At 60.4% G+C, this 55,450-nt stretch carries 54 protein-coding genes and 2 pseudogenes (2 of these 56 cut by a window edge); 33 read left to right on the top strand and 23 right to left on the bottom strand.

Annotated features, from left to right (window positions below; genetic code table 11):
- Together hisD and hisC are read left to right on the top strand one after the other, a co-directional pair.
- On the top strand, positions 1–1,216 hold the 3' portion of the coding sequence (gene hisD / locus AB4O36_RS22040; RefSeq protein ID WP_460118073.1) for a histidinol dehydrogenase. 122 nt of this gene lie to the left of the window's left edge; only the last 1,216 of its 1,338 coding nucleotides appear in the window; its start codon lies off the left edge, out of view; its stop codon occupies positions 1,214–1,216.
- Between the two features lie 2 nt (positions 1,217–1,218).
- Positions 1,219–2,271: a histidinol-phosphate transaminase gene (gene hisC / locus AB4O36_RS22035; RefSeq protein ID WP_460140272.1), complete on the top strand. Its 1,053-nt coding sequence runs from the start codon at positions 1,219–1,221 to the stop codon at positions 2,269–2,271.
- Positions 2,272–2,393: 122 nt separating this feature from the next.
- Here the strand turns inward: hisC and AB4O36_RS22030 are convergent, their stop codons facing one another.
- The 3 genes from AB4O36_RS22030 to algW all read right to left on the bottom strand — a co-directional run bounded on the left by AB4O36_RS22030 (position 2,394) and on the right by algW (position 6,479).
- Positions 2,394–3,113: a DUF4198 domain-containing protein gene (locus AB4O36_RS22030; protein ID WP_460140271.1), complete on the bottom strand. Its 720-nt coding sequence runs from the start codon at positions 3,111–3,113 to the stop codon at positions 2,394–2,396.
- Positions 3,114–3,125: 12 nt separating this feature from the next.
- A complete protein-coding gene (locus AB4O36_RS22025; RefSeq protein WP_460140270.1) occupies positions 3,126–5,231 on the bottom strand; it encodes a TonB-dependent siderophore receptor in 2,106 nt (701 codons plus the stop codon).
- Between the two features lie 87 nt (positions 5,232–5,318).
- Positions 5,319–6,479 (bottom strand): Do family serine endopeptidase AlgW, encoded by a 1,161-nt coding sequence (gene algW / locus AB4O36_RS22020; protein ID WP_460118061.1) that lies wholly within the window; start codon positions 6,477–6,479, stop codon positions 5,319–5,321.
- A gap of 102 nt (positions 6,480–6,581) precedes the next feature.
- Here algW and AB4O36_RS22015 point away from each other — a divergent pair, with 102 nt between their 5' ends.
- The 4 genes from AB4O36_RS22015 to cysN all read left to right on the top strand — a co-directional run bounded on the left by AB4O36_RS22015 (position 6,582) and on the right by cysN (position 10,935).
- Positions 6,582–7,340, top strand: a complete 759-nt coding sequence (locus tag AB4O36_RS22015; RefSeq protein ID WP_460118058.1) for a Nif3-like dinuclear metal center hexameric protein — start codon at positions 6,582–6,584, stop codon at positions 7,338–7,340.
- A 279-nt stretch (positions 7,341–7,619) separates the two neighbouring features.
- On the top strand, positions 7,620–8,537 hold the full coding sequence (gene cysD, locus AB4O36_RS22010; protein WP_093226702.1) for a sulfate adenylyltransferase subunit CysD: 918 nt from the start codon (positions 7,620–7,622) through the stop codon (positions 8,535–8,537).
- Between the two features lie 104 nt (positions 8,538–8,641).
- Positions 8,642–8,983: a four helix bundle protein gene (locus AB4O36_RS22005; protein WP_460118055.1), complete on the top strand. Its 342-nt coding sequence runs from the start codon at positions 8,642–8,644 to the stop codon at positions 8,981–8,983.
- Positions 8,984–9,036: 53 nt separating this feature from the next.
- Positions 9,037–10,935 carry a sulfate adenylyltransferase subunit CysN gene (gene cysN / locus AB4O36_RS22000; protein WP_460140269.1) on the top strand — a complete coding sequence of 633 codons (1,899 nt, stop codon included), beginning with the start codon at positions 9,037–9,039 and terminating at the stop codon, positions 10,933–10,935.
- Positions 10,936–11,138: 203 nt separating this feature from the next.
- On the opposite strand, the gene AB4O36_RS21995 is transcribed toward cysN, so the two are convergent.
- The 3 genes from AB4O36_RS21995 to AB4O36_RS21985 are packed head-to-tail and all read right to left on the bottom strand — an operon-like array spanning position 11,139 to position 14,540.
- A complete protein-coding gene (locus tag AB4O36_RS21995) occupies positions 11,139–12,041 on the bottom strand; it encodes an acyltransferase (RefSeq protein ID WP_460140268.1) in 903 nt (300 codons plus the stop codon).
- On the bottom strand, positions 12,042–14,141 hold the full coding sequence (gene pta, locus AB4O36_RS21990; protein ID WP_460118046.1) for a phosphate acetyltransferase: 2,100 nt from the start codon (positions 14,139–14,141) through the stop codon (positions 12,042–12,044).
- Between the two features lie 60 nt (positions 14,142–14,201).
- Positions 14,202–14,540: a DUF3565 domain-containing protein gene (locus AB4O36_RS21985; protein ID WP_460140267.1), complete on the bottom strand. Its 339-nt coding sequence runs from the start codon at positions 14,538–14,540 to the stop codon at positions 14,202–14,204.
- On the opposite strand from AB4O36_RS21985, the gene AB4O36_RS21980 reads away from it, so the two are divergent.
- The 3 genes from AB4O36_RS21980 (at position 14,509) to AB4O36_RS21970 (ending at position 16,866) form a co-directional block, all read left to right on the top strand.
- On the top strand, positions 14,509–14,994 hold the full coding sequence (locus AB4O36_RS21980) for an FKBP-type peptidyl-prolyl cis-trans isomerase (RefSeq protein WP_192309741.1): 486 nt from the start codon (positions 14,509–14,511) through the stop codon (positions 14,992–14,994). The genes AB4O36_RS21985 and AB4O36_RS21980 overlap by 32 nt on opposite strands.
- A gap of 123 nt (positions 14,995–15,117) precedes the next feature.
- Complete coding sequence (locus AB4O36_RS21975; RefSeq protein WP_460118038.1) at positions 15,118–15,600, top strand: glutathione peroxidase; 483 nt, start codon at positions 15,118–15,120, stop codon at positions 15,598–15,600.
- Positions 15,601–15,762: 162 nt separating this feature from the next.
- Positions 15,763–16,866 (top strand): NADH:flavin oxidoreductase, encoded by a 1,104-nt coding sequence (locus AB4O36_RS21970; RefSeq protein ID WP_460118035.1) that lies wholly within the window; start codon positions 15,763–15,765, stop codon positions 16,864–16,866.
- 102 nt (positions 16,867–16,968) lie between these two features.
- Here AB4O36_RS21970 and AB4O36_RS21965 read toward each other — a convergent pair whose 3' ends face one another.
- Positions 16,969–18,168 carry a glycosyltransferase family 4 protein gene (locus AB4O36_RS21965; protein ID WP_460140266.1) on the bottom strand — a complete coding sequence of 400 codons (1,200 nt, stop codon included), beginning with the start codon at positions 18,166–18,168 and terminating at the stop codon, positions 16,969–16,971.
- Positions 18,169–18,208: 40 nt separating this feature from the next.
- Positions 18,209–18,961 carry a sulfate transporter CysZ gene (gene cysZ / locus AB4O36_RS21960; RefSeq protein WP_460118029.1) on the bottom strand — a complete coding sequence of 251 codons (753 nt, stop codon included), beginning with the start codon at positions 18,959–18,961 and terminating at the stop codon, positions 18,209–18,211.
- A gap of 313 nt (positions 18,962–19,274) precedes the next feature.
- Here cysZ and trxB point away from each other — a divergent pair, with 313 nt between their 5' ends.
- Complete coding sequence (trxB, locus tag AB4O36_RS21955; RefSeq protein WP_460118026.1) at positions 19,275–20,237, top strand: thioredoxin-disulfide reductase; 963 nt, start codon at positions 19,275–19,277, stop codon at positions 20,235–20,237.
- A 174-nt stretch (positions 20,238–20,411) separates the two neighbouring features.
- On the opposite strand, the gene AB4O36_RS21950 is transcribed toward trxB, so the two are convergent.
- The 7 genes from AB4O36_RS21950 to AB4O36_RS21920 form a co-directional block, all read right to left on the bottom strand.
- Positions 20,412–21,662, bottom strand: a complete 1,251-nt coding sequence (locus tag AB4O36_RS21950) for a 2-aminoadipate transaminase (RefSeq protein ID WP_460118023.1) — start codon at positions 21,660–21,662, stop codon at positions 20,412–20,414.
- Positions 21,663–21,910: 248 nt separating this feature from the next.
- Positions 21,911–22,249: a HopJ type III effector protein gene (locus tag AB4O36_RS21945; RefSeq protein ID WP_460118021.1), complete on the bottom strand. Its 339-nt coding sequence runs from the start codon at positions 22,247–22,249 to the stop codon at positions 21,911–21,913.
- Complete coding sequence (locus AB4O36_RS21940) at positions 22,242–22,538, bottom strand: DUF1244 domain-containing protein (RefSeq protein WP_460140265.1); 297 nt, start codon at positions 22,536–22,538, stop codon at positions 22,242–22,244. Before AB4O36_RS21940 ends, AB4O36_RS21945 begins: the two co-directional genes overlap by 8 nt.
- Positions 22,539–22,651: 113 nt before the next feature.
- Complete coding sequence (gene folX, locus AB4O36_RS21935) at positions 22,652–23,032, bottom strand: dihydroneopterin triphosphate 2'-epimerase (RefSeq protein ID WP_460118015.1); 381 nt, start codon at positions 23,030–23,032, stop codon at positions 22,652–22,654.
- Entirely contained in the window at positions 23,032–23,610 is a 579-nt protein-coding gene (gene folE, locus AB4O36_RS21930) for a GTP cyclohydrolase I FolE (protein ID WP_460118012.1), read from the bottom strand. Before folE ends, folX begins: the two co-directional genes overlap by 1 nt.
- Positions 23,611–23,631: 21 nt before the next feature.
- The gene (gene folM, locus AB4O36_RS21925) at positions 23,632–24,342 is read right to left on the bottom strand and encodes a dihydromonapterin reductase (protein ID WP_460140264.1); all 711 of its coding nucleotides are present in this window, start codon (positions 24,340–24,342) and stop codon (positions 23,632–23,634) included.
- A 75-nt stretch (positions 24,343–24,417) separates the two neighbouring features.
- Positions 24,418–24,975 carry an antibiotic biosynthesis monooxygenase gene (locus tag AB4O36_RS21920; RefSeq protein ID WP_460118007.1) on the bottom strand — a complete coding sequence of 186 codons (558 nt, stop codon included), beginning with the start codon at positions 24,973–24,975 and terminating at the stop codon, positions 24,418–24,420.
- A 209-nt stretch (positions 24,976–25,184) separates the two neighbouring features.
- Between AB4O36_RS21920 and AB4O36_RS21915 the strand changes: the two genes are divergently transcribed.
- A complete protein-coding gene (locus tag AB4O36_RS21915; RefSeq protein ID WP_460140263.1) occupies positions 25,185–26,141 on the top strand; it encodes a MerR family transcriptional regulator in 957 nt (318 codons plus the stop codon).
- 1 nt (position 26,142) lies between these two features.
- On the opposite strand, the gene AB4O36_RS21910 is transcribed toward AB4O36_RS21915, so the two are convergent.
- The gene (locus AB4O36_RS21910) at positions 26,143–26,748 is read right to left on the bottom strand and encodes a hypothetical protein (RefSeq protein ID WP_460118001.1); all 606 of its coding nucleotides are present in this window, start codon (positions 26,746–26,748) and stop codon (positions 26,143–26,145) included.
- Between the two features lie 72 nt (positions 26,749–26,820).
- On the bottom strand, positions 26,821–27,279 hold the full coding sequence (locus AB4O36_RS21905) for a PAS domain-containing protein (protein ID WP_460140262.1): 459 nt from the start codon (positions 27,277–27,279) through the stop codon (positions 26,821–26,823).
- 103 nt (positions 27,280–27,382) lie between these two features.
- Here AB4O36_RS21905 and AB4O36_RS21900 point away from each other — a divergent pair, with 103 nt between their 5' ends.
- On the top strand, positions 27,383–27,838 hold the full coding sequence (locus AB4O36_RS21900; RefSeq protein WP_460140261.1) for a flavodoxin: 456 nt from the start codon (positions 27,383–27,385) through the stop codon (positions 27,836–27,838).
- Here the strand turns inward: AB4O36_RS21900 and AB4O36_RS21895 are convergent.
- A complete protein-coding gene (locus AB4O36_RS21895) occupies positions 27,819–28,715 on the bottom strand; it encodes a LysR family transcriptional regulator (RefSeq protein WP_460117992.1) in 897 nt (298 codons plus the stop codon). The two genes, AB4O36_RS21900 and AB4O36_RS21895, sit on opposite strands and share 20 nt — an antisense overlap.
- Before the next feature lie 93 nt (positions 28,716–28,808).
- On the opposite strand from AB4O36_RS21895, the gene AB4O36_RS21890 reads away from it, so the two are divergent.
- The 5 genes and pseudogenes from AB4O36_RS21890 to AB4O36_RS21870 all read left to right on the top strand — a co-directional run bounded on the left by AB4O36_RS21890 (position 28,809) and on the right by AB4O36_RS21870 (position 32,823).
- Positions 28,809–29,195 carry a CidA/LrgA family protein gene (locus tag AB4O36_RS21890; protein ID WP_460117990.1) on the top strand — a complete coding sequence of 129 codons (387 nt, stop codon included), beginning with the start codon at positions 28,809–28,811 and terminating at the stop codon, positions 29,193–29,195.
- Positions 29,185–29,870 (top strand): annotated as a pseudogene (locus AB4O36_RS21885) (LrgB family protein). The gene AB4O36_RS21890 and the pseudogene AB4O36_RS21885 overlap by 11 nt, the downstream one beginning before the upstream one ends.
- 131 nt (positions 29,871–30,001) lie before the next feature.
- Entirely contained in the window at positions 30,002–30,784 is a 783-nt protein-coding gene (locus AB4O36_RS21880) for a class II aldolase/adducin family protein (RefSeq protein ID WP_460117985.1), read from the top strand.
- Complete coding sequence (locus AB4O36_RS21875; protein ID WP_460117982.1) at positions 30,784–31,686, top strand: alpha/beta fold hydrolase; 903 nt, start codon at positions 30,784–30,786, stop codon at positions 31,684–31,686. The genes AB4O36_RS21880 and AB4O36_RS21875 overlap by 1 nt, the downstream gene beginning before the upstream one ends.
- Before the next feature lie 225 nt (positions 31,687–31,911).
- On the top strand, positions 31,912–32,823 hold the full coding sequence (locus AB4O36_RS21870; protein ID WP_460140260.1) for an SDR family oxidoreductase: 912 nt from the start codon (positions 31,912–31,914) through the stop codon (positions 32,821–32,823).
- Positions 32,824–32,966: 143 nt separating this feature from the next.
- On the opposite strand, the gene AB4O36_RS21865 is transcribed toward AB4O36_RS21870, so the two are convergent.
- A complete protein-coding gene (locus AB4O36_RS21865) occupies positions 32,967–33,734 on the bottom strand; it encodes an N-acetylmuramoyl-L-alanine amidase (RefSeq protein ID WP_460140259.1) in 768 nt (255 codons plus the stop codon).
- A gap of 591 nt (positions 33,735–34,325) precedes the next feature.
- Here AB4O36_RS21865 and AB4O36_RS21860 point away from each other — a divergent pair.
- The 4 genes from AB4O36_RS21860 to AB4O36_RS21845 all read left to right on the top strand — a co-directional run bounded on the left by AB4O36_RS21860 (position 34,326) and on the right by AB4O36_RS21845 (position 41,060).
- Positions 34,326–36,119 (top strand): DUF1302 domain-containing protein, encoded by a 1,794-nt coding sequence (locus AB4O36_RS21860; RefSeq protein ID WP_460140258.1) that lies wholly within the window; start codon positions 34,326–34,328, stop codon positions 36,117–36,119.
- A gap of 23 nt (positions 36,120–36,142) precedes the next feature.
- Positions 36,143–37,510: a DUF1329 domain-containing protein gene (locus tag AB4O36_RS21855; protein ID WP_460117971.1), complete on the top strand. Its 1,368-nt coding sequence runs from the start codon at positions 36,143–36,145 to the stop codon at positions 37,508–37,510.
- A 139-nt stretch (positions 37,511–37,649) separates the two neighbouring features.
- Positions 37,650–40,196, top strand: coding sequence for a helix-turn-helix transcriptional regulator (locus tag AB4O36_RS21850; RefSeq protein WP_460140257.1), 2,547 nt, complete (start codon positions 37,650–37,652; stop codon positions 40,194–40,196).
- Positions 40,197–40,379: 183 nt separating this feature from the next.
- Entirely contained in the window at positions 40,380–41,060 is a 681-nt protein-coding gene (locus AB4O36_RS21845) for a hypothetical protein (RefSeq protein WP_460140256.1), read from the top strand.
- Here AB4O36_RS21845 and AB4O36_RS21840 read toward each other — a convergent pair.
- Positions 41,017–41,847, bottom strand: a complete 831-nt coding sequence (locus AB4O36_RS21840; protein WP_460140255.1) for an IclR family transcriptional regulator — start codon at positions 41,845–41,847, stop codon at positions 41,017–41,019. The genes AB4O36_RS21845 and AB4O36_RS21840 overlap by 44 nt on opposite strands.
- 164 nt (positions 41,848–42,011) lie before the next feature.
- On the opposite strand from AB4O36_RS21840, the gene hmgA reads away from it, so the two are divergent.
- From hmgA to maiA, 3 genes are read left to right on the top strand one after another with little or no spacing between them, the layout of a single operon-like run.
- Complete coding sequence (gene hmgA / locus AB4O36_RS21835; protein ID WP_460140254.1) at positions 42,012–43,316, top strand: homogentisate 1,2-dioxygenase; 1,305 nt, start codon at positions 42,012–42,014, stop codon at positions 43,314–43,316.
- Between the two features lie 3 nt (positions 43,317–43,319).
- Positions 43,320–44,624, top strand: coding sequence for a fumarylacetoacetase (fahA, locus tag AB4O36_RS21830; RefSeq protein ID WP_460140253.1), 1,305 nt, complete (start codon positions 43,320–43,322; stop codon positions 44,622–44,624).
- A 12-nt stretch (positions 44,625–44,636) separates the two neighbouring features.
- The gene (gene maiA, locus AB4O36_RS21825; RefSeq protein ID WP_460140252.1) at positions 44,637–45,272 is read left to right on the top strand and encodes a maleylacetoacetate isomerase; all 636 of its coding nucleotides are present in this window, start codon (positions 44,637–44,639) and stop codon (positions 45,270–45,272) included.
- A 56-nt stretch (positions 45,273–45,328) separates the two neighbouring features.
- Here the strand turns inward: maiA and AB4O36_RS21820 are convergent, their stop codons facing one another.
- Positions 45,329–46,132 (bottom strand): SirB1 family protein, encoded by an 804-nt coding sequence (locus AB4O36_RS21820; protein WP_460117951.1) that lies wholly within the window; start codon positions 46,130–46,132, stop codon positions 45,329–45,331.
- Between the two features lie 173 nt (positions 46,133–46,305).
- Between AB4O36_RS21820 and AB4O36_RS21815 the strand changes: the two genes are divergently transcribed.
- Complete coding sequence (locus AB4O36_RS21815; RefSeq protein ID WP_460117949.1) at positions 46,306–47,331, top strand: Glu/Leu/Phe/Val dehydrogenase family protein; 1,026 nt, start codon at positions 46,306–46,308, stop codon at positions 47,329–47,331.
- Between the two features lie 154 nt (positions 47,332–47,485).
- Here AB4O36_RS21815 and AB4O36_RS21810 read toward each other — a convergent pair.
- Positions 47,486–47,725, bottom strand: a pseudogene (locus AB4O36_RS21810) (YebG family protein); the annotation flags it as partial.
- Between the two features lie 300 nt (positions 47,726–48,025).
- Between AB4O36_RS21810 and AB4O36_RS21805 the strand changes: the two are divergent.
- Positions 48,026–48,526 (top strand): phosphate-starvation-inducible protein PsiE, encoded by a 501-nt coding sequence (locus AB4O36_RS21805; protein ID WP_460140251.1) that lies wholly within the window; start codon positions 48,026–48,028, stop codon positions 48,524–48,526.
- On the opposite strand, the gene AB4O36_RS21800 is transcribed toward AB4O36_RS21805, so the two are convergent.
- The gene (locus AB4O36_RS21800; RefSeq protein WP_460117945.1) at positions 48,523–48,840 is read right to left on the bottom strand and encodes a DUF3509 domain-containing protein; all 318 of its coding nucleotides are present in this window, start codon (positions 48,838–48,840) and stop codon (positions 48,523–48,525) included. The genes AB4O36_RS21805 and AB4O36_RS21800 overlap by 4 nt on opposite strands.
- 494 nt (positions 48,841–49,334) lie before the next feature.
- Between AB4O36_RS21800 and AB4O36_RS21795 the strand changes: the two genes are divergently transcribed.
- From AB4O36_RS21795 to AB4O36_RS21765, 7 genes are all read left to right on the top strand, one after another.
- Positions 49,335–49,739, top strand: coding sequence for an HPF/RaiA family ribosome-associated protein (locus AB4O36_RS21795; protein ID WP_460117943.1), 405 nt, complete (start codon positions 49,335–49,337; stop codon positions 49,737–49,739).
- Positions 49,740–49,919: 180 nt separating this feature from the next.
- Positions 49,920–50,225 carry a DUF3649 domain-containing protein gene (locus AB4O36_RS21790; protein ID WP_460117941.1) on the top strand — a complete coding sequence of 102 codons (306 nt, stop codon included), beginning with the start codon at positions 49,920–49,922 and terminating at the stop codon, positions 50,223–50,225.
- Positions 50,222–51,802: a PepSY-associated TM helix domain-containing protein gene (locus AB4O36_RS21785; protein WP_460140250.1), complete on the top strand. Its 1,581-nt coding sequence runs from the start codon at positions 50,222–50,224 to the stop codon at positions 51,800–51,802. The genes AB4O36_RS21790 and AB4O36_RS21785 overlap by 4 nt, the downstream gene beginning before the upstream one ends.
- Complete coding sequence (locus tag AB4O36_RS21780) at positions 51,802–52,125, top strand: DUF3325 domain-containing protein (protein ID WP_460140249.1); 324 nt, start codon at positions 51,802–51,804, stop codon at positions 52,123–52,125. The genes AB4O36_RS21785 and AB4O36_RS21780 overlap by 1 nt, the downstream gene beginning before the upstream one ends.
- A 7-nt stretch (positions 52,126–52,132) precedes the next feature.
- Positions 52,133–52,696 (top strand): RNA polymerase sigma factor, encoded by a 564-nt coding sequence (locus AB4O36_RS21775; protein WP_460140248.1) that lies wholly within the window; start codon positions 52,133–52,135, stop codon positions 52,694–52,696.
- A complete protein-coding gene (locus tag AB4O36_RS21770) occupies positions 52,693–53,679 on the top strand; it encodes a FecR family protein (RefSeq protein WP_460140247.1) in 987 nt (328 codons plus the stop codon). The genes AB4O36_RS21775 and AB4O36_RS21770 overlap by 4 nt, the downstream gene beginning before the upstream one ends.
- A 241-nt stretch (positions 53,680–53,920) precedes the next feature.
- A protein-coding gene (locus AB4O36_RS21765) for a TonB-dependent siderophore receptor (RefSeq protein WP_460140246.1) crosses the window boundary here: on the top strand, positions 53,921–55,450 show its 5' portion. The gene runs 900 nt beyond the window's last position; only the first 1,530 of its 2,430 coding nucleotides appear in the window; it begins with the start codon at positions 53,921–53,923; its stop codon lies beyond the right edge, outside the window.

Raw genomic sequence — 55,450 nt, 5'->3', positions numbered from 1 at the left:
CATCATCAAGGCCGTGCGCGAGCGTGGCGACGCGGCGCTGGTGGATTACACCCGCCAGTTCGACGGGCTTGACGTTGCGTCCATGGCCGACCTGATCCTGCCGCGCGAGCGCCTGGAACTGGCGCTGACCCGGATCACCGTGCCCCAGCGTGAAGCGCTGGAAAAAGCCGCCGCCCGAGTGCGCAGCTACCACGAAAAGCAGAAACAGGACTCTTGGACCTACACCGAAGCCGACGGCACCGTCCTCGGCCAGAAGGTGACGCCGCTGGACCGCGCGGGCCTTTATGTGCCGGGCGGCAAGGCGTCGTACCCCTCGTCAGTGCTGATGAACGCCATTCCGGCCAAGGTCGCCGGTGTGACCGAAGTGGTCATGGTGGTGCCGACCCCGCGTGGTGAAATCAACGAGCTGGTGTTGGCGGCCGCCTGCATCGCCGGTGTCGACCGTGTGTTCACCATCGGGGGGGCCCAGGCTGTCGCCGCATTGGCCTACGGCACTGAAAGCGTACCGCAGGTAGACAAGGTGGTGGGCCCGGGCAACATCTATGTGGCCACCGCCAAGCGCCACGTGTTCGGCCAAGTCGGTATCGACATGATCGCAGGTCCCTCGGAAATTCTCGTGGTGTGCGACGGCAAGACCGACCCGGACTGGATCGCCATGGACCTGTTCTCCCAGGCCGAGCACGACGAAGACGCCCAGGCGATCCTGGTCAGCCCGGACGCCGAGTTCCTCGATCAGGTGGCTGCAAGTATTGCCAAGCTGCTCCCGACCATGGAACGCGCCACCATCATCGAAACCTCGATTAATGGCCGTGGCGCGTTGATTCAGGTGCGTGACATGGAGCAGGCCATCGAAGTCGCCAACCGTATCGCGCCGGAGCACCTGGAATTGTCGGTCGCCGACCCACAGGCCTGGCTGCCGCAGATCCGCCACGCTGGTGCGATCTTCATGGGCCGCCACACCTCCGAGGCGCTGGGCGACTATTGCGCAGGTCCCAACCACGTGTTGCCGACCTCCGGCACCGCACGGTTCTCCTCGCCGCTGGGTGTGTACGACTTCCAGAAACGCTCGTCGATCATCTACTGCTCCGAAAGCGGCGCCTCCGAGCTGGGCAAGACTGCCTCGGTGCTGGCCCGTGGCGAATCGCTGAGCGCCCACGCGCGCAGCGCCGAATACCGCATTCTCGATAAAGACTTCAAACCGGGGCAGGGGAACTGAACATGAGTAAATTCTGGAGCCCGTTCGTCAAGAACCTCGTGCCTTATGTGCCGGGCGAGCAGCCGAAACTGGCTAAACTGGTGAAGCTCAACACCAACGAAAACCCCTACGGTCCTTCGCCAAAAGCCTTGGCGGCGATGCAGACCGAGCTGAACGACAACCTGCGCCTGTACCCGGATCCGAACAGTGATCTGCTGAAAAACGCCGTGGCCAGCTACTACGGCGTGAAGACCAATCAGGTGTTCCTGGGCAACGGTTCGGATGAAGTCCTGGCGCATGTTTTCCACGGCTTGCTGCAACACGACAAGCCGCTGCTGTTTCCGGACATCAGCTACAGCTTCTATCCGGTGTACGCCGGGCTGTACGGCATCACCTTCGATGCCGTGCCGCTGGATGCGCAGTTTCAGATCAACCCGGCGGACTACGCCAAGCCGAATGGCGGGATCATCTTCCCCAACCCGAACGCGCCGACCGGTTGCCTGCTGGCGCTGGACGCGGTTGAGCAGATCCTCAAGGCCAGCCCGGATTCGGTGGTCGTGGTCGACGAGGCCTACATCGACTTCGGCGGCGAGACCGCGATCAGCCTGGTGGACCGCTACCCGAACCTGCTGGTGACCCAAACCCTGTCCAAGTCCCGTTCCCTGGCCGGCCTGCGGGTTGGCCTGGCGGTGGGGCATCCGGACCTGATCGAAGCGCTGGAGCGCATCAAGAACAGCTTCAACTCCTACCCGCTGGATCGCCTGGCCAATGTCGGCGCTGCTGCTGCCTTCGAAGATCGCGAGTACTTCGACAAGACCTGTCGCCAGGTGATCGAAAGTCGCGAATGGGTGACTGCGCAGTTGCAAGCCAAGGGTTTTGAGGTGCTGCCGTCGGCCGCCAACTTCATCTTCGCCCGTCACCCGCAACATGACGCGGCAGGCCTGGCGGCGAAGTTGCGCGAGCAGGGTGTGATCGTTCGGCACTTCAAGCAGGAGCGGATTGCGCAGTTCCTGCGGATCTCGATCGGCACGCCGGAGCAGAACCAGGCGTTGATCGAGGGGCTTGGAGATCTATAGAACGCTGGAAAACCCTGTAGGAGCGAGCTTGCTCGCGATAGCTATTTTCAATTCAACATGATTGTTGGAGTATTAATCGCATCGCGGGCAAGCCCGCTCCTACAGGGGTATCGCAGGCTGGTTTATTCGTGATGGGGTTCGCCCAGGAACGTCAGCGAACTGAACAAGCCTCGACTGCTGACATCGGCGCTGCCCTTAACCGGCACTTCCACCTGCGCCGCAATCACATTCAACCCTTCGTTACGCACCACCACCTGCGCGCGACCGTCCTTGTCGGTTTCGGTGCTCAAGGTGTTCGGCGCGTTGCGATAGTCGCCGATCAACTTCACCCCGGCGGCCGGTTGGCCATCTACCAGAACCCGGACCGGTAGCGGGTTGCCAGGCCCTACGGTCAGCGGATCGACCTCCGGCAAAATCAGCAGTTTGATCTGATCCAGTTTCGGCAACTTCGCGCCTGCCTGATAAATCGCCAGGCTGTACTTGAAGGTGTGCGTGGCCTCAATCGCACCCGGCACCTTGCTGCGTCCTTCGTTGATCCACTTTTTGTCCGCCGTCTGTGACCACATGCCGTTGTCCAGGGCGATCGCCATAACGGCCGGTGGTTTCAGCGGTTGCAGGCGTGCGTGATCGACCAGGCGCCGGACCGTCACCGGGATCATCTTGCCGCCGGCGTCATACGCCCAGGCGCCGCTGATTTTCTGCGCCTTGAAGGCGTTATCTCCGGCACCGTGGCCGTAGACCACTTCGATGTTGCCGCGACGTTGTTCAGTCCACAGGCCGTGGGCTGAAGCCTGGGTGGCGAAAAACAGGCCGAGCACGGCGATGGATTTGAGAGCAAGCATGGTGACGTCCTTTTACAGGTTGAGTGTGAGGCTGAGGGTGAAATTGCGCGGCTCGCCGGGGTTGACCCAGTAGTTGCTGTACGAGCGCTCGAAGTATTTCTCGTCGAAAAGGTTGTTCAGGTTCAGGCCGACGGTGACGTTGTCGCTGGCCTTGTAGTGCGCCAGCAGGTCGACGGTGTGATAGGCGGGCAGTTCGAAGTCACTGCCGGCCTCGCCCGAGCGATCCCCCACATAGGTGAACGCCACACCAACGTCCGAGCCGCGCAGGCGGCCGTCCTGGAATTCATAGACGCCCAACAGGCTGCCACTGCGTTTGGCCACGCCGAGGATGCGGCTGCCGGCGGGGATCACCGCGTCGCCTTGAGTGACTTGCGCGTCGATGTAAGCGAAGGCGCCGATGACACGGATGGCGTCGGTCACCTGCCCGCTCGCTTGCCAATCAAAACCCTGGCTGCGGGCCTTGCCCATGGCGCGGCTGGTGTCGGTGCCCGGGTCGAGGGCAAGGACGTTTTCCTTGTCGATGTGGAAGAAGGCGAGGGTGCTGCTCAGGCGGTCGTCGAACAGTTGATTCTTGATGCCGACTTCGTAGCCGACACCTTCCTCCGGGTCGAAGGATTTGCCATTGGCGTCCAGGCCATTGTTTGGTTTGAACGAGGTCGAGGCATTGGCGAACACGCCGGTTTGCGGGGTTAGCTGATAGAGCAAACCGGCGCGTTGGGTCAGGGCGTCATGGTGCTGGCGGCTGGTGGCCGCGCGGGTGTGGTCGTCGATGCGCTGGTCGAAATGCTCGAAGCGCGCGCCGAGCAGTCCGCGCAATTTGTCGGTGAAGATGATCTGGTCCTGCAGGTTCAGTGCATGACTTTTAACGTGTTCTAAAAAATCCGTCCCGGAACGCGCACCGTTGGGTTTCGGCTGTCCATGGATCGGATGATAGATGTCGATGGGGTAGGCCCCCCCAGCGATGGTGGTGACGCGTTCGTCCTTGCGGTAGTTCTCGTATTCGCTGCCGATCAACAGTTCGTGCTGCAAGTTGCCCAGCTCGAACAGGCCCCGCAGTTCGAGCTGGGTAATGCTGTCGTGCCATTTGTTGTCGCGCTCGCGGTAACGGCGATTGACCGTGTGGCCATCGGCGTTCAGTGCGCGTTGCTCGCTGGCGTTGCCCCAGAGTTTCCCTTCCTTGTAGTGGCTGGCCAGGCGCAGCTTCCAACGGTCGTTCAGGTGATGTTCGAGGGCGGCCTGAAGCATGGTGTTGTGGTTGTCGATGTCACCATCGTTGGGTTCGCCCAGGAAGGTCGAGCGCGAGACACCGTTCCAGCGATTGCCTGGCGCGACGATGCCACGGTCGAACGTCGAGCTGTGGCGCACGAATTCGCTTTCTACCAACAGGTTCGTGTCCGGGTTCAGTTGCCAACTGAAGGAGGGCGCGACAAACACTCGCTTGCTGGTGACGTGGTCGCGAAAGCTGTGGTTGTCTTCAACGGCAAGGTTGACCCGCGACAGCACGTTGCCCTGTTCGTCCAGCGGCGTGTTCACGTCCAGTGCGGTGCGATAGCGATCCCAACTGCCGGCGCTGGTTTGCAGGGTGGTGAAGGCTTCGGGCTGGGGCTTCTTGGTGACGATGTTCACCGTGCCGCCTGGATCGCCCCGGCCATACAGGCTGGCAGCCGGCCCCTTGAGCACTTCGATGCGCTCGATGTTGGCCACGTCCGGGGTGCTCGGGTAGCCGCGGTTGGCGCTGAAACCGTCCTTGTAAAACTCTGATGTCGTGAAGCCGCGCACGCTGTATTCGTACAGCGTCAACCCACCAAAATCGTTCTGCTTCGATACGCCACCCGCGAAATCCAGAGCGCGCTCGACGTTGCTGCTGCCCAGATCCTTGAGCACGCTTGCCGGCACCACGCTGATCGCCTGCGGGATGTCAGCGATTGCAGTGTCGGTTTTCGTGGCGCTGGACGAGCGTGTCGCACGATATCCCTTGACTGGCCCGGTGGGGGATTCGTAGTCGGACTTGATGCTGATGGCGTCGAGTTCCAGACGCAGGGGGTCTTCGGCGAAGGCAGGATCGGCCAGCAATCCAAGGGTCAGGCCCAGCAGCGAGGCCCTTTTTCGAGACGGCATGTTATGTTGTTCCAATTGCGAGAATTGAAACAATATAACATGTCTAATGAGAATGTATTCCAGTAGCGCAAGATTCCTGCGCCCGGTTTAGTTCTCTTCTTTTTCCTTCACCGGTGCCGGTGGTGGGCGCAAGCCGATTTCCGCCGTGAGCTTGAGCTCCTTGCCATTGCGCATGACCTGGATCGTCACCTTGTCGGTTGGCTTGATTCGCGCCACCTGGTTCATCGAACGACGGCCATCGCCCGCGGGCTCGCCATCGATGGTCAGGATCACGTCACCCAGTTGCAGGCCCGCTTTCTGTGCCGGGCCATCGCGGAAAATCCCCGCGACCACAATGCCCGGACGTCCCGACAGGCCAAACGACTCCGCCAACTCCTGAGTCAGCGGCTGCACCTCGATCCCGAGCCAGCCACGGATCACCTGGCCGTGCTCGATGATCGACTTCATCACTTCCATCGCCAGTTTCACTGGGATCGCAAAGCCGATGCCTTGCGAGCCGCCGGACTTGGAGAAGATCGCGGTGTTGATGCCGGTCAGGTTGCCATTGGCGTCTACCAGTGCGCCGCCGGAGTTGCCCGGGTTGATCGCCGCATCGGTCTGGATGAAGTCTTCGTAATTGTTCAGGCCCAGCTGATTGCGGCCGGTGGCGCTGATGATGCCCATGGTCACGGTCTGGCCAACGCCGAACGGGTTGCCGATGGCTAGCGCGACGTCACCGATGCGAATGTTGTCGGAACGGCCGACGGTGATCGAAGGCAGGTTCTTCAAATCGATCTTGAGAACCGCGAGGTCGGTTTCCGGGTCGCTGCCGATGACGCGGGCCAGGGTTTCACGGCCATCCTTTAGGGCGACAACAATCTGGTCCGCGCCGCTGGTCACATGGTTGTTGGTCAGCAGATAGCCTTCCGGGCTCATGATCACGCCGGAGCCGAGGCTCGATTCCATACGCTTCTGCTTGGGTGAGTTGTCACCAAAAAAACGACGGAACTGCGGATCTTCGAACAACGGATGGTTTGGCCGGCTGACCACCTTGGTGGTGTACAGATTGACCACCGAGGGCGCCGCGATGGTCACCGCATCGGCGTAGGACACCGGGCCTTGTTGCACTGTGGTGGTTTGCGGGGCTTGCTGCAGGTTGACGTCCAGACTCGGAAGGCCGACCCACTCCGGGTAACGCTGGATAATCAACAGAGCGATAAGCACGCCGGCCAACAGCGGCCAGCCGGAAAAACGCAGCGCCTTGAGCATTAAGCACGTCCTGAGAGGTTGCAGGCAGCATGAGACCGCCGATAATGTCGCGCATTATACGAGGCCGCGCGCGCCTCTGAACGGGATATTTAGGAGTCTTTTATGGCCGTCGCCCTGAGCACACTTGTAGAAGAAGCCGACCGTTACCTGAACAGCGCCAGGATCGCCGATTATTGCCCCAATGGCTTGCAGGTCGAAGGTCGCCCGCAGGTCATGCGTATCGTCAGTGGCGTCACCGCCAGCCAGGCGTTGCTGGACGCCGCCGTCGAAGCGCAGGCCGACCTGGTGCTGGTGCACCACGGGTATTTCTGGAAGGGTGAGAATCCGTGCATCACCGGCATGAAGCAGCGTCGGTTGAAAACCCTGCTCAAGCACGACATCAGCCTTCTGTCCTATCACCTGCCCCTGGACCTGCATCCGGAAGTCGGCAACAACGTGCAGTTGGCGCGGCAGCTGGACATCACCGTCGAAGGTCCGCTCGATCCGGACAACCTGAAAGTGGTGGGGCTGGTCGGCTCGCTCAATGAGCCCATGACGGCCAGGGATTTTGCCCGCCGCGTTCAGGAAGTCATGGGGCGCGAACCGTTGCTGATCGAAGGCAGCGAGATGATTCGCCGGGTGGGTTGGTGCACCGGCGGCGGTCAGGGCTACATCGATCAGGCGGTGCTGGCCGGTGTCGACCTGTACCTCAGTGGCGAGGCCTCGGAACAGACCTTCCACAGCGCCCGGGAGAACGGCATCAGCTTCATTGCCGCCGGCCACCACGCTACCGAGCGCTACGGCGTGCAAGCGCTGGGCGACTACCTGGCCCGACGCTTCGCCCTGGAGCACATCTTCATCGATTGCCCGAATCCGATCTGACCCTGCTCGCCCCCACAGAAGATCAGGAAGGCAATGATCCCCTGTAGGAGCGAGCTTGCTCGCGATGGCGGTGTGTCAGACGCTGATGAGGCTGGATGTGCCGGCCCCATCGCGAGCATGCTCGCTCCTACAGGAGTCGGTCCTTACTGCCCAAACGCAGGGGTATATTCATATACCCTTTCGATCTAGCGGGCGCCCTGATTAGAAGAGGTCGGTGTGCTAGGATTCCTCGCTCGAACACGGCCCGCTGGCCGTTCATAAAAGTTTTCGTGAGTAGCCATGGTCGACAAACTGACGCATCTGAAACAGCTGGAGGCGGAAAGCATCCACATCATCCGCGAGGTGGCCGCCGAGTTCGACAACCCGGTGATGCTGTACTCCATCGGCAAAGACTCCGCCGTGATGCTGCACCTGGCACGCAAGGCATTTTTCCCCGGCAAGCTGCCGTTCCCGGTGATGCACGTCGACACTCGCTGGAAATTCCAGGAGATGTACGCCTTCCGCGACAAAATGGTTGCGGACCTGGGCCTGGACCTGATCACCCACATCAACCCGGACGGCGTGGCGCAGAACATCAACCCGTTCACCCACGGCAGCGCCAAGCACACCGACATCATGAAGACCGAAGGCCTTAAACAGGCTTTGGACAAGCACGGTTTCGACGCCGCTTTCGGTGGTGCGCGCCGCGATGAAGAGAAGTCCCGCGCCAAGGAACGTGTCTACTCGTTCCGCGACAGCAAGCATCGCTGGGACCCGAAAAACCAGCGCCCGGAACTGTGGAACGTCTACAACGGCAAGGTCAACAAGGGCGAATCCATTCGTGTGTTCCCGTTGTCGAACTGGACCGAGCTGGACATCTGGCAGTACATCTACCTCGAAGGGATCCCGATCGTGCCGCTTTACTTCGCCGCCGAGCGTGAAGTCATCGAGAAGAACGGCACCCTGATCATGATCGACGACGAGCGCATCCTCGAGCACCTGAGCGATGAAGACAAAGCACGCATCGTCAAAAAGAAAGTGCGATTCCGTACCCTTGGCTGCTACCCGTTGACGGGCGCGGTGGAGTCCGAGGCCGAAAGCCTGACGGACATCATTCAGGAAATGCTCCTGACGCGAACTTCCGAGCGCCAGGGCCGTGTCATCGACCATGATGGCGCAGGCTCGATGGAAGACAAAAAACGTCAAGGGTACTTTTAAGCTTCGAGTTACAAGCGGCAAGCTGCAAGTTAAAGGCGGTATGCGTAACTTCGCGGTTTGGTGCTTGCAGCCGGTTGTTGCGAGCCGCGATTGAGTGACTCGTAATGGACTTCGAGAAGTTGGTTGTTTGGCAGAGAAGCAAGTGTCTGGCAGTGGGGATCTACCGAGAGTTTGCCCAATGCGGGGATTTTGGTTTCAAGGACCAGATCACCCGCTCAGCACTTTCGGTACCCTCCAACATTGCTGAGGGGATGGAGCGTCGCAGCGCCAAAGAAAAGGTACGTTTTCTTTGGATCGCGAAGGCTTCTTGTGGAGAGTTACGAACCCAGATTCTCATCGGCAGCGACATTGCTTACATCGCCCATCCGCTGGCTGAAAACTGGATTACAGAAACCCGTGAGCTCTCAAAGATGCTCTGCGGCTTGATCAACAAAATTTCTGACTAGCTGTACGCCGACAAGCTTGCCGCTTGAAGCTTACAGCTTGGAGCTTGAACCCGATGAGCCATCAATCTGATTTGATCAGCGAGGACATCCTCGCCTACCTGGGCCAGCACGAACGTAAAGAGCTGCTGCGCTTTTTGACCTGCGGTAACGTCGATGACGGCAAGAGCACCCTGATCGGGCGCCTGCTGCATGACTCCAAGATGATCTACGAAGATCACCTGGAAGCGATCACCCGCGACTCGAAAAAAGTCGGCACCACCGGCGAAGACATCGACCTGGCGTTGCTGGTTGACGGTTTGCAGGCCGAGCGTGAGCAGGGCATCACGATCGATGTTGCCTACCGCTACTTCTCCACGGCCAAGCGCAAGTTCATCATTGCCGACACCCCGGGCCATGAGCAGTACACCCGCAACATGGCCACCGGTGCATCCACCTGTGACCTGGCGATCATCCTGGTTGACGCCCGCTACGGCGTGCAGACCCAGACGCGCCGACACAGCTTCATCGCCTCCTTGTTGGGCATCAAGCACATCGTCGTGGCCATCAACAAGATGGACCTCAAAGGGTTCGACCAGGACGTGTTCGAGGCGATCAAGGCCGATTACCTGAAGTTCGCCGAAGGCCTGAAACTGCAACCGACCAGCCTGCACTTCGTGCCGATGTCGGCCCTCAAGGGCGACAACGTGGTGAACAAGTCCGAGCGCTCGCCGTGGTACACCGGTCAGTCGCTGATGGAAATTCTCGAGACTGTGGAAGTAGCGGGCGATCGCAACTTCACCGACCTGCGTTTCCCGGTGCAGTACGTCAACCGTCCGAACCTGAACTTCCGTGGATTTGCCGGCACCCTGGCCAGCGGCATCGTCAAGAAAGGCGACGAAGTGGTGGTGCTGCCATCAGGCAAGAGCAGTCGCGTGAAATCCATCGTCACCTTTGAGGGTGAGCTGGAGCATGCAGGCCCGGGCCAGGCGGTTACGCTGACCATGGAAGATGAAATCGACATCTCCCGGGGCGACCTGTTGGTGCACGCCGACAACGTTCCGCCAGTGACCGACAGCTTCGAAGCGATGCTGGTGTGGATGGCTGAAGAGCCGATGCTGCCGGGCAAGAAATACGACATCAAGCGTGCCACCAGTTACGTGCCGGGCTCCATCGCCAGCATCGTCAACAAGGTCGACGTCAACACCCTGGAAGAAGGCCCGGCCAGCGCGCTGCAACTGAACGAAATCGGCAAGGTCAAGATCGCGCTCGACGCGCCGATTGCCCTCGACGGTTACGACAGCAACCGCACCACCGGCGCGTTTATCATCATCGATCGCTTGACCAACGGCACCGTTGGCGCGGGCATGATTGTCGCGCAGCCTTTGGCGCATGGCACCAGCACCCACCACGGCAAACTGGCTCACGTGGCTACCGAAGAACGTGCCCGGCGCTTCGGCCAGCAGCCCGCTACCGTGCTGTTCAGCGGCCTGTCGGGCGCCGGCAAGAGCACCCTGGCCTACGCGGTTGAGCGCAAGCTGTTCGACCTCGGTCGTGCGGTGTTCGTGCTCGATGGCCAGAACCTGCGTCATGACCTGAACAAAGGGCTGCCGCAGGATCGCGCCGGACGTACCGAGAACTGGCGCCGTGCCGCGCATGTAGCGCGTCAGTTCAACGAAGCCGGCCTGTTGACCCTGGCGGCGTTTGTCGCACCAAGTGCCGAAGGTCGCGAACAGGCCAAGGACCTGATCGGCAAGGAGCGCCTGCTGACGGTCTACGTCCAGGCCTCACCAGCCGTGTGCGCAGAGCGTGACCCGCAAGGCCTGTACGCGGCAGCCGGGGATAACATTCCGGGCGAGTCCTTCCCGTACGACGTGCCGCTGGATGCTGATCTCGTGATCGACACCCAGTCCGTGTCGCTGGAAGAGAGCGTCAAACAAGTGCTGGATCTGCTGCGCAAGCGTGGGGCGATCTAGGGCAGGGGCAGCGGCAAGCTTTCAGCTTCAAGCTGCAAGGAAAAGCCCGCGGACAGGTAACTGTCTGCGGGCTTTTTTGTTTCTGGTCGGGCCTCATCGCGACGGTGCGACGATTCGACAAGCCCGCTCCCACAGGGTATAGCGGTGTACACAAAACCTGTAGGAGCGGGCTTGCCCGCGATGGCGCCAGACCAGACAACCCATTACTGGGCTGGATACTCCCGATGCATCTGTTCCAGCAACGCATCCTTGTCCTGCCACAACTGGTTGATCCAGCCCTGGAATTGCAGACGGTACTCGCCGTCCTGGTCGTAGTTCTTGCCGATGAACTGCGGTGGAATGTTCAGCTCATGGAAGTGCACCACCACGTCCTTCACATTGCCACTGAGCAGGTCCCAGAACCCCGGACGCCCTCCCGGATAGTGGATGGTCACGTTAACGATCGATTCCAGTTGTTCGCCCATGGCATCCAGCACGAACGCAATGCCACCGGCCTTGGGTTTGAGCAGGTATTTGAAGGGCGACTGCTGCTGGGCGTGCTTGCCTTCGGTGAAGCGTGTGCCCTCGACGAAGTTGAAAATCCCCACTGGGTTGTTGCGAAACTTCGCGCACGTTTTGCGGGTGGTTTCCAGGTCCTTGCCTTTCTTTTCCGGGTGCTTTTCCAGGTAAGCCTTGGAGTAGCGTTTCATGAACGGAAAGCCCAGCGTCCACCACGCCAGGCCAATGACCGGCACCCAGATCAATTCCTGCTTGAGAAAGAACTTCAGCGGTTGGATACGCCGGTTGAGCACGTATTGCAGGACCAGGATGTCGACCCAGCTCTGGTGGTTGCTGGTGATCAGGTATGAATGCTGGTAGTCGAGACCCTGCAGGCCGCTGACGTGCCAGCGGGTTCGACGGACCAGATTCATCCAGCCCTTGTTCAGGCTGATCCAGGCTTCGTGGGTGTGGCTCATCAGCCAACCGGCCAGGCGCTGGGTAAAGGCAAATGGCAAGACTTTGATCAATGCCACGCAGAACAGAAACGAGCAGAGCGCAATCGTGTTCAAAGCCAACAACAAACAAGCAATCACACCGCGTATCGGTGCAGGGAGAAAGTCCAGCATTTAAACATCCAGAGGTCGGTTGGCGGCTTGGATCGCCGTCAGGGCGATGGTGTACACGATGTCGTCAACCTGCGCACCGCGCGGCAGGTCGTTCACCGGTTTGCGCAGGCCTTGCAGCATCGGCCCGAGGCTGACGCAGTCGGCGCTGCGTTGCACCGCCTTGTGCGTGGTGTTGCCGGTATTGAGGTCGGGGAACACGAACACCGTGGCACGACCGGCCACCTGGCTGTTCGGCGCCAGTTGCCGGGCCACGGTCTCGTTGGCGGCGGCGTCGTATTGCAACGGGCCGTCGATCAGCAGCGAATGCTGTTGCTCGTGGGCGAGCAGGGTCGCCTCGCGCACTTTCTCCACCTCTTCGCCGGTGGCCGATTCGCCGCTGGAGTAGCTGATCATCGCCACGCGTGGGGTAATACCGAAGGCGGCTGCCGAGTCCGCGCTTTGCAGGGCAATTTCGGCCAACTCGCTGGCGCTCGGGTGCGGGTTCATCACGCAGTCGCCATAGACCAGCACTTCTTCGGGGAACAGCATGAAGAACACCGACGACACCAGGGTGCAGCCCGGCGCAGTCTTGATCAGTTGCAGGGCCGGGCGGATGGTATTGGCGGTGGAGTGTATGACCCCGGACACCAACCCATCGACTTCATCGAGCGCAAGCATCATGGTGCCGATCACCACCGGATCTTCCAGTTGCTGTTCGGCCATCGGGGCGTTGAGGCTTTTGCTCTTGCGCAGGGACACCATCGGTTCGACGTAGCGATCGCGGATCAGGTCCGGGTCGAGAATCTCCAGTCCCGGCGGCAGCTCGATGCCCTGCGCGCGAGCCACGGCTTCGACATCCGCAGGTTTGGCCAGCAACACGCAGCGAGCGATTCCACGCGCCTGACAGATCGCCGCGGCCTGCACGGTCAGCGGTTCGCTGCCTTCGGGCAGCACGATGCGCTTGTTGGCGCCCTGGGCGCGTTGGATCAGTTGATAACGGAACACGGCCGGCGACAGGCGCATTTCCCGTGGCGTGCCGCACCGCTGGTGCAGCCAGTTGGCGTCGAGATGGCCAGCGACGAAATCGGTGATGATTTCCGCACGTTCGCGGTCGTCGATCGGGATTTCCTTGTTGAGGCCGTTCAACAGGTTGGCTGTGTCGTAGGAACCGGTGCTGACCGACAGTACGGGCAGGCCGGCCTGCAAGGCACCGCGACACAGCTCCATGATGCGCGGGTCGGGCAGGGTGTCGCTGGTCAGGAGCAGGCCCGCCAACGGCACGCCGTTAATGGCAGCGAGGCTGACGGCAAGGATGATGTCGTCGCGATCTCCGGGCGTCACCACCAACACGCCGGGCTTGAGCAGCTCCACGGTGTTGCGCATGGTGCGTGCGCAGATGATGATTTTGGTCATCCGCCGGGTTTCGTAATCGCCAGCATTGAGAATCTGCGCGCCCATCAGGTCGGCGACGTCGCGGGTGCGCGGCGCATTCAGTTCCGGCTGGTACGGGATGCAGCCAAGCAGGCGGAAATCACCGCTGCGCAGCAACGGCGAATGTTCCCTCAGGCGCGAGGCGAAGGCCTCCATGCTCTCATCGGTCTTGACCTTGTTGAGGATTACGCCGAGGACTTTCGGATCCTTCGGGCCGCCGAACAACTGCGCCTGCAATTCCACGCGGCCCGAGAGCTCGGTCAGCACTTCGTTTTCCGGTGCCGAGACCAGGATCACTTCGGCGTCGAGGCTCTTGGCCAGGTGCAGGTTGACCCGCGCAGCGTAGCTGGCGCTGCGGGTCGGCACCATGCCTTCGACGATCAGCACGTCCTTGCCGATGGCTGCCTGCTGGTACAGCGTGATGATTTCCTCGAGCAACTCATCGAGCTGCCCGTCGCCCAGCATGCGCTCGACATGGGCCAGGCCCAGGGGTTGCGGCGGTTTCAAACCGTGGGTGCGTGCCACCAGCTCGGTGGAGCGCTCAGGCCCGGTATCCCCCGGATGGGGTTGGGCGATCGGTTTGAAAAAGCCGACCTTGAGGCCGGCGCGCTCAAGGGTACGAACCAGCCCGAGGCTGATGGAGGTCAGGCCCACGCCAAAGTCGGTGGGCGCAATAAAAAAAGTTTGCATGCGAGTTCTCTAAGGGTGCATGGCAAAGGTGAGCGTCTATCGCTGACGATCGACCGGGATTCAGTCGCCAAGGTTATCGCTAACCGAGCCTTGAGCGCACCAACCGCATTCAAAGCGCTGGCCGATTTTTTCCGCCCGCTGCGCAGGGTCCAGCACCCAGGCCCGCGATTGCCACGGCGGCTGGTGGCGCAGGTGCTGCGTATGGCCGCAGGACAGGTCGGCCACACATTGTCCGTCTTCATCCTGATGAAAACCTGTGATCGTGGAGCCGTCTGTTGCGTTCCGTTTGTCCGGGTTGTGTTCGCTTTCGGACGATGGCTTCGCTAGACTTGGCCCTTCTATATTCTTCTGCAAAAGGTCTCGCCCCATGCTGATCGCCGCCAATAAGGCTGTCTCCATCGACTATACCCTGACCAACGACGCTGGTGAGGTCATCGACAGCTCCGCCGGCGGCGCACCGCTGGTTTACCTGCAAGGCGCAGGCAATATCATCCCTGGCCTGGAAAAAGCCCTGGAAGGCAAAGGCGTTGGCGAAGAGCTGACCGTAGCCGTTGAACCTGAAGATGCCTACGGCGAATACGCTGCCGAACTGGTCAGCACCCTGAGCCGCAGCATGTTCGAAGGCGTCGACGAGCTGGAAGTGGGCATGCAGTTCCACGCTTCCGCTCCGGATGGCCAGATGCAGATCGTCACCATCCGTGACCTGGACGGCGACGACGTTACCGTTGACGGCAACCACCCGCTGGCCGGTCAGCGCCTGAACTTCCAGGTCAAGATCGTTGCCATCCGTGACGCCAGCCAGGAAGAAATCGCTCATGGCCACGTCCATGGCGAAGGTGGCCATCACCACTGATTTTCTGCGCTAAGCTCAGAGAACTGGAGAGGCGCCCGAAGGGCGCCTTTTTAGTCCGCGGCTGTTCTTGGTGACATCGCCAAGAGGCTGTTTCGAGAAAAACACGGGAATCTGGAGTACGTCATGAGTGCTTTTCACGACCTGAAATTGACAGCCCTGAATGGTCAGGAACTTCCGCTGGCGCCTTTCAAGGGCAACGTCGTGCTGGTGGTCAACGTAGCCTCCAAATGTGGCTTGACCCCGCAATACGCCGCGCTGGAAAACCTCTATCAGCAATACAAGGGCAAGGGCTTCACCGTGCTGGGCTTGCCGTGCAACCAGTTTGCCGGGCAGGAGCCGGGCAGCGAACAGGAAATCCAGGATTTCTGCAGCCTCAACTACGGCGTGACTTTTCCGTTGTCCAGCAAGCTGGAAGTCAACGGCCATGAACGTCACCAGTTGTATCGCCTGCTGGCCGGCGAAGGCGCCGAGTTTCCCGGTGACATCACCTGGAACTTCGAAAAATTCCTGCTGGGCAAGGACGGCCGCGTCCTCGCACGTTTTTCGCCACGTACCGCGCCGGACGATCCTGCGGTCATCCAGGCTATCGAAAAAGCGCTGGGCTGAGCTGAACCTCTATCCCCTGTAGGAGCGAGCATGCTCGCTCCTACAGGTTTCGTGAATCCTCACAAGTTTTAACCCTTAATCACGCAAATCAATAATCCTTCCCAGCGCTCGCAAGCCTCCATATTATACTCGTCATAAAGTCTATCCTCGTGGAGCGCACCGATGCCCGTTCAAGCCCTGTTCAAACCGTTCCACCTTGGCACCCTCGAACTGCCGACTCGCGTGGTCATGGCGCCAATGACACGTTCGTTCTCGCCCGGTGGCGTGCCAAATTCCAAGGTCATCGAGTACTACCGTCGTCGCGCTGCGGCCGGCGTTGGCCTGATCATCACCGAGGGCACCACCGTCGGACACAAGGCGTCCAACGGATACCCGAACGTGCCGCATTTCTACGGTGAAGACGCCTTGGCCGGCTGGAAGAAAGTGGTCGACGCCGTGCATGCCGAGGGCGGCAAGATCGTTCCGCAACTGTGGCACGTCGGCAGTGTACGTCGCATCGGCACCGAACCGGATGCGAGCGTGCCGGGTTACGGCCCGTCGGAAAAATTGAAGGACGGCCAGGTCGTGGTTCACGGCATGAGCAAGCAGGATATCCAGGACGTGATCGCCGCGTTCGCCCAGGCCGCCAAGGATGCCAAGAGCATCGGCATGGACGGCGTGGAAATCCACGGTGCCCACGGTTACCTGGTCGACCAGTTTTTCTGGGAAGGCAGCAACCAGCGCACCGACGAATACGGTGGCAGCCTGGCCAACCGTTCGCGTTTTGCCATCGAGTTGATTCAAGCGGTGCGCGCAGCGGTGGGTGAAGGTTTCCCGATCATCTTCCGTTTTTCCCAGTGGAAACAGCAGGATTACACCGCGCGTCTGGTGCAAACCTCGCAGGCACTGGGCGAATTCCTCAAGCCGCTATCCGACGTTGGCGTGGACATTTTCCACTGCTCGACCCGCCGTTTCTGGGAGCCTGAGTTCGACGGTTCCGAGCTGAACCTGGCCGGCTGGACGCGCAAACTCACCGGCAAGCCGACCATCACCGTGGGCAGCGTCGGCCTGGATGGCGAGTTCCTGCAATTCATGGTCAATACCGACAAGATTGCCCAGCCGGCCAGCCTTGAGAAACTGCTGGAACGGCTGAACAATGACGAGTTCGATCTCGTGGCAGTTGGGCGTGCCCTGCTGGTGGACCCGGACTGGGCGCAGAAAGTGCGTGACGGGCGCGAGGAAGATATCTTGCCGTTCAGCCGTGAGGCGTTGATGACGCTGGTTTAAGCGGCGCCTGTCAGGGCCGCCATCGCGGGCAAGCCCGCTCCTACAAGGATCTCATCAACCCTTGTAGGAGCGAGCTTGCTCGCGATGGCTCCAACAAAAATCTCAAGGCAGTGAAGCAGCCCCAGGCACCACCGACTCTCCCCCACAAGCCCCCCGCAATTGCCCCTCAAACGCCTCGACAATCGCGGCCCAGCCCTGGCGGCTTGCATGCTGGCGCGCATTGAGTCGCACACAGCGCAAGGTCTCGCGCTCTTCCAGCAACCACACCGCCGCGTCGCAAAACGCCGCTTCATCCCCCGGCATCGCCAGTACGCCGTTGTAGCCATGGCGAATGTGCTGGGCCGCTGCCGCCTGGTCATAAGCCACCACACCCAACCCCGAAGCCAGAGCCTCCAGGACCACATTGCCGAAGGTTTCGGTCAGGCTGGGAAACACGAAAACATCGCCCGATGCATAGTGGGCAGCCAGGGCTTCGCCGCGGTGCGGGCCGCAGAAAATAGCGTCGGGCAGCGCCTTCTCCAGGGCCTTGCGTTGTGGGCCGTCGCCGACGATGACCAGCTTTATTGTTCGTTGTGGATACGTCGTGGTCAGCGTGTCGATGGCGCGCTTGAGCAAACCGAGGTTTTTCTCGGCTGCCAGGCGCCCGACATGAATAACGGCAATATCCTTCTCGCCCAGGCCCCATTGTTCACGCAGTGATTGCTGGCGTTTGCTCGGGTGAAACAACTGACAATCGACCCCCCGCGAGAGCAATGCCAGTCGCTCGAAATGCCGACGCTCCAGCTCCATGCGCTGGCTGACACTTGGGACCAGGGTCAGATTCGAGCGATTGTGAAACCAGCGCAGATAATGGGTCAGCAGGCGCGTCAGCAAGCCTAGTCCATACTGGTTGGAGTACTGCTGGAAGTTGGTGTGAAAGCCGCTGACCACGGAAATTCCCAAGCGCCGTGCCGCACGCAACGCGGACAGGCCCAGTGGTCCCTCCGTGGCGATGTACAGCACGTCCGGGCGCTGGCGCGTCCAGCGTCGCAGCAGCTTGTGCATCGATGACTGGCCCCATTGCAGTCCTGGGTAGCCTGGCAGCGGCCAACCACGGCACAACAGCAATTGGTCGTCGCTGCCCAGTTGCAGATCGCAACCCTGGCGCGGCCGCACCAGCTCCACCTGGTGTCCGCGCGCGCGCAAGCCGTCGCACAAGCGACCAAGGGTGTTGGCCACTCCATTGATTTCAGGAGGGAAGGTTTCGGTGATCAGGGTGATGCGCAGAGCTGTCGTCATGACCCCAGTGTCGGCTGGGGCCATGTCGCCAGTGTGGCGATTTGATGATGGATTCGTGACGGGCTCAGCGTTGGCTCACCAGGCTTTCGGCGCCTTGCTCACGGACCCAGAACAAGGTCGCACCGGCTACGGCGGCGGGCATCATCAGCACGTTGACCACCGGAATCAGCAGCACCAGATACACAATCCCGCCGAAGCTCATGCTCTGCCAGCGTTTCTGCCGCAGCCAGGCGAGCATCTCGTTCCAGCCCAGCTTGTGGTTGTCTGCGGGGTAGTCGATGTACTGAATCGCCATCATCCACACCCCGAACAGCAGCCACAGCGGTGCAGCGATGATATTCACCACGGGCACGAACGAGAGGATGAACAAGCCGATGGCACGCGGCAGGAAGTAACCGAGCTTGCGCATTTCCCGGGCGAAGGTGCGCGGGACCATGGCGATCAGTTCGCCCCAGCTGAACGCCGGGAAATCATCGGTGCCGCGCACCACCACTTCGACCTTCTCCGCCAGGAAGCCATTGAACGGCGCGGCGATGATGTTGGCGAGCATTGTGAAGGTGAAAAACACCATCAATACCACCAGCACGACGAAAATCGGCCACAGGATGTAACTGAGAAAACTCAGCCAGTCCGGCAGGGTGGGCATCAGTGTATCGACCCACAGGCTGAATTGATGGCCGGCCAGATAGATCAATCCGACGAACAGCACCAGGTTGATGACCAATGGCAGCAATACGAAAAGCCGCAGGCTGGGACTCAAAACCAGCTTGAGCCCTTCACGCAGGTATTGCGGGCCGGACAGAACAGGGGCGGGCATATCGTGCTCCGAGAAAGGGGAAACGCGCCGACCTTACCGACTTTGCCACTTCGGCGAAAGCGCCGTTACTGGATCGACATCAGCGGTAACAAAGGTGCCTATAAACAAACGGTAACGGGATAGAGACCACCTATGAGCTGGATTGTTAAACCGTATTTCCTTAATCTTCGCCCCCTCGATACGCTGCACCCATTCTTTTACAGGACTGTTGTATTCAAGCCTTCCCCAAGTGCTTTCAATGGTCTTTTTTTATTCACGTCGGCAACCCGGCGTTCCGCGCCATGTGTTTTGGGCCGGTCAACAGGAGCAGGTCATGTCTGAAGTCCGTCATTCGCGAGTGATTATTCTCGGTTCCGGCCCTGCCGGTTACAGCGCCGCGGTCTATGCCGCCCGTGCCAACCTCAAGCCGCTGCTGATCACCGGCATGCAGGCCGGCGGTCAACTGACGACCACCACCGAAGTCGACAACTGGCCGGGCGACGTCCACGGCCTGACCGGCCCGGCTCTGATGGAGCGCATGCGCGAGCACGCCGAGCGTTTTGAGACCGAGATCGTCTTTGATCACATTAACGCGGTGGATTTTGCTTCCAAGCCTTACACCCTGACCGGCGACAGCGCGACCTACACCTGCGACGCCCTGATCATTGCCACCGGCGCCAGCGCTCGTTACCTGGGCCTGCCCTCGGAAGAAGCGTTCATGGGCAAAGGGGTTTCGGCCTGCGCGACCTGCGACGGTTTCTTCTACCGCAACAAGCCAGTGGCCGTGGTCGGTGGTGGCAACACCGCTGTAGAAGAGGCGCTGTACCTGGCCAACATTGCCAGCACCGTGACCCTGATCCACCGTCGCGATACCTTCCGCGCCGAGAAGATCCTGATCGACAAGCTCAACGCTCGCGTCGCTGAAGGCAAGATCATCCTCAAGCTCAACTCCAACCTGGATGAAGTCCTGGGCGACAACATGGGCGTGACCGGTGCCCGCCTGAAGAACAACGACGGCAGCTTTGACGAAATCAAGGTGGACGGTGTGTTCATCGCCATCGGCCACACCCCGAACACCTCGCTGTTCGAAGGCCAACTGACCTTGAAAGACGGCTACCTGGTGGTGCAGGGCGGCCGTGAAGGCAACGCCACCGCGACCAACGTCGAAGGCATCTTCGCCGCCGGTGACGTGGCTGACCACGTTTACCGCCAGGCAATCACCTCGGCCGGCGCCGGCTGCATGGCCGCACTGGACACCGAACGTTACCTCGACGGCCTGCAGAACGCTTCGTTCTAAGGGTGTTGAAATGAAAAAACCGGCTTAGGCCGGTTTTTTTGTGTCTGGTTTCCGGGTTCCCTGTAGGAGCGAGCTTGCTCGCGATCCTCGTAAACGATAACGCTGGCTGTCTGACACCCAGCGGTGCCTGTTCTTCCATCGCGAGCAAGCTCGCTCCTACAGGGCTTGGGGTGTTCACACCAGTTTCTTGAGGCACGCCTCGAAGATGTCCAGGCCCTCTTCCAGCACCGCTGGCTCTGTGGTCAGCGGCGCCAACAGGCGGATGATGTGTCGCGACTTGCCGCTGGGCATCAGCAACAAGCCAGCGTCCCGCGCCAGGGTCAGCAGTTGCGTCAGTTGTGCCGGGGCGGGTGTGCCGTCGGGGTTGGCCAGTTCGATGCCGCGCATGGCGCCGACACCGGTCAGGCGGCCCAGGTAGGGAGAGACGTTGTTGGCGCGCCAGGTTTCGTAGCGGCTGATGATCGCCTGTTCCTGCTGTAAACCCCACGCGTGCAGGTTGGCATCGGTCATTTCGTCCAGCGTCGCCAACGCCGCCGCACAGGCGATCGGGTTGCCCGAGTAAGTACCGCCAAGCCCGCCTTTGGGTAGGGTGTCGAGCAGCGCCTTGCGGCCGACCACCGCGCCCAGCGGGACGCCGCCGCCAATGCTTTTGCCGAGCAGGATCAGGTCCGGCTCGATGCCCAACCGGGGAAACGCAAAGCGTTCACCGGTGCGGCCAAACCCGGACTGGATCTCGTCGGCGATCAACAGGATGTTCTTTTCATCGCACAAACGGCGCAGCGCCTGCGCAAAATCGACGTCCAACGCGAGGAAGCCCGCTTCACCCTGCACCGGTTCGACGATGAAACAGGCCACGTCCTCGATATCGATTTCGACGCCAAAGAGTCGATCCAGGGCTTTTAGAGCCTCGGCGCAGGTGACGCCGTTGTCTTTACTCGGGAAGGGCAGGTGATATACCGGGCCGGGCAGTGCACCGACCTTCTGTTTGTAGGGCGCGACCTTGCCATTGAGGTTGAGCGTGGCGAGCGTGCGCCCGTGGAAGGCGCCGTCGAAGGCAATGACAGCGGTTCGCCCCGTCGCGCCACGGACGATCTTCAAGGCGTTCTCCGCTGCTTCCGCGCCGCTGTTGGTGAGCATGCCGCTGACCGGGTAACTCACCGGTATGAAGCCGGCCAGGCGCTCCATGAAGTCGAGGTAAGGCGTGTGGGGCGCGGCATTGAACGCGTAGTGCGTCAGCCGCGTGGCTTGCTCTCGAATGGCCTCGACGATGCGCGGGTGGCAATGGCCGAGGTTCAGTACACCGATACCGCCGACAAAGTCGATATAGCGTTTTCCATCAGTCGACCAGACCTCGGCATTTTTGCCATGGCTGAGGGTGACGGGATGAACGATGTTGATCGACTGACTGATGGATTCGCTGCTCATGGATGACCGGCTCGCAAGAAGGAGAACTTGCGTTTATCTAAGCCGCGAGCAGTGGTGTCGGGCAAACGAAATAAAGTTGCCGGGTCAATCTTAAAAGTCGGGATGTCCTTGTAGGAGCGAGCTTGCTCGCGATCAGTCGCCAATGATGACGCTGTCTGTCTGACACCCAGCGGTGTCTGTGACTCCATCGCGACGGTTCGACGCCTCGACAAGCTCGCTCCTACAGGTTAGGTTACGGCCGGGCGGGATTAACGGCGCGTCAGCGGCTGCTCGCCGAACTTCACCCCGGCCAGGCCGTGGGCGATCAGTGCGCGGATGTTGCCGTGGTCGCTGCCTTCAGGGGTGGCGACTACCGAGCGGTAGTGTTCGCCGAACGCCAGCAGCGCTTCTTCATCGCTCAGGCCTTCAAGGAGGGCCAGGCCCAGGGTCTTGCACGAGCCTTCGTTTTGCCCGGCGGCGTTTTCCACGCCACCGTTGTTGAAAGCCTGCGGCTGGTAGTCGTAGCCGGCCGCGATGAAGGCGAGGGTATCGGCGAAGACGTGTTCGCCGCTCTTGAGGCTGGCGCGCAGGGTGTTCAGGTCAGTCATGGGGTTTTCCTTTGGCGAACGCCGCCTGTTGCTCGGCGCTGGCTTCTTGCTGGTATTGGGCTTTCCACTCGGCGTATGGCATGCCGTAGACGACCTCACGTGCGTCATCGAGGGTGACTTCGATCTGGCGTTCATCGGCGGCGGCCTTGTACCACTTGGAGAGGCAGTTGCGGCAGAAACCCGAGAGGTTCATCAGGTCGATGTTCTGCACATCCTTGCGGCTGTCCAGATGGGCGACGAGCCGGCGGAAGGCGGCGGCTTCGAGTTCGAGGCGTTCTTGATCGGTCATGGAGGTCTCTTCGAGACAGCTTCGAGCGGCAAGCTTCAAGCTGCAAGATGGGTTGCGGTGAGGCGAAGTCTACAGCTTGCGGCTTGCGGCTTGAAGCTTGAAGCTTGCAGCTGCTACGCAGTAGCCCGACTCGCTGCAAGCGTAATCGACACCGACTCGGCAAAACGCAGTGCATGGGGTTTGTCGACCTCTACTTCCGCGTACAGCACCGAGGCGTTGGCCATGACCAGGTCGAGAATTTCCTGGGTCAGGCGTTCGAGCAGGGCGAAGCGATTGCCTTCGACGTGGGCGATGATCGCCTTGGTGATGGTCCGGTAATTCAGCGCATGATCGATGTCGTTGTCGCGCACGGCTTCCTGGGCGGCATACAGGATGGTCAGGTTGATCAACACATCCTGCTTGTTGAGGATTTCGTCCTCGTTGATGCCAATGTAGGTCCGCAGGCACAGGTCCTTGACCCGGATGCGTGCCATGCCTGGTTGAAGTTGTGACATTACTTCTTGCTCCGTCCAATCAATTGCAGGAACTCCTGGCGGGTGTTGCTCGACTCGCGGAAGGCGCCGAGCATTACCGAAGTGTTCATGGTCGAATTCTGTTTTTCGACGCCGCGCATCATCATGCACATGTGCTGGGCTTCGATGACCACGGCGACGCCGGCCGCGCCCGTGACTTGCAGCACCGCGTCGGCGATTTGCCGGGTGAGGTTTTCCTGGATCTGCAGGCGACGGGCGAACATGTCCACCAGCCGCGCGATCTTCGACAGGCCCAGCACCTTGCCCGTTGGAATATAAGCCACATGTGCCTTGCCGATGAAGGGCAGCATGTGATGTTCGCAGAGCGAGTACAACTCAATGTTGTCGACGATCACCATTTCATCGCTGTCGGAAGCGAACAACGCGCCGTTGACGACTTCCTCGACAGTCTGTCCATAGCCGTGACACAGGTACTGCATGGCCTTGGCCGCGCGCATCGGGGTGTCGAGCAAACCCTCGCGCTCGGGGTTTTCCCCCAGGCCGATGAGGATGTCGCGATAGCTCTGGGACAGGGCATTGTGGTGCAGGGATAACATCATGGATGATCCTCGCGGGGTCGCCTACTTGAGGTGCCGTCCGCCGTTGACGGTCAGGGTGGTGCCGGTGACATAAGAGTTGTCGAGCAGGTAACGCAAGCTCTGGTAGATCACTTCGCCGCCGGGTTCGATGCCCAGCGCGGACTTGGCGAGCGCCTTGGCGCGATACGTTGCGTCGTCATGCGCATTGAACATTAGCAGGGCCGGGGCGATGCCGTTGACCTTGATGGCGGGCGCATACCTGGCGGCGAAGGACAGGGTCAGGCTGTCGAGCCCGGCCTTGCTCGCGCAATAGCCAATGTGTCGGCTGCTGCCCTTGCGCGTGACGTCATCGCTGATGTGCACGATATCGGCAGGCTGTGACCGGTGCAGCAGGTCAGCGCAATGCAGGTTGATCAGGTAGGGCGCCAGCATGTGCACGCTGAACATTCGGCTGAAGGCTGCGGCGTCCGTGTCCGGCGATTCAGCCAGCCACTCGGAGGCATTGTGGATGATCGCGCGCAGGCTATCGGTGTGTGTCTTCAGTTCGTGGATAAAGGCTAGGATACCGGCTTCGCTGGACAGGTCGGCGAACAGCGCTGTTGCGCCCAGGTCGCGCAAGACCTGCACGCCGGGGCGTTCGGTTCGGTAACTGAAAATCACCGCGCGCCCGTCTTCCAGTAGCCGCTGCGCACAGTGCAGGCCGACGCGCTGGGCAGCGCCGGTGATGAGGATCGGGGCGGAGGAAGAAGTCATGAACGGCTCGCGTCGCGGTGAGAGCAAAACTATACCAGCGCAACGCGGGATCTACCGAACTCCTGTAGGCGCGAGTCAACGAGCCTCGGCGGCCGAGCGGCGGATGGGTGTCGCGTTCAACCACCCCGCCAACAATCGCGTCGACAGCGGAATGAAGAAATAGACCATCAACGGCGTCAGGCACAGGGTGCTCAACAATACTCGCGGCAACAGGGGTAATCCCCCCAGCAGCGGCCCGAGGACGAAGTTGAACAGCAACGACACTGGAAAAAACGCCAGCCAGATTGCGACGGCCTGCTTCCAGCGAGGTGGGCGTGCGCCAGTGGTGCCAAACCAGCCTTCAATGCCGCTCACTCGATGCTCGGTTTTATGCGCAAACAGGTCGCTGCCACGGGCCAGCCACGCGGTACGCGATGCGGAGTGCTCCCACGCGTGCATGGTCTGTTCGTTGGCAAAGCGGAAAATGATCTGGAATTCATCGCCTCCAGGCGGTGGGGCGAGCACACCGGAGCCGAGATAACCCTGGAAATCGGTGGCCAGTTGTTCGCCTTCGCGCAACCAGGTCATGAGGTCCTGGTAGCGTCCATTGGCAACACGGCGCGCGACCATCAGCGTGACGGGGGAGGTAGTCATTGTGTAACTCCAGATTTTTAACGCGTCACTCCGGGTAGGAGTTTCGCCAGGCACAGCGCCGGGGTGGTGGGCTGCGTCTTGGTACAAGCAAGGAATGCGCCGGATTCTACAGGTATCTGCTGACTGCCGTGATTGATCTATACCTTGAATGAAGGAGGGGTAGACGAGTTAATATAGGATCCAATTTGCACGAAAGGGTTGACTGCCCAATGCCTGTTTCGATTGACGATGACACTGGTTCACCTACCGCCGCTTCCATCGAAAAGGAAGATCTGTTCCCAATTCGCGAGGTGTCACGGCTGACGGGCGTCAATCCGGTCACGCTGCGCGCCTGGGAGCGGCGCTATGGCCTGCTCCAGCCAACACGCACCGAAAGCGGGCATCGGTTGTACGCGCTCGCCGATATCGAGCGGGTCCACAGCATTCTCGGCTGGCTCGACCGTGGCGTCGCCGTCAGCAAGGTCGGCAAGATCCTGGCCAAGGCCGCGCCGCTTCAGGCGCTTTCGCACATCATCCCCAACGAACTGGTACAAGCCGACTACGCGCAATGGCAGCAACAGGTGCACGCGGCCGTCAGCGCCTTCGACGATATTCAGCTGGATCAGGTCTACGGACAGATTTTCTCCAGTTATTCCCAGGCGGTGGTTTTCCAGGACATTCTGATACCGCTCTGGAAACAGTTGCTGCAACGCCAGGATCAGTTCGGACAAACCAGCGAGTGGCTGTTCTACGACGGCTATTTGCGCACACGGGTCCTGCAGCGCTTGCTGCTGATGCGCAGCTCACCCCGTCGGGTGATCATCAGCGCCCTGGCCGGCCAGTGCCGTGAGCTTGAATTGCTCATCGCTGCGCTGTTCCTGAGCGGCAATGACATGGGGGTGCGGCTGCTGACAATTGGTCAGCCGCTGGATGAGCTGACGCTGGTGTGCGAAAAAATAAAGCCAGAGGCGTTGGTGCTCTTTTCCAATCACGTCCCCGCGCCCGACTTGCCTCGACGGCTTAATCGGCTGGCCATGAGCCTGGATTGTCGCTTGATGCTCGCCGGTGATGCGTCTGACCTGGCGGAGGAAAGCCTTGCCGGCTCCTCCATCGGCTGCCTGGGCAACGAGGGCATGGAAATGCGTCAGCGCCTGAGGCAGTTCCTGGCAGGTAGCCTGGACACCTGAATCAGAGGTGCAGGGTGGGGTGGGTCAACCGGTGCTGCTGAAGGATGAACTGGCGCAAACGTTCGGTTTCGTCCGTGTCGCTCTGGCTCAGTTGATAGGCGTAGAAGCCATTCTCGGCCTCTTTTTCGAACGTGCCACGCATCGCAATGCGTTCATAGCCTGACGGGCTGAACCACAGCGCAAAATGCTTGGGCGGTTTGGTCTTGTTGCGGACTTCCAGCAGGACGCCCTTGAATGAAACCTCGTGCACCCACATCGTTCCGGGCTGGCCACTGGCGTTCTCAAGGGCGACCGGCTCTTCGAGGACCAGGCGCCATGGCCGTACCGATGGCCCGTCCTCGTAGATGCTGGGAACACCGAGGCGCAGATGCAACGCATGAAACTCGTCTTCCACCAGATGCAGCGGGAAGGTCATCTGCTGGTTTTCGAAATTGGCCTGGATGGTGACTTGCTCATGCGCAGCCAGGCGCGTGAGCAGGTCACGGATTTGCGAACCGCCGTTGACGAGCAGGCTCGACGTCGCATCCCGCACGTTGAGTTGCGGGTTGTGTTGCATGGACTGGATGTAATCCAGTTCGTCCTGGGTCAGGAGTGCGTCACGGTGCATGATCTGCTCGAAATAAAAAGTTACGAAGGCATCGGTGATTGTAGTTAATGACAATCGATTCTTTATTTTGTTTTAGCCGTTCGTCGCTTTTAGCTCAGCAAGCTCCTTTTGCAGCTGCGCAACTTGCTCCTCCAACTGCGCAACCCGCTGCTGAGCCTTGACCTGAACGGTCACGTCTTTCTGCACGCCCACGAAATAGGTTTGGCCATCGCTCGGGTTTTTCACCGTGGTCAGCGACAGTTCATTCCAGAAGGGGGTGCCGTCCTTGCGGTAGTTGCGCAGGACTTCGCGGCAGGAACCGTCTCCCTTCAACGTCTCGCGGATCAAGGCCAGCGGTGCCTGGTCGCGATCGCCCGATTGCAGGAAGCGGCAGTCCTGATAGAGGATTTCTTCGCTGCTGTAGCCGGTCAGGCGTTCGAATGCCGGATTCACGTAGATCAGGATATTGTCGTGCTCGCCTTCTCTCTCGGCAATCACGATGCCGTCGCGGGACGCGTTGATCACCATTTGCAGCAGCTGGGCATTGATCATTTAAAGTTGTCTTCCTTGTTGATAGTCCGTCTCAAGTCTAAAAGAACATTCGGGACCGTGCTGTTAATATCCCGGTCTTTTATCCAGTTTCAGGATCAGATTGATGAAAGTCGCCATCCTTTCCGGCTCGGTGTACGGCACTGCCGAAGAAGTCGCCCGTCATGCCGCGCATCTGTTGAAAGCTGCGGGCTTCGACGTTTTCCACAACCCTCGTGCGAGCTTCGCCGACATCCAGGCCTTTGGCGCTGATGCCTTCCTGGCGGTGACTTCAACCACAGGCATGGGTGAATTACCGGACAACCTGCAACCGCTGTACTTCGCCATCCGCGATCAGTTGCCGGCCGCCTGGCGTGGTTTGCCGGGAGCTGTGATCGGCTTGGGCGACGCGAGTTATGGCGACACGTTCTGTGGCGGCGGCGAATTGATGCGCGAGTTACTGGGCGAAATGGGCGTGCGCGAAGTGGTCCCGATGCTGCGCCTGGACGCCAGCGAAAGCGTGACGCCGGAAACCGATGCCGAGCCCTGGCTGGCGGAGCTGATCAGCGCTCTGCGCGACTGACCGGGCGCTCGCGCAACAGCGCCAGCCAGGCTTGGGCGGCTTTGGACAAATAAGCACCCTGGCGCCAGATGAACGCGATGTCCCAGCGCAGGTAATCGGGTGCGTTCAAGGCCAGGCGCACCACGCCTGGCCGCTCCAGCCCACGCGCCACGACTCGCGGCAACAGGACCACGCCTTGCCCGGCCGCCACCAGCGCGGCCAGAAAATCCGCCTGGCCACTGCGCCCGCCTTCCTTTGGCGTAAACCCCGCCTGCTGGCAGGCTTGCAGCACGCGGTCATTGAGCACGAAGCTGCGCTGATAGAGCAGGAAGGGTGTTTCAGCCAATTCTTCCAGGTCGATAACGGACTTCTTCGCCAAGGGATGTTCGCTGGGCAGCAAGGCATCCAGCGGCTCGTCGCAAAACGGTTGAAAGGCGAACTGCGGGTCTTTGGTCAGCAGCCCTCCGCCCAGTTCCAGCTCACCGCTCAAAACGCCTTGCTCAATGTTCAGGCTTCCGCCCTCGAGCAAATGGATGCTGATGTTGGGGTAGCGTCGCCGGTACTCGGCAAACAAGCCCGCAAACAGCGCGTCACTGCCCAATAGAGGCAACCCCAGGCGTAACTCGCCACGGGCCAGATGGCTCAGGTCATCCAGTTCGCTGAGCAATTCATTGTGCAGGCGCAGCATACCTTCGGCGCGCTGCAGCACCACTTTGCCAGCTGCAGTCAGACGCAGTTGCGAACCCAGGCGCTCCAGCAAGGGCGTTCCCAGGCTCTGCTCGAGTTGGGCAACCTGTTTGCTGACGGCCGATTGACTGATGTGCAAGGTCTTGGCGGCTTGGGTAAACCCCCCTTGGTGCATGACCTCGACAAAGCTTCGCAGATGCCTGAATTCCATTACGTAATTCCAATGTGGAATGGCACCGAGTCTAACAATTCGCTTTAGGGATAGCAGCCCGCTCCGTAAAATGAACGGGCGAGGAATGACGACATGAAAGCATCTACCCTGAAATACCTGGGCCGCCTGGCCACCGAGCTGGCCGTGTTGTTGGCCATTTATCTGCTCGGCTGCCAGTTGGCGGCCTGGTCAGGCTGGCCGATTCCCGGTGGTGTCATCGGCATGGCGCTGTTGCTGCTGGCGTTCGCGCTCGGGCTGCTCAAGCCGGCCACGTTACAGAAGGGCGCAGGCCTGCTGATGGCCGAGATGTTGCTGTTTTTCATCCCGGCATTGATGAGCCTGCTCGATTACGGTGGCTTGTTACGTGATGAAGGCTGGCGGATTCTTCTGGTGATCGGTGTCAGCACCTTGATGGTGATGCTGGTCACGGCGTTCACGGTGGAACTGGTCGTGCGGTGGAGCAAGCCCAGTGAAACTTGAATGGATGCCGATGTTCTGGCTGGCCTTCACCTTGCTGGCCTATGGGTTCAGTCGCTGGGTCTATTCGCGCACGGGCCGCTACCTGCTGTCTCCACTGATTTTGGTCCCGGCCCTGCTGCTGGCACTCGCCATACCGTTGCACACCGCCTATGCCGAATACTCCAGCAACACCCACTGGCTGATGCTGTACTCGGCCCGGTGACCGTCGCTTTCGCCGTGCCGATCTGGCAGCAGCGGCAACTGTTGATGCGCCATTGGTCGGCTCTCCTGCTCGGCATGCTGGCCGGAAGCGCTGCCTCCATCGGCAGCTCGTTCGGTCTTGCCAAGGCGCTGGCGCTGGACAGTTCGGTGACGATGTCGCTGCTGCCGCGCTCCATCACCACGCCCTTCGCCATGCCGCTGGCTCACGACCTGGGCGGCGTGCCGGAGCTGACGGCCGTGTTCGTCATGTTCACCGGCGTGTTCGGCGCCATGCTGGGCGGCATCCTGCTCAAGTGGCTGCCCTTGCGCAGCGCGCTGGCTCGTGGGGCCTTGTTCGGAGTTGGCGCGCACGGCGCCGGGGTCAGTCGGGCCCATGAAGTCGGGGGTGAGGAGGGCTCGGTGGCGGGGCTGGTGATGGTGCTGACTGGACTGTTGAACCTGTTCGCTGCGCCGTTGCTGGCGGCGGTCCTTTGACATGGATCCATTCCCATCCGTTAACTGACTCGTTCGGTCATCAAGCTGGCTGCCAATGCAACTACTACCCAACGACTATCTGACTAGACTGGTTCACGTGAGCAGAACAATAAGAACAGGAGTTCCTTGCCGTGAGCGTAGCCCCCGTCCAATCGCCCCACAGTGTCAAAGATCAGGTCAGTGCCGCCGAGTGGCAGGCCCGTGTCGATCTGGCTGCCTGTTACCGTTTGGTCGCACTGCATGGCTGGGACGATCTGATCTTCACCCACATTTCCGCCAAGGTGCCTGGCACCGAAGACTTCCTGATCAACCCGTTCGGGCTGATGTTCCACGAGATCACCGCGTCGAGCCTGGTCAAGGTCGATCAGGCGGGCAACAAGCTGATGGACAGCCCTTACGACATCAACCCGGCGGGTTACACCATCCACAGCGCCGTGCATGAAGTCCGTCACGATGTGGCCTGTGTGCTGCATACCCACACGGCGTCAGGCGTGGCGGTGTCGGCGCAGAAACAAGGCATCCTGCCGATCAGCCAGCAGTCGTTGTTCGTTCTTTCCAGCCTGGCCTATCACGCCTATGAAGGGGTTGCGCTGAACCCTGAAGAGAAGGCGCGCCTGCAGGCCGATCTCGGTGAAAACAATTTCCTGATGCTGCACAACCACGGCCTGCTGACCTGTGGCGGCACCATCGCCGATACGTTCCTGATGATGTTCATCTTCCAGCGCACCTGCGACATCCAGGTCATGGCCTCGAGCGGTGGCGCCGAACTGATCGCCATCGAGCCGCAGATTCTGGCAGGTGCCAGGGCAATGATCGCCGGCGTCACCAAAAGTGCTCAAGGGATGGGCGGCACCCTGGCCTGGCCAGCGCTGCTGCGCAAACTCGATCAACAAGACACGGGATACAAACTCTGATGCCTCTTGCCGAGATTCCTCTGAGTGCCTGGCGCAAACGCGGCCAGTCCTTTGTGTTCCAAGGCCAGACCGTACGTTACTGGACGGCGGGGCAGGGGGAGCCGCTGCTGCTGATCCATGGTTTCCCGACCGCGAGTTGGGACTGGCATTACCTGTGGCAACCGCTGTCGCAGCGCTATCGCCTGATCGCCTGCGATATGCTCGGTTTCGGCGATTCGGCCAAGCCGCTGAACCACGAGTACAGCCTGCTCGAACAGGCCGATCTGCAACAGGCATTGCTGGAACACTTGAAGGTCCAGCAACCGGTGCACGTGCTGGCCCACGATTACGGTGACAGCGTGGCTCAGGAGTTGCTGGCACGGCATTACGAAGCACGGTTTCACCTGGCCAGTTGCGTGTTTCTGAACGGCGGCCTGTTTCCGGAAACCCATCGCCCGGTGCTGATGCAGAAGCTATTACTCAGTCCGTTGGGCTGGATGATCGGCCGGGCGTTCTCGCGCGATGCGCTGGTGAAGAGTTTCCGCCAGATTTTCGGGCCTCAGACCCGGCCGAGTGAAAGTGAGCTCGATGACTTCTGGAGCCTGGTGGAGAGCAATCGCGGCCCTCGCATCCTGCACAAGTTGATCAGCTACATTCCCGAACGACGCGTTCAGCGCGACCGCTGGGTCAGTGCGATGCAGCGTGGCGAGGTGCCGTTGCGCGTCATCGATGGTGAGGTCGACCCGATTTCCGGCGCGCACATGGTCCAGCGCTATCGCCAACTGATCCCCAACCCCGATACGGTTTTACTGCCCGGAATCGGCCATTACCCGCAGAGTGAGGCTCCAGGGCAAGTGCTGGAACACTACCTGGCATTTCGCGATCGGCTGACACCGACGGTGTTGAAGGTCGCGTCTCTGTAGGCGCTAGCTTGCTGGCGATGGTGGTTAACGATAACGCTGGCGTCCTGCTGCCCCGCGTTGTCTGCGCCACCATCGCGAGCATGCTCGCTCCTACGGGGAAAAGGGCGACCGTGCATCATCCTCAGGCCTTATCACCTACCATTCAGCCTTGCCCCAGATCATTGTGGCGCGCACTCGCATGTCAGACACTCGGACTCATAGTCCCTGGCCTGCTGGAGTCCCGTAATGAACGAGTCTGTGCGCTTCGAAGATAAAGTCGTGATCATCACCGGGGCCGGCGGTGGCCTGGGGCGTGCCCACGCACTGTTGTTCGCGAAGCAGGGGGCCAAAGTGCTGGTCAACGACCTTGGCGGATCGACCCAGGGCGAAGGTGCGAACGCTTCGGCGGCAGACCGGGTGGTGGCCGAGATTCGTGAAGCGGGCGGCATTGCCGAGGCCAACCACGACTCTGTCACCGACGGCGAAAAAATCGTCCAGAACGCCCTCGATACCTTCGGCCGAGTCGACGTGGTGGTCAACAACGCCGGGATCCTGCGCGACAAAACGTTTCACAAAATGGACGATGCCGACTGGGACCTGGTTTACCGCGTCCACGTCGAAGGCGCCTACAAAGTCACCCGCGCCGCGTGGCCACACCTGCGCGAGCAAAACTACGGTCGGGTGATCTTCACCGCCTCGACTTCGGGCATCTACGGCAACTTCGGCCAGTCCAACTACGGTATGGCCAAACTGGGTCTCTACGGCCTGACCCGGACCCTGGCTCTCGAAGGCCGTAAAAACAATATCCTGGTCAATGCCATTGCCCCTACCGGCGGCACCCGCATGACCGAGGGACTGATTCCGCCGCAGGTATTCGAACAGCTCAAGCCGGAACTGGTCAGCCCGCTGGTGGTGTACCTCGCCAGCGAGAACTGCCAGGAAACCTCCGGGCTGTTCGAAGTGGGTGGCGGCTGGATGGGCAAGGTGCGTTGGGAGCGCAGCCTCGGTGCCGGTTTCGATCCGCGAACCGGGTTCACACCCGAAGACGTGGCCGCGCACTGGCAGCAGATCTGCGACTTCGAAGGTGCAGCGCATCCGAAGGACAACATCGAGGCGCTGAAGGAAATGATGAGCAATTTGCAGCGCTACGCCATCTAAAATCCCACACCCGAACCCTGTAGGAGCGAGCTTGTCGAGGCGTCGAACCGTCGCGATGGTCGCTAACGATAACGCGGGCTGTCTGAATGCCAGCGGTGTCTGGACGTTCATCGCGAGCATGCTCGCTCCTACAGGGTTCCAGGTTACGGGAAATACTTACTCACCAACGCCGCCAGATTCGCCGCCGTCTCCACATCCATGACCCCGTTGTAATCAGCCGGGCGAAAGTGCATTTGGAACGCGCGGACCAAAAGGCCGTAGCCCGAATCGCTGCAAGCCAGTGAAGTGTCATAGCCATAGGTCTTGAACAGCTTGAGCAACTCAGCCCGTTCAGGAATTCCCTTCTCGGCGTATTGGTCCTCAAAGGTCTTTTGGGCGGCCTCGTCGAACCAGGCACCCACCCCCTTCAAATACAACGCATGCCAGGGAAATGCCGGCCCCGGATCGCTTTTGCGTCCGATGGAAATGTCGGAGTGGCCCAACACCTGAGTCGGACTGATGTCCGGATAGCGCCCCAGGATGTTCAGTGCCAGTTCTTCAATCGCCACGAGCTGCGCGGGGTGGTAAGGCGGGAAGGTGAATACGCCGTCCTTGTAAGACGCCAGATTGACCATCTCTACACCGATGGACGTGTCGTTCAAACCGGTTCGGTTACCCCACGCGCTGGCCCCCGCATGCCACGCTCGATGTTGTTCGTCGACAAGGTTGAAGACTTCCTGTTGGGTATAACCCGCCTTCAGGTAACTGGGGTCCGTGATGTCCGGGATCAGATAGTGGGCACTCACGTCAGGACCTGTCAGTGCGCTGAGGGAGCTGGAGAAATTACCGGCGGTGTAGTGAAAAATCAGAAAGCGAACTCGGCTGTTGTAACTTTTGACCGAGCGGGATTTGTTGTAGAGGATCGGCTTCATGAACATGCTCTCGTATGAATCGCTGCTATTGCAGACGGCAGCGGTCAGCTTTGAACATTCGCCATTTCCTGTGTTTACAGAGTTGTGTAGCCACTTTCCTAAAGACATGTAAGCGTACAAAAACGCCAGGCAAAAAAAGGCCGCTGCAAACGCAGCGGCCAAGGTAAGACGTTGGATTAAGGAGCTACAAATCAACGTCCGGTGCACATCGGGCGATGAGTCGAGACTTTCGAGTCATCTGGATTCTGTCGCTGAAGGTGTGGCGTGATCACACGCCTTCGCGCCGTGCCTTGAGGTGGTCTTCATCAAAGCCCGGTTAGAATAAGCCCCTGAACCCAAAGGAAAAATAGCGATTCCAGACATGCAGTATTGCAGGCTGAGCAACAGTACGGTGCAGATCGGGGGCTGGCACGCAACATCATGCGCCTGACTGATCAGGGTCTATCCACCGCACTCATGCGTGGCGCAACCCCGCGTGCGGGCAGCCGATTCATCCTTTCGAGCGACACTGCAAATACCTCCTTCGTGCGCTTATCCCCCCTCGTTGGCGGCAGTAGGGTGTGGCCTTCTGTCACTCACCGGGGAAGACGCATGACAAAAACAACAATGCGCGCCATCTTCAAACCGCAGGCGCTGGCCGCTGCGGTGGCCTTGGGCTGCTGTGCCCAGGCGCAGGCCGTTTCGTTCAACATCGGCGAAATCGAGGGCACGTTCGACTCGTCGCTGTCCGTGGGTGCGAGCTGGGGCATGCGTGATGCCAAGCAGTCGCTGGTGGGGACGGTCAATGGCGGGAGCGGGCAGGCGTCCACCGGGGATGACGGGCGCCAGAACTTCACCAAGGGTGAGACCTTCTCGAAGATCTTCAAGGGGATCCACGACCTCGAGCTGAAGTACGGCGACACGGGCGTGTTCGTGCGGGGCAAATACTGGTACGACTTTGAACTCAAAGACGAGGACCGGCCGTTCAAGCCCATCAGCGATCACAATCGAAAGGAAGGCTCCAAGTCCGCTGGCGGGGAAATCCTTGATGCCTTCGTCTACCACAACTACTCCATCGGCCAATTGCCGGGCACCGTGCGCGCCGGCAAGCAGGTGGTCAGTTGGGGGGAAAGCACGTTCATTGGCAACTCGATCAACAGCATCAACCCCATCGACGTTTCCGCGTTTCGCCGCCCGGGCGCCGAGATCAAGGAAGGCCTGATTCCGGTGAACATGCTGTTCGCCAGCCAGGGCCTGACCGACAAATTGACAGTGGAAGGTTTCTACCAGCTGGAGTGGGACCAGACCGTACTCGATAACTGCGGCACCTTCTTTGGCGGTGACGTGGCGGCGGACGGTTGCACCACCGGATACACCGTAGCAAGCCCGGCGATTGCCCCGTTGCAACCGATTGCCGCAGCGTTTGGCCAGGGATTTGAGGTCGGCAGGGAAGGGGTGATCGTGCCCCGCGGCGGCGACCGTGATGCCCGTGACTCCGGGCAATGGGGCACGGCGTTGCGCTGGCTGGGTGACGACACCGAGTACGGTCTGTACTTCATGAACTATCACAGCCGCTCGCCTTACGTGGGCACCAGCACCGCAGGGTTGGGCACCCTGGCACGGCTGCCGGCCATTATCGCCACTGCTAACGCCATCGCCCCCGGCAGCGGTAATGGATTGGCCCAGAGCGTAATGCTCGGCCGTGGCCAGTATTACCTGGAGTACCCCGAAGACATCCGCCTGTACGGCGCGAGCTTCTCCACCACCTTGCCCACCGGCACTGCCTGGACCGGCGAGATCAGCTACCGGCCCAACCTGCCGATCCAGGTCAACAGCACCGACCTGACCCTGGCCCTGGTCAACCCGATTGCTGGTGGCACGGCTTCACCGATCGCCACGAGGCCTGGTGCCGACAACAAGGGGTATCGTCGCAAGGAAGTGACCCAGATCCAGAGCAGCCTGACGCACTTCATCGATCAGGTCGCCGGCGCAGATCGATTGACCCTGGTGGGTGAAGCGGCAGTGGTGCACGTCGGTGGGCTGGAGGACAAAAGCAACCTGCGCTATGGCCGCGATTCGGTCTATGGCCAATACGGCTTCGGCGGTGATACCGACGGTTTTGTCACCTCGACTTCCTGGGGTTACCGCGCCCGCGCCATCCTCGACTACAACAACGTCGTCGCCGGCATCAACTTGAAGCCCAACCTGTCGTGGTCTCACGACGTCACCGGCTACGGCCCCAACGGCCTGTTCAACGAAGGCGCCAAGGCGATCAGCGTCGGCGTCGATGCCGACTATCGCAACACCTACACCGCGAGCCTGAGTTACACCGATTTCTTCGGTGGTGACTACAACACCCTGGAAGACCGTGACTTCCTGGCGTTGAGCTTTGGCGTGAACTTCTGATCTGGCTGAGAAGGATGATTTTAATGCGCAAGATGATTTTGCAGTGCGGTGTTCTGGCCTTCGGCCTGCTGGCCGCCAATGTGATGGCAGCGGTTTCCCCCGAAGAAGCCAACAAGCTCGGCACCAGCCTGACGCCGTTGGGCGCCGAGAAGGCCGGCAACGCTGACGGTTCGATCCCGGCGTGGACCGGCGGCCTGCCGAAAAACGCCGGTGCGGTGGACAGCAAAGGATTTCTGGCGGACCCCTTCGCCAACGAAAAACCGTTGTTCACCATCACCGCGGCGAACGTCGATCAGTACAAGGACAAGCTGTCCGATGGCCAGGTCGCGATGTTCAAGCGCTACCCGCAGACTTACAAGATCCCGGTTTACCCGAGCCATCGCACAGCCGCCGTGCCGACAGAAATCTACGAGTCGGCCAAACGCAGCGCGTTGAACGTAACGCCCATCAACGACGGCAACGGCCTGGCCAATTTCACCGGCAACCGTTACTACGCCTTTCCGATTCCAAAGAACGGCGTCGAAGTGATCTGGAACCACATCACCCGTTATCACGGTGGCAACTTGCGGCGCACCATCACCCAGGCCACGCCGCAGTCCAACGGTGATTTCACCGTGATCCGCTTCAAGGATGAGGTGGCAGTGCCTTCGCTGCTCGGGGACCTGAAGCCGGGTAGCGACGACAATGTGCTCAACTATTTCAAGCAGGAGGTCACGGCGCCCGCGCGGCTGGCGGGCAATGTGCTGCTGGTGCACGAGACCCTCGACCAGGTCAAGGAGCCGCGCAAGGCCTGGATCTACAACGCCGGCCAGCGTCGTGTGCGTCGTGCGCCCCAGGTCGCCTATGACGGCGTCGGTACGTCGTCCGACGGGCTGCGCACCACCGACAACTTCGATATGTTTTCCGGGGCGCCGGATCGCTACGACTGGAAGCTGATTGGCAAGAAGGAAATGTACATTCCCTACAACAGCTACAAGCTCGACTCGCCGGACCTCAAGTACACCGATGTGATCAAGGCCGGGCACATCAATCAGGATCTGACCCGTTACGAACTGCACCGGGTGTGGGAAGTGGTCGCGACGGTCAAGCCCAACGAACGGCATGTGTATGCCAAGCGCCACATGTATATCGACGAAGACACCTGGCAGGTGGCGCTGGCCGATCACTACGACGGACGTGGGCAACTGTGGCGCGTCGCCGAAGGGCACGCGCAAAACTACTACGATCATCAGGTGCCGGCTTACACCGTTGAAGCGCTGTATGACCTGATCGCCGGACGCTACATTGCCCTGGGCATGAAGAACGAAGAGAAGCGCAGTTTCGAGTTCGGTGTTGACGCTAAAGCGGGTGATTACACGCCAGCAGCGCTAAGGAGTACTGGTGTCAGGTGATGCTTCCTACATCGCCGTCGGAAAAAGGTGACTTTACAGTCACCTTTTTTATTGGAGTCGATCAGCGTGTTGAATACTCCTTCAACAAGCTGTGTGGGGAGGGCTAGGGTGAGGCTACAAAAATAACAAGGCCCCCAATATGACCGCCATGACACCATGGCCGGACCGCCCTGGATTCCTGCCCCGTTTATCGACCCACCACCGGTCTCGCGAGCGGCTGGTCGAACCGTTGCTGGCCTCGAACGCACGGGTGAAACTGCTGTGTGCGCCGGCCGGAAGTGGCAAGAGCGCACTGCTCATCGAATGCCTGTTGCGCGCACCAGCGCCATGTCAGGTCTGTTGGCTACCGCTGGCGGGGGCATCGATCAGTGTCGATGAGTTTCTCCAGCGCCTGGCTCAAAGCGTCAGTTCGGACGCGGTGGATGAAGCTGGATTGCTCGCGCATCTGGCCCATTCGCCCACGCCGATCTGGCTGTGCGTGGATGATTATTGCCGCACGCCAAACCCACCGCTGGACGCTTTGCTCGACCGCCTGCTGTCGCTCAGCAGTCCGATGGTCACCTGGTGGCTGAGCGCCCGCCGTCGGCCACTGTGCAACTGGCCGCGACTGTTGCTGGCCGATGAACTTTACGACTGCGAACGCGAAAGCCTGGCCTTCACCCAGGTCGAGATCGCGGGGCTGCTGCATCACCTGGAACCGGAGCATGCCGCCAAGCGTGCCAGCCGGATTGTCGAACTCACTGGCGGTTGGTGCGCAGGCGTACGGATCGCCCTGCTGCAAAAGTGTGATTGGTCGCGTAATGAACAACTGCATGGGCGAGCAGACACCCTGCATAACTACCTCGAACACGAGCTGTTCGGCATGCTCAGCCCGCCCTTGAGCGAGGCCTGGCGAGTGCTGGCGCATTTGCCGCGGTTCAATGCCCGCCTGTGCGAGCACTTGTTTGGCGCAGGCGAGGGCGCACACTACCTGCAAACCTTGCAGGCATTGGGTTGCTTTATCGAGCCTTGGCGCGATTGCGCAGACTGGTTGCAAATCTTCACGCCGCTTACACAGTTGATGCGTGAAGAACAATGGCCGCAAGCGCGCTCCTGGCATCGCCGTGCCTGCCAATGGTTCGCCGCCGAACGCGACTGGAAGGCGGCTTTCGAGCAGGCCTTGCTGGCAGAAGAGTTCGAAGTGGCCGTCAGCCTGTTGCAGCATTTCAATTTCGAGCACCTGTTCGAGGAGCAGACCGTGGTGCTGTTGGTGCGCCTGCATGAGCGCAAGGGCGAGGCGTTGATGCTCGGTTCGCCCCAACTGGTCGGGCTTATCAGCGCGGCCTTGCTGATCGCCGGACGCTTCGAACAGGCGGGCGAATGCATCGACAATCTCTCACGCTTTCTGCCCCAGCCATCGGCGCTGATGCAGCAGCAACTGATCGCCCGCTGGCAGACGTTGCAGGGCTGGCGCCTGCATTTGCAGGGTTGTATACAGGCTTCGCGTGCGCATTTTCTGGCGGCGCTCGAGGTGCTCGGGCCGCCGCTCTGGAGCGTGCGCCTGATGTGCCTGTCGGGGCTGACCCAGCAGGCGCTTTTGACGGGCGAGCTTGACGTCGCGCAGGCGCTTAACCGTGATGCCTTGTGCCTGGCACGTGCGCACGGTTCGCTCGTGTTCGAGGGTTTGCTGGAACTCGACCATGCGCAGTTGCTGGAACAACGAGGCGCGTTCGCCCGGGCAGAACAACTGTTGGCGGACATGCAAAGGTTGCTCATCGAGCAACAACCGCCCGCCGAACCGTTGCTGGGGCGTATTGCCTTGCGTCGGGGGCGGCTATTGCTGTCGCAGGGTGAACAAACGCTGGCGGCTGTGCAGTTCGAGAGCGGCCTCGAACTCTGCCTGCGCAACCATGACAAACGCGCGCTGTACGGTTTTCTCGGCCTGGCGCAACTCGCGGCCAACCGCCTGGACTATGCCCAGGCATTCGTGCTGTTACGTGACGCTGAGCGGCTGATGCAGCAACGACGGATTCCGGAAACGGTCTACCGTGGCGTTCTGTTGCAGGTCAGCAGTCACTTCTGGTTACAGCAGGGCCGCCCGGAACTGGCCAGGGAGGCTCTGAATCGATTGCTGCGCCACTACCGCGGGCCCGATGCACTTCAGGCGCCTCCAGCCACGCTGTCGTTGATCGCGCGGGTCGAGTACCAATTGGTGCTGGCAGAGACGCACCTGGGGCTGACGCAACGGCCACTGGAGCGCTTGCAACCCCTGATCGATCACGCTCGGCACAACGCAATGCTGTCCCTCGAAGCGGAATTGCAGCTGGCGTGCGCTGAAGTGGCGGACCTGATCGGGCACACCGAGCAAGCCAGGGCCTGCATGGCCGCAGGCCTGGCATTAGTCGAGCGCTGCAACGCCCAACAAGCGATGCGTGATTTGATCCTGCGCCAACCGAGCCTGCAGAGCCGATTGCGTGGTGATGCGCAAGCGGGCGAGCCAGCCACCGATACCACCCGCTTAAGCGCTCGAGAAGTTGAAGTTGTCACGCTGATTGCCCTTGGCAACTCCAACCAGCAGATCGCCGAGCAACTATTTATCTCCTTGCACACGGTGAAAACCCACGCACGGCGTATTTATGGAAAGTTGGGGGTGGAACGGCGTACTCAGGCCGTGGCCAAAGTCAAGGCAATGGGGGTTGTTAGTTGAAGTTTGGCGTGGTGTTAAGTTGAACTTTACGAATGCATACAAGTTGTCGGTTTTATTGTGTGCGGCGCTCGTTGTATATTTTTAACCAGTCGGCAACGCATCGCCGATTATTATTTTGAATCTCTAACTTTATCCCCGAGTCGAACAGGGTGTTCGACTCTGATGACATGACAGGAAGTATTTATGAGTACTCGTTTCTTTTCGCAAGACAAAATTGAGCAACTAAAGAATACCCGGACAGACTTCGCGGTGTATGTGCTGTTGATCGAGCGCCTTCAGAAGTTTGGAGTCAATCCGCATGTAACCTTCCTGAATTCGATTGACGTGGGCGCCGATCTGGTGACCGACGCGATTTCGCTCTACGATGAGACCCTCGGTTGGGTTGAAAAGGAAGCATTGCCTGAGTATGCGGAAAACGCGGCAGTGATATCCCGTCAGCGTTATTCCAGGGAGCCCAAGGACCTGATTGAGGGTCTGACGGTCGTCGACTTCAAGAGCATCGTTGTTGATATCGTCAAGGCGTTGACCGCAGAACCTTCGATCAATCTGTTAAAACGCACTATCAAATCGGTTACGGTCGAAGACGTTCGCGTTGCGCTGCGCGATGCAACCGACGTTAATATTGATGAAGTGTTTTTGACGACGGCGGGGATGTCCGCTGGTGAACTGATCGTTGTTGATTCGAAAAATATCGTTGACGATATTCACAGCAGTTTCCAGCATAACGAGATCCCTTACTATTACGGCGAGGGCGGTGTTTACACCGTGCGCGGTACGCTTGAGGAACAATATCGCCATCCTCAACTAACCAAAAGTGACATCAGTCAAATGGTGATCGCGATCCTTCCTCTATTCCTGGTCTGATCTCGATGGGATCCTGATATCCCATCCGCCAACTAACGGCCCGCGTCGCCGCGAGTAATCGCTGCGCCGCCGGGCCGTTTTCGTCGGCATGGAACAATGAGGTCGGTCCCACGATGGTCATGACCGCCGCCACGTTCCCGACGGCATTGAACACCGGGGCCGATAACGCATCCACGCCCGGCATCAGCAGGCCATGGACATGGTGCAGACCACGGTGGCGGATCTGCTCGCACAACGACGCGTACGTCTGATCGTCCGCCAGCGCATGCGTCTTCACGCTGTGCAGCTCTTGCTCGCGCAGATCGATGGTTTCGCGTTTGGGCAGGAAGGCACCGAACACCAGCCCGGTCGATGAGCTGAGCAACGGCAGCACCGAGCCCAATTGGGTCACCACGGTCACCGCACGCACTGCCGGCTCGATGTGCACCACCGTCGCGCCCTGATTACCCCACACCGCCAGGAAACAGGTTTCGTTCAGTTCATCGCGCAATTCGGCCAGGGGCAGGGCCCCCTCTTTCAACACGTCCATGCTGTTGAGTGCGGCCAGGCCAATCCTCAACGCTTCACGACCCAGGCCATAGTGGTTGGTGGCGGGGTCCTGCTCGGCGAAGCCGCTGGCGATCAATGCCTGCAGATAACGATGAACCTTGCTTGCCGGCATCTGCACATGCTCGGCCAGGCGCGACAGCGAAGTCGAAGGCGACAGCTCGGCCAGTGCCTTGAGGATGTCGGTGCCGACCTCGGCCGAGCGGACTTTCTGCTTATCGTTGTTGCGCAGCGTTTCCATGGTGGCGATCTGATCCGTAACGAGTGGGCGTCTTTATAGCTTGACGGTCAATCTCGATCAAATTACGTTAAGCGTAATTGAATTACGATAAAAATAACCCAGGCGTGCCGTGACCTCCGAAGCAGAGCGCACGGCCACTGCCTATTCCCCGTTCAGGAGGCTCCATGGACCTCGATTCAACGGCCTCCGGGCTGACCTATCAGTCGGGCTTTGGCAATGAGTTCAGCAGCGAAGCCTTGCCCGGCGCGCTGCCTGTCGGCCAGAACTCCCCGCAAAAGGCGCCCTACGGCTTGTACACCGAGCTGCTCTCAGGCACCGCATTCACCATGCCCCGCAGCGAAGCACGACGGACCTGGATGTACCGCATCCAGCCTTCCGCGAATCACCCGGCATTCGTCAAACTGGAGCGACAACTGCAAGGCGGTCCGTTGGCTGAAGTGACGCCCAATCGTCTGCGCTGGAATGCCTTGGACATACCCACCGAGCCGACGGATTTCATCGATGGTCTCATCAGCATGGCGGCGAACGCCTGCGGCGATAAACCGGACGGGATCAGCATCCATCAATACTGCGCCAATCGATCGATGCAACGGGTGTTCTTCAACGCCGATGGCGAAATGTTGCTGGTGCCGCAACTGGGTCGACTGCGCATCGTCACCGAACTGGGCGTGCTGGAAGTCGAGCCCCTGGAAATCGTCGTGTTGCCCCGTGGCATGAAATTTCGCGTCGAACTGCTCGACCCGCAGGCGCGTGGCTACGTCGCCGAAAACCACGGCGCGCCGCTGCGTCTGCCGGACCTTGGGCCCATCGGCAGCAACGGCCTGGCCAATGCGCGAGACTTTTTGGCCCCGGTCGCGCATTACGAACACCTCACACAACCGACAGCGCTGGTACAGAAATTCCTCGGTCAGTTGTGGGGTTGCGAGCTTGATCACTCACCACTCAACGTGGTCGCCTGGCACGGCAATAATGTGCCGTATAAATACGATCTGCGCCGCTTCAACACCATTGGCACGGTCAGCTTCGATCACCCGGATCCGTCGATTTTTACCGTGCTCACGTCGCCAACCAGCGTTCATGGTCTGGCCAACCTGGATTTCGTGATCTTCCCGCCACGCTGGATGGTCGCCGAGAAAACCTTCCGACCGCCCTGGTTTCACCGCAACCTGATGAACGAATTCATGGGCCTGATCAAGGGCGAGTACGACGCCAAAGCCGAGGGTTTCGTGCCCGGTGGCGCGTCGCTGCACAGCTGCATGAGCGCCCATGGCCCCGACGGCGAGACCTGCACTCGAGCGATCAACGCCGAGCTGGCCCCGGCGAAAATCGACAACACCATGGCCTTCATGTTCGAGACCAGCCAGGTGCTGCGTCCGAGCCGTTTCGCCCTCGATTGCCCGCAATTGCAAACCCGCTACGACGCTTGCTGGGCCACGCTGCCCGCCACTTTCGACCCGACTCGGAGATAACCCATGACTCAGACTTCCATCCCGCGCAGCTGGGTTGATTCCGCCAACGGCCATACGGATTTCCCACTGCAAAACCTGCCGTTGGGTGTGTTCAGTGTGCAAGGTTGTGCGCCCCGCAGTGGCGTGGCCATTGGCGAGCATATTTTCGATCTTGAAGGGGCGCTTGAAGCCGGTCTGTTCGAGGGGCCGGCAAAAGCCGCCGTCGAAGCCACCCGGGGTGGGCAGCTCAATGCCTTCTTCGAACTGGGGCGCGCGGCCCGTGTTGCATTGCGTGAACGGTTGATCGAGTTGCTCCAGGAAGGCAGCACCCTGCGTGGCAAGATCGAAGCTCAGGGCGCGAAACTCCTGCCACTGGCGGCCGACTGTGCGATGCACCTGCCAGCGAAAATCGGCGACTACACCGACTTCTACGTGGGCATCGAACACGCGCTGAACGTTGGCAAGCTGTTCCGTCCCGACAACCCTTTGTTGCCGAACTACAAACACGTGCCGATTGGTTACCACGGCCGTGCCTCGACCGTTCGTGCATCCGGCACCGATGTGCGTCGACCAAAGGGCCAGACCCTGCCCGCCGGTCAGACCGAGCCCACCTTCGGCCCTTGCGCGCGCCTGGATTACGAGCTCGAGCTGGGCATCTGGATCGGCCAGGGCAATGAAATGGGAGAGTCGATCGCCATCGCCGACGCGGGCGAGCACATCGCCGGATTCTGCCTGCTCAATGACTGGTCGGCGCGGGACATCCAGGCCTGGGAATACCAGCCACTGGGCCCGTTCCTGTCCAAAAGCTTCATCACCAGCGTCTCTCCGTGGGTGGTGACCGCCGAAGCGCTGGAGCCGTTTCGGCGTGCTCAGCCGGCTCGACCGGAAGGAGACCCACAGCCGCTGCCGTACTTGCTGGACAGTCGCGACCAGGCTGCTGGCGCACTGGACATCGAATTGGAAGTGCTGCTGCTCACTGAAAACATGCGTAAACAGAAATTGCCGGCTCATCGCCTGACGTTGAGCAACAGCCAGTACATGTACTGGACCGTGGCGCAAATGGTTGCGCACCACAGCGTCAACGGTTGCCAGTTGCAGGCCGGTGACCTGTTCGGTTCGGGCACGTTGTCGGGTCCTGAAAGTGGTCAGTTCGGCAGCCTGCTGGAAATGACCGAGGGGGGTAAGAAACCGATCGAACTCGTCTCTGGCGAAGTGCGTAAATTCCTTGAGGACGGCGATGAAATCATCCTGCGCGCTCGTTGCCTCCGGGACGGTTTTGCCTCCATCGGCTTTGGTGAATGCCGCGGCAAAGTGCTGCCGGCGAACTAAGAGGAGCGGGGGATGGAACTCTACACCTACTACCGTTCGACCTCGTCCTACCGGGTGCGGATTGCGCTGGCGCTGAAGGGGCTGGATTACCAGGCATTGCCGATCAACCTCATTGCACCGCCCGGCGGCGAACATCGTCAGTCGGCGTATCTGGGCATCAACCCGCAAGGGCGGGTGCCCGCCCTGCGTACCGATGACGGTGAGCTGCTGATTCAGTCACCGGCCATCATCGAGTACCTGGAGGAGCGTTATCCACAGCCGTCGCTGCTGTCGCAATCCCTCGTCGCCCGTGCCCATGCGCGTGGCGTGGCGGCGGTGATCGGTTGCGACGTGCATCCGTTGCACAACGTCAGCGTGCTCAATCGCCTGCGCCAGTCGGGGCACGATGAAACCCAGGTGAATGAGTGGATCGGACACTGGATCGACCAGGGCCTGGCGACGGTTGAGCAGTTGATCGGCGATCAAGGGTTCTGCTTTGGCGATGAGCCTGGCCTGGCGGACATCTACCTGATACCCCAGTTGTACGCGGCGCAACGCTTCAATGTGTCATTGGAGGCCTACCCGCGGATTCAACGGGTGGCGGGGTTGGCGGAACATCATCCAGCGTTCATCAAGGCGCATCCGGCGAATCAGCCAGACACCCCCTGACGGACTCTGTTCATTCCCCCTGTGGGAATGGGGGATGCATGCCCAGAGGGATGTGCTCAATGCACGACGGTATTGGGTGGCAAATGCCCCAGCCGTTCCGTCAGGCGAATTCGCTGGATGGGGTCATCGGTCAGCAACAGCGCACGCTCCAGGTCGAAGCGCTCTGCGTTGGGACAGTCCAGCCGCTGGTAAAGACTGGCGCGGGCGAGGTAGTCGGCAGTCGTGCCATTGCCCAGTTCCAGCACACGTTCGGCATCTATCAGCGCAGCGATGTAGTCATCGTGGGACAGGTGCAACTGGCGCAGGTTGCGTGACAATCGCTGCAGCATCTGCACCGGTTCGGCGGTGACCAGGTGCTCGGCGCTGAGCTTCATGTTCGGCCCATACTGGCGTTGCAGCAACTCGCGGCAATCGTTGGGATACAATCGCCGACCACCGCAAGGGTCGATCAAATGGTCGGCCCCGGGAACCCGCAGCAGAAAATGCCCGGGGAAGTTGACCCCGACCAACGGGATTTCCAAACCCCTGGCCAACTCCAGTGCGATCAGCCCCAAGGCCAGCGGCTGACCGCGCCGGCGTTCAAGTACCTTGTCGAGCAATGCCGCCTGTGGGCGCAAGGGCGAAAAATCGTCCTGGGCGAAACCCAGATCGTTCATCCGCCGCAACAGCGGTTGCGCCAACTCACTGACCGGCAGCATCGGTAACCCGTAACTGACGCGCTGTTGCAGGTCACGGAAATTATTCATCACCGTCGTCGGATTCACCTCCCTGTCGTGTTCGACAGCGATCCACAGCGCCGCTTCGAACAGCGCGGGCGGTGATCGTTGCAGACAGTCGAAGAAGTGTTGGCGAGGCGTCATCGAAATCTCCGGGTAATGCCTCGTTTTAGCCTCGTCTGCGGCATACGTCCAGTGGCATGCCGAGTTATGACCGAAACCCTGAACGGCGGCGCTGCTTATTCCGGTGCACTCCAGCAATTTTTGCGCGCGAGCCTATACTGGCGACTACAAGAAGTGATTCGGGAGCCGTTACGATGTTCGCTCTCATGCAAAGCACTCGCCTTGAATCGCTGCATCTGAGCGTCGACCCGGCCACCGGGTTGAAGGCGGTCATTGCCATCCATAACAGCCGTCTCGGGCCTGCCCTTGGGGGTTGTCGTTACCTTGCCTATCCCAATGACGAGTCTGCGGTCGAGGATGCCATTCGCCTTGCCCAAGGCATGAGTTACAAGGCCGCGTTGGCCGGGCTGGACCAGGGTGGCGGCGTGGCGGTGATTGTCCGTCCGGCGCATGTGGAAAACCGCGCTGCGCTGTTCGAAGCGTTCGGGCGCTGCATCAACCAGCTCGACGGTCGCTACATCACGGCCATCGACAGCGGAACCTCCGTGGCGGACATGGACTGCATCGCCCAACAAACCCAGCACGTCACCAGCACAACTTCTGCGGGCGACCCTGCGCCTCACGCCGCGATGGGCGTGTTCACCGGTATTCGTGCCACTGCGATGGCGCGTCTGGGCAGCGACAATCTTGAAGGCCTGCGTGTGGCCATCCAGGGCCTGGGCAACGTCGGCTATGCCCTTGCCGAACAACTGCATGCTGCGGGCGCCGAACTGTTGGTCAGCGACATTGACCACGGCAAGGTGCAACTGGCGATGGAGCAGCTCAATGCCCATCCCATTGCCAACGATGCGTTGCTCAGTACCCCGTGCGACATACTTGCGCCGTGCGGCCTGGGCGGCGTGCTCAACAGTCACAGCGTCTCGCAATTGCGTTGTTCGGCGGTGGCCGGCTCGGCGAACAATCAACTGACTCACCTGGAGGTCGCCGATCAACTGGAGCGGCGTGGCATCCTCTACGCGCCGGATTATGTGATCAACTCGGGCGGGTTGATCTACGTGTCGCTCAAGCACCGAGGTGAGCAACTGGCGACCATCACTGCGCATCTGTCGAAGATCAGCTCCAGGCTGACCGAAGTCTTCGCCCACGCCCAGGCGGAAAAACGCTCCCCGGCGCGGGTGGCTGACGAACTGGCGGAAAAAGTCCTTTACCGCCCAGCATGAAAAAGGCCCTGAGCCAGTGGACTCAGGGCCTGTTCAATTCACGTGTTGCTTACTTCGGTGCTTTTGCGGCTTTGGCTGGCTTGGCTGGCGCGGGGGCTTCAGCTTCTTCCACGACGGCTGCCGGTTCTTCGGTGGCTTCGACCGGCGCATGGATCAGTTCGGACAACGCATCCGGTTGGCTCTTGAACGCCTTGGCAAACACCTCGCGGTTCTTCGCCATGTAGATCCCGACTTCATCCACTTGCTGCTCGTTCAGGGATGGAACGGCTTTTTGCAACACTTCAGCCAGCAATTCGGCCAGTTCGAGCATTTTGTCATGACGGTCAGCTTCGGCTTTATCCATGAACAAGCGCTCCAGATCTCGGCTGCTGCGGTATACCACTTCGACGGCCATTCACCACCTCACATGCCTTCACGATAGTTGTCTGTTTCGACCACTGTATTTATATACAGCGAAAAGGATATGCGAATCCCTGCGCTTTGGATAGTGGCTTTTTAACGTAGTGGCCTTTTAATGTAGACCCAAAACACGATTTGTCAGTAGCAGGGCGGGGTGCGACCAAACGCCACGGCGCGCGTTTGAGGGGCGCTCGCCATCATGTGCCGGGCTCTCCTGGCCTTTTTTCTGCATGCAGAACAACCGTCACGTCCAACCCGCATCATCCGCTCCCATCGAGCTAAGGAAAGAAACATCGTGAAAATCAACTGGGCCGAAAACCTGCGGCAGAACGTGCATGGACTGGCCGAGTCCCTGGGCAACCTGTTCGTCGAGAGCTTCCACTATCTGGCGCTGTTTGCCATTGGGGCGGTGACCGCGTGGGCTGCGGTGATGGAGTTTCTGGGGATGCTCGAGAACGGGCACATCAAGATCGACGACATCCTGCTGCTGTTCATCTACCTGGAACTGGGGGCCATGGTCGGGATTTACTTCAAGACCAACCACATGCCCGTGCGATTCCTGATCTACGTGGCGATCACCGCACTGACGCGCCTGCTGATCTCCAACGTCTCGCACCACAACCCGCCCGACCTGGGCATCATTTACCTGTGTGGTGGCATTCTGTTGCTCGCCTTCGCGATCCTGGTGGTGCGTTATGCGTCGTCACAATTTCCTTCAGTGAAGATCGAGCACCCGCAACGCAAGGTTGGTGCGGGTTCTGCTGAGCACCCGGAAGTGGAAAAAGGCGAACTCTAAAGGCGCATGGCCGGCCGTTGCTGCCCTTGCGTGGGCGGTGGCGGCAGGTTGCGACTGTCACTGTCGGTCATGGCTTCAAGGATGGTCAGGGCGCTGTGACCCTGTTCGATGGCAATGCCAAACTGAATGCTTTGCACCAGGCGCTTGAGGCGCTTGGGGTCATTGCGCTGTTCGCTGCTGATCATTCGCTTGGCCACGATCCGCCCGTTGTTGGACAGCGTCAGCATGATGCTGCCATCCAATCCCTGGATGCTCAGGTTGATCTGGTAGTCCGGCGCGAATGCATCGGTAATCAATTGAAATGGGTTGTCCATGATGCGTCACCGCCTGATTGAACGTGCAGTTGTTGACCGACCATGCGCGAGTTGGTTCGCACCTACGGACCACCGGACATTCTGCAAGCCCCATGCCTGACACAATCCCTGTAAGAGCGAGCTTGCTCGCGATGGACGCCCAAACACCGCCGGCTCAAGGGAGAAACGCCAGTATCGACCACTCATCGCCACCCCTTTTCATAGGCATTCATGCGCGTAATGAGCGCCCGATTCAGGGCAGGAAGTGAATTCGATGAGCGCTTGCGGGGCGGCATATGTGAGCAATTATGACAGGTGAGTGACTCGACCCAACTCCCGACCTTACCAGCGCTTTTGCCCGTTGTCCGGCTTTTTTTGCGAATGAAAATTTATCTTTTTTTAGGGCTTGAAATGTTTTGCGCGCAGACCGATTGTGTAAGCAAGAGGTCACGGTGACGACGCCCAAGGGCCAGCCGAGGGGCCTCTCGCGAGCTAGCTGAAATAAGGGATGAACTATGCAAATCCAAGTCAACAGCGATAACCATATTCAAAGCAGCATCCGACTGGAGGAGTGGGTACGTACTACCATTGAGAGCACGCTCGAACGTTATGAAGAAGACCTGACACGCGTCGAGGTCCACCTGCGGGACGAGAATGGCGACAAGCCAGGTCCCCACGATATGCGCTGCCAACTGGAAGCGCGGCCAAAAGGCCATCAGCCGGTTTCCGTCACTCACAAAGCCGACACCCTGGAGCAAGCGATCGATGGTGCGGCGGAGAAACTCGAACACGCGCTGGAACACTTGTTCGGCAAGTTGCGCGGTAAGCCACGCGCCGCCGTCGCCCCCCTCGACAACAGGGCCGATGCGCTGCTTGAGGACGAATTTCTCGAGAACGAACAGGCCGCGCTAAACGGCTGATTCAAAGCTCCTTACCTTATCGCCACTCTAAAAAGGGCCTGCATCTGCAGGCCCTTTTTCATGCGCCCACGAATCTCCATTTTGCGTATGAGAATATTTATCATTAATATTGCGCAACACACCCTTTGCAGGAGCGGGCTAGCCCGCTCCTGCAATGAATTCAGCTTTTGAGCACACCACATGAAAGGCAAGGCCCGTTCGCTCCCCATGTCCTATCGCTTGGCCGTCACCTCGCGGGTGCTGGCCGCCGTGCTGGGGGGGTATATCGTCGCCGCGCTCGCCAGCGTCAGCCTCAGTTCATGGGTGCCCATGGCCCGTGCCGACGCGGTGGTCACTGGCATGTTGACCTCGTTCCTGGCCTACCTTGGGGCGGTGATCTGGTGTTTTGCCTGCCGCACGGCGCTGCGAGCCTGGCTCGGGCTGGCGTTGCCATGCGTGATTCTGGCGGTGGTGTCGGGGCTGGCGTATTGGATGGATCGCACATGAAAGAGGGCTTTCGTCAGGCGATGGCCTGGTTGCACACCTGGGCCGGCCTCATCTTCGGCTGGTTGCTGTTCGCGATTTTCCTGACCGGTACGCTGGCTTATTTCAAGGATGAAACCAGCCACTGGATGAAGCCGGAAATTCCCGCACGTTCGGTGAGTTCCGACGTCAGCCTGAACGTGGCGCAGAACTATCTGGAGCAACACGCTGGCGGTGCCTCGCGCTGGCTGATCGAGTTGCCCACTGCCCGCGAGCCCGGCCTTTCGGTGCGCTGGCAGCAGACGCCGACCCAACGCGGCGAGCGCGGCCAGTTCACCGAAAAACACCTTGACCCGCAAACCGGCGCCGAAGTGCAGGGCCGGGAAAGCACCGGCGGCGAGTTTTTCTACCGCTTCCACTTCCAGTTGCAAATGCCTTACCCGTGGGGGCGCTGGCTGTCGACCTTCGCGGCGATGGTGATGTTCGTTGCACTGATCAGTGGAATCATCACCCACAAGAAAATCTTCAAGGATTTCTTCACTTTTCGTCCACGCAAGGGCCAACGAACCTGGCTCGACGGGCACAACGCGGTGGGCGTGCTGGTGCTGCCGTTTCATTTGATGATCACCTACAGCAGCCTGGTGATTTTCATGGTCATGGTCATGCCGGCGAGCATCCTGGTCTCGTACAAAGGTGATGTGCGCGGGTTCTATGACGAATTGTTCCCGGCCTCCACGCCCCCCCAGCTGTCTGGTCAGCCTGCTGCACTGGCGCCGTTGGCACCGCTGCTGGAAAAGGCTCGCGAGCAGTGGGGCGACGGCCGGGTGGCTCGCCTCACGGTGAACAACCCGGGGGATGCGAGTGCCTCGGTTGTTCTCGTCCGAGACGGTTCGGATCGGGTGGTTCATGACTTTGGCAGCGCGGTGACTTTCCAGGGCGTGAGCGGGCAATTGCTTGGCGCGACGCCGCAAGCCTCGTTGCCCAGAGCGATTGCGGGCAGTTTCTTTGGTTTGCACATGGGCCACTTCGCCGGTCCGCTGATGCGCGGGCTGTACTTCATTTTCGGTCTGGCGGGCACGGCCATGATTGGCACCGGGTTGGTGATCTGGCTCGGCAAACGCCAGCTCAAGCATGCGAAAGCAGCGGCGTTGCCGTTCGAATTGCGCCTGGTACAAATACTGAACATCGCCAGCATGGCCGGCCTGATGCTCGCGGTGGCCGCGTTCTTCTGGGCCAATCGTCTGCTGCCGCTGGGCCTGACTGGACGCGCGGATTGGGAAGTGAATGCGTTTTTCATCGTCTGGGGTTTGAGCGTGCTGCATGCGGTGGTTCGTCCCGGCAAGCAAGCGTGGTTCGAACAATTGGCGCTGGCGGCGGTGCTGTTTGGCGGTGTGCCGTTACTTAATGCGCTGACCACGTCCTATCACCTGGCCGTGACCCTGGCGCAGGGCGATTGGGCCATGGCCGGGTTTGATCTGACCTGTCTGGCCACAGGGGTATTTTTCGCCTGGGCTGCCTGGAAAATGCGACGTGCCGGGCAAGTGGAAGGCGTGAGCCGGCCCCGTGCACAACCGATGGCCCTTGAGCAGGAGGCACACTGATGCTACTGGCCCTGTTGCTCTGTTATGCCGGTTTCACGGCGCTGTGCCTGGCGATGGATCGGCATCACGTCGAACTGCTGGGGCGCAAGGCATCGTTGCGTCGCCGGCAGGGCCTGCGGCTCGCCGGCTGGCTGTTGCTGGCGCTTTCGTTATGGGCGGCGGTGGCGACCGCTGGATGGGAGTCGGGGCTGGTCGAATGGTGTGCGGTGTTGATGCTCAGCGCGGTGCTGCTGGTGATGTTGATGCCCTATCGTCCGAGTCTGGTGTTGTCATTGGCCGGCCTGAGTCTACTGGCCTGTCCCGTTGCGCTGTTGGCGCAGTGATGAATCGATGATCAGCATTCCTCCAGACTCCCGCGACGACGAACCCGTGGCTGCCCGCGCGCATTTCCTCAAGGTGTTCTTGTCCCAACGCTCGCAGATGGAAGCGTTGGTGAACCGTCGTGTGGGTTGTCGCGCGACGTCGGCGGACCTGGTGCAGGACTTGTTCCTGCGCTTCTGGCGCCGCCCCCTGGTGCAGGTCGAAGAGCTGAGCACCTACCTGTTGCGCTGCGCCGGCAACATTGCCATCGATCATCTGCGCAGCGAAGGCACGCGGGTGCGTGTCAATGAGGGCTGGCAACCGGACGAGCCGCACAGTCATGGCAGTGAACCGCAGGCTGCGCTGGAGGCCGGCAATGATTTACGCCACGTCGAAGCGGCGCTGCGCGCATTGCCCGAGCGTACGCGGCAGATCTTTTTGCTCAATCGCATCCATGGGCGCAAGTACGCTGAAATCGCCAATGCCATGGGGTTGTCCCAAAGTGCCGTGGAAAAACATATGATGCGCGCCCTCGACGCCTGCAAGGCCAGCCTGCGGGACGATGAACCGCGCATGCCAAGGAAAGCACCGTGAACCAGCTCGACCGCGCCACCCCGACGCCCGCCCAGGAGCAGGCCGCTCTGGCTTGGCTGAGCCTGTTGCACGACCAGCCCACCCACGGCGATCAGGCGACGTTCAGCCACTGGCTGCAAGCCGATCCAGCCCATGCCGAGGCTTATGCCCAGGCGCAGGTGGTGTGGGAGTTGAGCGAGGAACCGGCGAGGACCTTGGCCGATGAAGAGGCGTTGGCGTTGCAGGGTTACCTCAATGCGATGAATCAGCCGCGCCGCCGCAGCGCTCGACGCTGGTCCGGGGCGCTGGCGATGGCCGCCTGCCTGATGCTGATGATCAGCCTCGGTGCCGGCTGGCAGCCACTGCGTTGGGTCGATGACCTGGGCGCCGATTATGTGTCGGCGCCAGGTGAAGTCCGCACCGTGATCCTGGCGGATCAATCGCAGGTCACGTTGGACGCGGACAGCGCCATCGCCGTGAATTTCAGTGGCGGCGAGCGTCATGTGCAAGTCCGTCGTGGCGCCGGGTTTTTCAGCGTGACCCACACGGGCGAGCCGTTCGTGGTCGATGCTGAAAAAGGCCAGGCGCGGGTGTTGGGTACACAGTTCGAAGTCCGCCTGCATAAGCACGCAACCCAGGTAACGGTGTTGTCCGGACGCGTGGGCGTGACGGCGGCCCCGCACGCCGAACAGCAAATCCTCACGGCGGGCCAACAAGTGGCTTACGGCAAGGGTGTTGCGCAAAAGCTGCAGGCCGTGGACAGCGAAACCCAGTTGGCGTGGCGCCAGGGTTGGCTCAACTATTACAAGGCGACCCTGGCGGAGGTGGTGGGGGATCTGCAGCGCTATTACCCCGGCAGGATTGTGTTGCTCAACGATGAGCTGGCGGCGCGGCGTGTCAGTGGCAGCTTTCCGAGCAAGGACCCGCAGGCGGTGTTGGCGTCGTTGCAGGGGGTGATGGGGTTTGGGCAGACGCGGGTGGGCAGCCTGATTATTGTGCGCTGAACCCTGTAGGAGCGAATTTATTCGCGATGGTCGCAAGCGCACCGCGGGGCGTCAGGGACCCAGCGTCATCATGAACGACCATCGCGAATAAATTCGCTCCTACAGGGATGGCGTCCTGACAGGCACCAATGCACTCAAAATATTTTCAAAAAGAGGTGAGGTAAACCCGAGCCCCATCCGTGTAGTGACTGAAACTGCGAGTCATTCGCATCCGTTGCGGTTCTACACAGGTCATTGAGCAATGAAGTCCAGGGCAAAATCGGGTTCGGTCAAACAATGGTTGGGTGCTTCGGCCCTGAGTATTTCGGCGTTGGCATCGCTGCCCCTGAGCGTGGCACTGGCCGCCGAAACTGGCTCGGCGCAACAGCAGGCGCAATTCAGCTTCGCCATGGTCGCCAAACCGCTGCCCCAGGCCCTTAGCGACTTCAGTCGCGTCACCGGCATCAGCGTGGTCTACACCGATGAAGCGCCTTACGGGCTGAATGCCCCCGCCGTCAGCGGGCGAATGAGTGCCGAACAGGCGCTGCAGCAATTGCTGGTCGGCTCGAATTTCACCTTCCGCCGCACGGATGCTCATACTTTGGCGCTGGAGCCGCTGCCCACTGCGGGCGCCTTGAATCTGGGCGCCACCACCATCACCTCGACAATGGATCAATCCACAAGCTACCAGCCGCCACCCACCAGCTCGGTGATGCGTTCGTCGGCTTCGCTTCAGGAAATTCCCCAGACCGTCAATGTGATCCCGGCCCAGGTCATTCGTGACCAGGCCCCGCGCAATCTCGACGATGCGCTGGCCAACGTCAGCGGAATCACTCAGGGCAACACGCTGGCCAGCACCCAGGACTCGGTGATGACCCGCGGGTTTGGCGACAACCGCAACGGTTCGATCATGCGCGACGGCATGCCGATCGTGCAGGGCCGTGGCCTCAACGCGACCGTCGACCGGGTCGAAGTGCTCAAGGGCCCGGCCTCCTTGCTCTATGGCATCCAGGACCCAGGCGGCGTGGTCAACATGGTCAGCAAGAAGCCCGAACTTGAGCAGTACAACGCCCTGACCCTGCGCGGCTCGACCTACGGCGACGGCAAAAACGGCAGCGGTGGCAGCCTCGACAGTACCGGTGCCCTGGGAGACACCGGGCTGGCGTATCGGATGGTGCTGGACCATGAAGACGAAGATTACTGGCGCAACTTCGGCACCCATCGTGAGACGCTGATAGCCCCTTCGCTCGCATGGTTCGGCGAAAGCACCAAGCTGCTGTTCGCCTACGAGCACCGCGAGTTCCTCACCCCGTTCGACCGTGGCACGGTGATCGATCCGCGTGACAACCATCCGCTGGACATCTCCCGCGATCGGCGTCTCGACGAGCCGTTCAACAACATGGAAGGGCGCTCGGACCTGTATCACTTCGAGGCCGACCACGAGCTCAACGATAACTGGAAAGCGCATTTCGGCTACAGCTGGAACCGTGAAACCTACGATGCCAGCCAGGTGCGTGTTTCCGCTATCAATGTCAACAATGGAACGCTGACCCGCAGCATGGACGGCACCCAGAACGCGATCAGCACCGACCGTTTCACCACCGCCAGTCTCGAAGGCAAGGTCAATGTGCTGGGCATGCAACATGATCTGGTGTTCGGCGTCGACGACGAATACCGCAAGATCTACCGTGAGGACCTGATCCGCCAGAAAAGCCTGACCACCTTCAGCTACCTCAATCCGGTCTACGGTCGCGAAGTGGCCGGCACCACCGTCAGCCCCGCCGACAGCGCG

This window comes from Pseudomonas sp. S2_E01 (genome assembly GCF_054668365.1).
The sequence above is the reverse complement of the archived record's forward strand: the minus strand, read 5'-3'. Positions and strand labels throughout refer to the sequence as shown.

What these genes read in the sequence shown, in the direction of transcription:
- hisC (WP_460140272.1), top strand. Translation starts at nt 1,219, where the DNA reads ATGAGTAAATTCTGGAGCCCGTTCGTCAAGAACCTCGTGCCTTATGTG.
- AB4O36_RS22030 (WP_460140271.1), bottom strand. Translation starts at nt 3,113, where the DNA reads ATGCTTGCTCTCAAATCCATCGCCGTGCTCGGCCTGTTTTTCGCCACC.
- AB4O36_RS22025 (WP_460140270.1), bottom strand. Translation starts at nt 5,231, where the DNA reads ATGCCGTCTCGAAAAAGGGCCTCGCTGCTGGGCCTGACCCTTGGATTG.
- algW (WP_460118061.1), bottom strand. Translation starts at nt 6,479, where the DNA reads ATGCTCAAGGCGCTGCGTTTTTCCGGCTGGCCGCTGTTGGCCGGCGTG.
- AB4O36_RS22015 (WP_460118058.1), top strand. Translation starts at nt 6,582, where the DNA reads ATGGCCGTCGCCCTGAGCACACTTGTAGAAGAAGCCGACCGTTACCTG.
- cysD (WP_093226702.1), top strand. Translation starts at nt 7,620, where the DNA reads ATGGTCGACAAACTGACGCATCTGAAACAGCTGGAGGCGGAAAGCATC.
- AB4O36_RS22005 (WP_460118055.1), top strand. Translation starts at nt 8,642, where the DNA reads ATGGACTTCGAGAAGTTGGTTGTTTGGCAGAGAAGCAAGTGTCTGGCA.
- cysN (WP_460140269.1), top strand. Translation starts at nt 9,037, where the DNA reads ATGAGCCATCAATCTGATTTGATCAGCGAGGACATCCTCGCCTACCTG.
- AB4O36_RS21995 (WP_460140268.1), bottom strand. Translation starts at nt 12,041, where the DNA reads ATGCTGGACTTTCTCCCTGCACCGATACGCGGTGTGATTGCTTGTTTG.
- pta (WP_460118046.1), bottom strand. Translation starts at nt 14,141, where the DNA reads ATGCAAACTTTTTTTATTGCGCCCACCGACTTTGGCGTGGGCCTGACC.
- AB4O36_RS21980 (WP_192309741.1), top strand. Translation starts at nt 14,509, where the DNA reads ATGCTGATCGCCGCCAATAAGGCTGTCTCCATCGACTATACCCTGACC.
- AB4O36_RS21985 (WP_460140267.1), bottom strand. Translation starts at nt 14,540, where the DNA reads ATGGAGACAGCCTTATTGGCGGCGATCAGCATGGGGCGAGACCTTTTG.
- AB4O36_RS21975 (WP_460118038.1), top strand. Translation starts at nt 15,118, where the DNA reads ATGAGTGCTTTTCACGACCTGAAATTGACAGCCCTGAATGGTCAGGAA.
- AB4O36_RS21970 (WP_460118035.1), top strand. Translation starts at nt 15,763, where the DNA reads ATGCCCGTTCAAGCCCTGTTCAAACCGTTCCACCTTGGCACCCTCGAA.
- AB4O36_RS21965 (WP_460140266.1), bottom strand. Translation starts at nt 18,168, where the DNA reads ATGGCCCCAGCCGACACTGGGGTCATGACGACAGCTCTGCGCATCACC.
- cysZ (WP_460118029.1), bottom strand. Translation starts at nt 18,961, where the DNA reads ATGCCCGCCCCTGTTCTGTCCGGCCCGCAATACCTGCGTGAAGGGCTC.
- trxB (WP_460118026.1), top strand. Translation starts at nt 19,275, where the DNA reads ATGTCTGAAGTCCGTCATTCGCGAGTGATTATTCTCGGTTCCGGCCCT.
- AB4O36_RS21950 (WP_460118023.1), bottom strand. Translation starts at nt 21,662, where the DNA reads ATGAGCAGCGAATCCATCAGTCAGTCGATCAACATCGTTCATCCCGTC.
- AB4O36_RS21945 (WP_460118021.1), bottom strand. Translation starts at nt 22,249, where the DNA reads ATGACTGACCTGAACACCCTGCGCGCCAGCCTCAAGAGCGGCGAACAC.
- AB4O36_RS21940 (WP_460140265.1), bottom strand. Translation starts at nt 22,538, where the DNA reads ATGACCGATCAAGAACGCCTCGAACTCGAAGCCGCCGCCTTCCGCCGG.
- folX (WP_460118015.1), bottom strand. Translation starts at nt 23,032, where the DNA reads ATGTCACAACTTCAACCAGGCATGGCACGCATCCGGGTCAAGGACCTG.
- folE (WP_460118012.1), bottom strand. Translation starts at nt 23,610, where the DNA reads ATGATGTTATCCCTGCACCACAATGCCCTGTCCCAGAGCTATCGCGAC.
- folM (WP_460140264.1), bottom strand. Translation starts at nt 24,342, where the DNA reads ATGACTTCTTCCTCCGCCCCGATCCTCATCACCGGCGCTGCCCAGCGC.
- AB4O36_RS21920 (WP_460118007.1), bottom strand. Translation starts at nt 24,975, where the DNA reads ATGACTACCTCCCCCGTCACGCTGATGGTCGCGCGCCGTGTTGCCAAT.
- AB4O36_RS21915 (WP_460140263.1), top strand. Translation starts at nt 25,185, where the DNA reads ATGCCTGTTTCGATTGACGATGACACTGGTTCACCTACCGCCGCTTCC.
- AB4O36_RS21910 (WP_460118001.1), bottom strand. Translation starts at nt 26,748, where the DNA reads ATGCACCGTGACGCACTCCTGACCCAGGACGAACTGGATTACATCCAG.
- AB4O36_RS21905 (WP_460140262.1), bottom strand. Translation starts at nt 27,279, where the DNA reads ATGATCAATGCCCAGCTGCTGCAAATGGTGATCAACGCGTCCCGCGAC.
- AB4O36_RS21900 (WP_460140261.1), top strand. Translation starts at nt 27,383, where the DNA reads ATGAAAGTCGCCATCCTTTCCGGCTCGGTGTACGGCACTGCCGAAGAA.
- AB4O36_RS21895 (WP_460117992.1), bottom strand. Translation starts at nt 28,715, where the DNA reads ATGGAATTCAGGCATCTGCGAAGCTTTGTCGAGGTCATGCACCAAGGG.
- AB4O36_RS21890 (WP_460117990.1), top strand. Translation starts at nt 28,809, where the DNA reads ATGAAAGCATCTACCCTGAAATACCTGGGCCGCCTGGCCACCGAGCTG.
- AB4O36_RS21875 (WP_460117982.1), top strand. Translation starts at nt 30,784, where the DNA reads ATGCCTCTTGCCGAGATTCCTCTGAGTGCCTGGCGCAAACGCGGCCAG.
- AB4O36_RS21870 (WP_460140260.1), top strand. Translation starts at nt 31,912, where the DNA reads ATGAACGAGTCTGTGCGCTTCGAAGATAAAGTCGTGATCATCACCGGG.
- AB4O36_RS21865 (WP_460140259.1), bottom strand. Translation starts at nt 33,734, where the DNA reads ATGAAGCCGATCCTCTACAACAAATCCCGCTCGGTCAAAAGTTACAAC.
- AB4O36_RS21860 (WP_460140258.1), top strand. Translation starts at nt 34,326, where the DNA reads ATGACAAAAACAACAATGCGCGCCATCTTCAAACCGCAGGCGCTGGCC.
- AB4O36_RS21855 (WP_460117971.1), top strand. Translation starts at nt 36,143, where the DNA reads ATGCGCAAGATGATTTTGCAGTGCGGTGTTCTGGCCTTCGGCCTGCTG.
- AB4O36_RS21850 (WP_460140257.1), top strand. Translation starts at nt 37,650, where the DNA reads ATGACCGCCATGACACCATGGCCGGACCGCCCTGGATTCCTGCCCCGT.
- AB4O36_RS21845 (WP_460140256.1), top strand. Translation starts at nt 40,380, where the DNA reads ATGAGTACTCGTTTCTTTTCGCAAGACAAAATTGAGCAACTAAAGAAT.
- AB4O36_RS21840 (WP_460140255.1), bottom strand. Translation starts at nt 41,847, where the DNA reads ATGGAAACGCTGCGCAACAACGATAAGCAGAAAGTCCGCTCGGCCGAG.
- hmgA (WP_460140254.1), top strand. Translation starts at nt 42,012, where the DNA reads ATGGACCTCGATTCAACGGCCTCCGGGCTGACCTATCAGTCGGGCTTT.
- fahA (WP_460140253.1), top strand. Translation starts at nt 43,320, where the DNA reads ATGACTCAGACTTCCATCCCGCGCAGCTGGGTTGATTCCGCCAACGGC.
- maiA (WP_460140252.1), top strand. Translation starts at nt 44,637, where the DNA reads ATGGAACTCTACACCTACTACCGTTCGACCTCGTCCTACCGGGTGCGG.
- AB4O36_RS21820 (WP_460117951.1), bottom strand. Translation starts at nt 46,132, where the DNA reads ATGACGCCTCGCCAACACTTCTTCGACTGTCTGCAACGATCACCGCCC.
- AB4O36_RS21815 (WP_460117949.1), top strand. Translation starts at nt 46,306, where the DNA reads ATGTTCGCTCTCATGCAAAGCACTCGCCTTGAATCGCTGCATCTGAGC.
- AB4O36_RS21800 (WP_460117945.1), bottom strand. Translation starts at nt 48,840, where the DNA reads ATGGACAACCCATTTCAATTGATTACCGATGCATTCGCGCCGGACTAC.
- AB4O36_RS21795 (WP_460117943.1), top strand. Translation starts at nt 49,335, where the DNA reads ATGCAAATCCAAGTCAACAGCGATAACCATATTCAAAGCAGCATCCGA.
- AB4O36_RS21790 (WP_460117941.1), top strand. Translation starts at nt 49,920, where the DNA reads ATGAAAGGCAAGGCCCGTTCGCTCCCCATGTCCTATCGCTTGGCCGTC.
- AB4O36_RS21785 (WP_460140250.1), top strand. Translation starts at nt 50,222, where the DNA reads ATGAAAGAGGGCTTTCGTCAGGCGATGGCCTGGTTGCACACCTGGGCC.
- AB4O36_RS21780 (WP_460140249.1), top strand. Translation starts at nt 51,802, where the DNA reads ATGCTACTGGCCCTGTTGCTCTGTTATGCCGGTTTCACGGCGCTGTGC.
- AB4O36_RS21775 (WP_460140248.1), top strand. Translation starts at nt 52,133, where the DNA reads ATGATCAGCATTCCTCCAGACTCCCGCGACGACGAACCCGTGGCTGCC.